The following is a 57671-nucleotide window of genomic DNA, read 5'->3' on the forward strand; positions in this document are numbered from 1 at the left end:
CCGATCAGGCGGGAGACGGTGTGTTTTTCCTGGTATTCGGACATGTTGATGGTGGTGAGGAACTGGCGGCCGCCGTAGAGCAGTTCGGACAGTTGCACCACGGTTTCGGTTTTACCAACGCCGCTGGGGCCCACCAGCAGGAAGGCGCCCATGGGGCGGCCCGGCCGGCGCAGGTCGGCGCGGGCGGTGAGCAGGTGCTGGTGCAGGCAGTCTATGGCGGTGTCCTGGCCTTTGATGTGGGCCTGCAGGTAGGCCGGCAGGTGGGTGATTTTTTCCAGTTCGTCGGTGGTCATGCGGTTGACCGGGATGCCGGTCCAGTCGGCGATGACTTCGGCGACCTGGCGAGCGTCCACGCGGGCATGGACCAGGGGTTCATCAGCTTGCAGCTCGGCCAGTTCCTGTTCGATGGCGGCGGCTTCGCTTTTCAGGTCCGGGCGCTCTTCGGTTTCCAGATCAGCAGCGTTTTCATCTGCTTCTGCCCCAGGCTGTTCACCGGTCAGCAGCTGTTCGCGGATTTCGACCAGTCGGGCTACCAGTTCTCGCTGGTCGTTCCAGCTTTGCTCCAGGGCTTCGGCTTCGGCGGTCAGGTCGGCAATGAGTTGTTCAAGTTCCTGTTCCCGCTCGGTGTCGACGTTCTGGCCCAGGGCGTGTTCCCGGCTCAGCAGGTCCTGCTCCATAGCCAGTTGGTGCAGCTCACTGCGCACGTGGCTCAGGCGCCGTGGCGGGGTGCTCAGGTTCAGGCTGACCCGGGCGCAGGCGGTATCCAGTACGTCGATGGCTTTGTCCGGCAGCTGCCGGCCCGCCAGGTAGCGGGCAGACATTTCCGAGGCGGCTTTCAGGGCGCTGTCGGCGACCAGTACCTGGTGGGCTTTTTCGTAGACGGTACGCAGGCCGCGAAGGATGTGCACGGCTTCGCCCGGGGTCGGCTCGTCCAGGGCAACCGGCTGGAAGCGGCGGCTGAGGGCCGGGTCTTTCTCGAAGTATTTCTTGTATTCGCGCCATGTGGTGGCGGCGATGGTGCGAAGCTCGCCCCGGGCCAGGGCTGGCTTGAGCAGGTTGGCAGCGTCGGAGCCGCCTTCGCTGTTGCCGGCGCCAATCAGGGTGTGGGCTTCGTCGATGAACAGGATGATTGGCGTAACAGAACCTTTCACGGCTTCGATCACGCCCTTCAAGCGCTTCTCAAACTCACCTTTAACGGAAGCTCCGGCCTGCAGGGCGCCCATGTCCAGGGTCCAGAGTTCAACGGTTTTCAGGCGGTCCGGTACGTCACCATTCACAATCCGCAGGGCCAAACCTTCCACCAGGGCACTTTTGCCCACGCCGGCATCACCTACCACAATCGGGTTGTTCTTGCGGCGGCGACAGAGGATATCGATCATCTGGTCGATCTCGGCATCGCGGCACACCACCGGGTCCAGCTTTTGTTCCCGGGCCAGCTTGGTGAAGTCGGTGGCATAACGCTTGAGCGGGTCCATGTCGGCATCCGCCACAGGCCTGGCCGCGCCGTTTTCGGTCAGTTGCGGGCGCTCAACGGAGCCTTCGGTTACCCGGTCAAACTGCTTACGCAGCTGTTCCCGGTTTATGTCCACCAGGGCCCGGGCCACCCGGGGCATCAGGTAGCGGTCGGCGTTCATCAGCAGGGCCAGGAACACGGCACCGGAGCGCAGTTCGGTGTGGCCCAGTTCGGTGGAGGCCAACAACCAGGCATCCTGCAGCAGCTCCACCAGCAGCGGCGAGAACGAGGGATACGGCTCGGCGGTCTGCGGTTCGCCGTTCAGGCTGTCGCCCACCAGCGGTTGCAGCTGCTGGTGGTTGATGCCGGTGTGTTCCAGGATCTGGCGCACGTCAGAAAACGGTGTTTCCAGCAGCTTGAACAGCAGGTGCGCCGGGGTAATCTCGGCGCCCTGACGGCTGATACACAGGGCGGCGGAGGCTTCCAGGGCCTGGCGTGAAATGTCGTTGAGGCGCCCGATCAGCGCCGGCAGTTCTACCCGAATCACAGTGATGTCCTTATTTCGGTAGTTGGTCCAGTACGCTGAGCACATCCCTGATGCGTTCGTTCAGCGCAATGTTGTACAGGTGATAAATCCCGGCCATGGCCGCCACAAACACCCCCCCGATCAGCCAGGCGGGCAACCCGGTGCGCAACCGGTTACGGGCAGGGGCCAGGTTTGCCGAGGCATCCGTCAGCGGCCGGGGTTCCCGGTCACCGCGCAGTTCCCGCAGCTGTTCGTACAGGCCCCGGACAATCTGCTCGTATTCATCCCGGCCGTTTTCCATCACCTTGTAACGGCCCTCAAAACCCAGGCACAGGCACAGGTAGATGAAACCCAGCATGTCCCGGTAGCGTTCCGGCTCTTTTTCCATCCGGGCCAGGATGGCGAACACCTTCTCACCACCCCAGGTTTCGTTGTGGAAGCGGGACAACAGGGAGTGTTGTGACCACACACTGTGGGCGCCCCAGTCGGTGCCCAGCACCGCTTCGTCAATAAATGCGCACAGCACATAGCGGTATGCCACCACCGTGGGGCGTTCGTAGCCCTGCTCTACCAGTTCACGGTCGATGGCCGCCACTTCGTCGGTTACCTGCTGGTACAGGCTTTCCACATCGCAGAAATCCGCCAGCCGACGAACCCGGATAACCAGCCCCAGCAGCGGTGTCGCCGCGTCGATCAGGCGGTTTTCTTCCTGCCCCCGCAGCTGAAATCCGCTGTTGGCAAAGTCAGTGCGGGAACCCGGGCTGTCGTTGTCGGCAAACAGAAGGTCACTGAATGCACGATCACCCGAATCCCTGGTGCTGCGCGGTCTGTCCATTACCGGTGCATCTGTCATGATCTAGCTCCTGATTGCCCAGAATTGCATTTCCAGCCCCGGGTAACTGCCGGCCACATGGAAGGCGAAGCCGCTGGCGTTATCGAGCATCTGCCAGGCCTGGCTCTGGTCGTCCAGCCGGAAGTACACGAATCCGGCGTGATACGGCAACTGGCGCGGTGCCACCGGCAAGGCGGACAGCGGAATGCCAGGCAGCTGCAGGCTGATGAGATCGCGGATTTTCTCCACCGAGGCCACCTTGCACTGCTGCACAAACTGTTTGCGCAGGTCGTCCAGCGGCATGTCGGCCTTCACCGCCAGGATGAACTCGGCGTCCCTGATCAGCTGGCCATCCTGGACCGGGGCCACCGTCAGGCCGTACTGGCGCTGCTGCAGGGCGATCGACAAGGCCCGCGGCTCCAGAACGGTACTCAGGGCCTGCCGCAGAATCTGCATCAGCGGGCTGAAACACGCCACTGGCAGGTCGTGGTCGTAGGGGGTGAACTCCCGTGGCAACCGGCTTTCGTCGGTGAAGGTCACCAGCTCGCCGCAGAGTTCCAGCAACACCTCATACAGCCGTTCCGGATGCAACTGGCGCAGCCGTGCCAGGTGCATAAACCGGGGGTGGGCACGGTTCAGCATCTGCAACAGCATGAAGTCCGACACATCGGCCACACCACCCTGCCCCGGCGCACCCACGCGCTCGGCAATGTTGCGGGCCCGCTCCTGCATCAGCCCGGCCATCTCTCCGACAAACCGCTGAAGCCGGGGTGCAGAACGCACACTGAGCATGGTGGGCAGGAAGTTCGGGTCCATCACCAGGCTGCCGTCCGGGCGCTTTTCCAGGATCCGGCCAACGGCAAGGCTGGCGTAGGCACTGCGGTCTTCCCGCTCCAGCATCAATCGCGGCGCCACCCGGCCCACATCGATGCTGTGGGCATCGCCATCCACCGAATGCAGGTCGCGGATTTCTACAGCCTGGGCCCGGAACCGGCCGGCGACCGGGGCATCCGGCCATTCCACTTCTGCCAGGGTATCGCTGCCCAGGGGCAGTGCCAGGAACACCACCTGGTTGGCCACCGAGGCATCGGTGATTTCCAGGGGCTCCGGCATTACGTCGTCCTGGGGCAGGTTGAACCGGGTGCCGTCCGGAAACAGCCCGCAGGCCCGCACCAGCCCGACCCGGCCAAAGCTCAGGTACTCGGCGTTCAGTTCCAGGTCGCTGAAGCCATACAGGTAGTCAGACACCGCCAGCGCCCGCTCGTTAATCTGGTGCTCCAGGTATCTTTGTTGCTGCTGGAAATGCTGGGGCTTGATGAACAGCCCGTCACTCCAGACCACTCGGTTGGTGACTGCCATCAGCTTTCATCCGAACGTGTCAGTTTCACTTCCCGCTCGCGCAGGTTGACCAACAGGTGGTAGCGGCCGCCAATGGGGTCCACCCTGACCACCTTTTTCCACTGGGACAGGTTGGGGTAGGCATAGAAAGCAATCACAGCGATAAACCGGGTGTCCTTGCTGATTTCGAACGGCTCCACAAACTTGAACTGGCCCGGCACCAGGGTGTAATCGCTGTGGTCCACATAGTTGCGGCCCAGGGAATCTTCCAGGTCGGTCAGCAACTGGTCGAAGTCACCGGCCATCAGCAGCGAGCTGTCCCGCAACTCGATGATCTGGAACGCAATGGGCGTGGGCGCCAGGGATTCGTTCGGGTTTACATTCGGTTCCGCCAGCATGGTCAGGTCCACGCGGCTGGGCAGGTCTTCCGGATAGCCCACGGGAATGTCGGGATCCCACAGCACCTTGGCGGTCTTGGTCACCGCGTTGTACGGGGTGCTGCACCCCACCAAAAACATAACAACCGCCAGCAAGCTCCATTTGCAGTACTTCATCAAACATTCTCCCTCTGTAGTTGGCGCAGATGCTGGTCATAAGCCTGGTCGAACACCTCCTGGAAGAGGCGCTCGAAACCCTGCTGACGACTGGATCTGAGTTCGCGGTAATAGTGTTGGTACATGTTCCAGGCCCAGCGGCCTTCGTCTTCGTTGTCTTGCAGGCCACGGCGGTAACCGTGGAACCGGCGCAACAGGGCCTCCGGTGAGAAGGCATAAAGAATCGCTTCCAGGGCTTCCCGAATGGCTTCACGGGTGGCCTGCTGATGATGGTTCAGGCTCTCCAGGCTTTCCCGAACTGCAGCCGGGGCAGACAAGTGCACCGGGCTGCGCTCGGCGGCAAACAGGGTCTGCATGGTGCAGGTGTAGTCGTCACCCAGGCGCAACGGGTTGTCTTCAATCGGCTGCAGGCGGGTGCGCAGGGCCCGGTGCCGCGAATCTTCACCCTGATGCAGGGCCAGCAGGCCTTCGACCGTGGCTTTCAGGGTCTGGCCGGCCTCTTCCAGAAACAGGCGCATTTCATCGCTGTCGGCAAAGTCAATCTCGGCTTCCATACCGCGCATCAGGGGGGCACCGCTGATGTGTTGCCGGCTGGTGTCTTTGGCTTCCCGACTCTGTTCCGTGGACTCTGACATGCCCTGTCGCTCCTGTGTGTTTGGCCAGGGAGCCAGCGGGTCTTCGCTGATCGGCTCCCCCGCCGGGGTGTGCAGTCCCTCAAGAGGCTCGCGGCCATCCGGCAGCGCCTGGCCGGATTCCGACCGCAACAACGAGCCTTCGGCTACATCCACCAGTTGTCTATGCTGGCCGGCGTCTTCTTCCATCCCGCTGTTAACGGCCGCCTCGCCATTGAGCTCTGCCCGCATCCGGTACCGGCCAATGGTGAGTGTGTCACCATGGTTCAGCCGCGCCCTGCGGCCCCGGCCAACAGGCTGGCTGCTGCTGTTGATGTAGGTTCGGCCGCTACGGTCGATCAAGCAGAAGCCGCCATCCAGGTAACGAACCTCGGCATGGCCGGCTACAGCCCCGGTGCGATGGGGCGACAACCGCCAGGTATCGTTGGCGGCCGTGCCGATAGAGCCGCCACCGGTACTGAATTTGTGTTCAATGCTGGCACCACCGCCGGTTTCGGTCGGGTTGATGATCACCAGGGTTAATGCTGCTGTCCGGTTTGACACCTGTCTGGCTCCTTGCCTTATCGTCGTATCTGGATGCGCACCGCCGGGCGTTCACGGGCCCGCTCCGGTGTTACAAATGAATTCCAGCCGAGGCGCACATCCTCACCCAGCTGCATGGGCCGGATATCCCTGGGCCGCATCTGCAGTTCCAGGTCGTAGGCCAGCTGCTCCCGGGTGGTGAATTCCACCAGCTTCACCAGCCGCTCATGGTCCCGTCCGTTGGGCAGAAAATCGGCAAAGCGGGACCGACTCAGGTTGCGCAGGCGCAGGATAAACTTGCCGCTGCGATCCCGGATGCCGGAGCCCACCAGGGTGTCCTGGCCCAGGCTGGCATTGGCCTGGCCCAGCCGTGTTTGCTGGTCTGGCCCGATGGCCACCTTGCGCAACACCCACTGTTCGATGCTGACGTCTTCCAGGTCGAAACAGTGCGCGACAATGCCGCTGACCACGTCCGGCGACCGGCTGCGGCCCGCCATCTGGCCGGCGTAGGCCAGCATCTTGGACCAGTTGACCGGCGTGGCTTCCCGCAGACGGCTGTCACCCAGCCCCACCAGGGCAAACACCAGCTCGGAAAAGCCATCGCTGGCACCCGGCTGAAACCGCACGTAATACCGGTACTTGCGCCAGGCCCGGTGAAACAGGGTCACCAGCCGGTGATTGAAGAAGTCCAGGAAGTGCCGGCGCACCCCCAGATCCTGGCCCGCTTCCCAGGCCAGGTCCTCCAGGTAGTACCCGGGCAGTGGCGACTGGGAGCCATGCAGGCCGAGGAAGCTCACTTCCATCTGGTAAGGCGCGTGTTCATGTTCCGGCGACAGGGCCGAAACCACATCACTGCCCGGAAAGCCCAGACCGGCCGAGGCCGAGAACCGGATACGCTCCTGCCGGGGCTCGCCGTTGCCGGAGTTTTCCAGGTCGTCGCCGTGGTGCCGGTGAATCAGGTCCACCAACTGAAAAAAACTGTACCGCCGCGCGTTGCCGAGGACAGGTTCCAGCCCGGCTACATCAGCGGCTGCTGACCTTGCTGTAACGTCCATGTGTACCGTTCCTGGTTGTCTGTATTCACCACTTCCAGCTGGTGAAAGGCATTAATACTCGCGTAAAGCGCAAAGAACTGACTCAGTACCGTTCCGAACAGGTACAGATCGCCCTCGCTGCCGAAATTCTGCTGATCCAGCTTCAGCACCGAGCGGATACCCCGCACCGGCAAGCCCCGCACCATGCGGTCCACCGGCTGGGTGGTGATCTCACTGATGCCCGCCAACCGTTTCTGCGACACCCGTTCCGCCTGCCGGTCGACCAGCGCCCGGAAGTCGTACACCCGCAGTACCGTGCGCAGGGCATCCACATCCAGCATGGACAGGTAGTTCAGGGACAGATTGGAAATCAGCGTCCACAACAGGCTGCCATCCAGCGTTGGCCGCAGCGTGGCCGTGGGCCGGGTAATGTTGCTGAACGAGGCAAACGCCGGCGTGGTCTCGGTGGCCATGCAGATCTCCCCCACCGCCAGTTGCTGGGGCAGCTGGCGGTTGGTGCAGGTCAGCGTCAGCGACACCGCTTCCTGGCGGTTCATGCATTCGGACTCGTCGCCCCTGACAAACGAGATGTAGTGATCAAAGCCATCACCGCGCACGCTTTCACGGGTACGCACCCGGTAATACAGCGCCGTACGGCCCCGATCCCGCTCCACCTCGTGCTGGAAACTCTCGAACGCGGTATACAGCCGAGGCTCACCGCGCCCGGAACGCCCTTCCAGCCAGCCTTCCACCTGCTCGATACTGAACACTTCAAAATGCTCCGGGCAGCGGCTGGAGGGCGAAATACGGTACTCGGTCTGCCGGCCGTTCAAATCCACCGGCTCCCCTTCGTGGCTGAACAGATTCACCGCCGGCGTGCAGTACAGCTGCAGGGAGTCCCGGGTAACCCGGGCATCCGGTGGCAGAATCCGGCTGAAATGAAAACGCAGACTGATCTCATCCGCCTGCACCGCCGGCAAACGGGACTTCAGCCCGCCGATATCCACAAACCGGAAAGCCTCCGGAAAGCTCAGGTACTCCTGGATAATGCGGTACCCGGCATAGGCATTCTTCGGATACGGCAGAATCGCCTCATCCGCCGCAAAACCCACCGGCTGCAACAGCGACGACGGCAGGTTGTAGACGTTCTCGCCCACCACCAGCTCCATACGGCTGAGGTAATGGTTCAGCCACAGGTACAGGGTTTCAGCGGTGTGGTTATCCCCACCCAGATAGAACCGCAGGCTGTCCAGCCCCAGACCATTCAACGGCTGGTCCGTATGCAGGGCCAGGTCGACGGTAACGGAAGACACTTCCCGGGAATGCTCGGCATGGGCCTCCGCCACACTGACCGGAAAGATATCCACAGCCCGGCAGGTACGGAACCGGCACTGAGTCTGGCGGCTGGCTTCGCCCAGGGGCCGGCTCTTGATTTCGGTATAGCGCTCCACCGTTTGCCGTTCGCTGATCGCGTGCAGTTGCGGGTCAAAGCGCATAATGGTGCAGCTGGGCACCGGCCGTAGATAATTCGGCCAGAGCATGTTCAGCAGCGAATGGGTCAGCTCAGGAAACTCGTCCTCAACCTTCTCCCGCAATTTGCCGGTCAGAAAGGCAAAGCCTTCCAGCAGCCGTTCCACATCGGGGTCGGTGCTTTGCTCGGACAAAAAGCGGGTAAGCTGCGGATGCGCCTCGGCAAATTCCCTGCCCTGCAACCGCAGAAAGCTCAACTCATCCCTGTAGAACCTGTTCAACTTCATTGTTTACTGCACCTTGTTACTGCACCCTTACTTCGGCCTGTCTGGCTCCGAGCCAGGATGAGGGTAGGCCTTCCAAAAGACGCTTCAAGCCCGTCCGTGGGACGCTTGAGCTCCGCCATCCATGGCTCCGCACACTTTTGGAAAGGCTACCCACACCCCGTCTCTCATACTTGCCGTCAAAGTCACCCGGACCGCAAACACTCAGGTTTGCCGGAGGGGGCGGGGATGCTTTTCTGCCGGGAAAAAAGATGTCTGAGCGAAGCGAGTTGTTTTTTCCCAGAAGAAAAGCATCCCCGTCCCCTCCGAACTCCAATGTCTGCCCCAGTACCAAGCAGGCCCCGACTCAGATAACCCGGTAATAGCGCTTATCATCGAGGACCAGGTCAATGGTGGTCCGGTCGTCACTCCCGGCAACCTGCAGGTAAACCGTCACCTGAAACTTCAACTGCAACGGGTCCGGCCCCGGCGGCAAGGCCACCACATCCACCCGCTTCACCCGCGGCTCAAACTTCTCGATGCACTGACGAATCGCCCCCCGAATCTGGATACTCAGATCCAGCGTACCCAGGGTGGCATCGTTGAAATCCAGCAACCCGAGATCCGGTACGCTGGCGCTGTTGCCCGGATGGGCGTTCAGCAGGCGCACCAGGTGGCGCTTGATGGATTCCACCACATGGGTCACTTCACCCATTCCCTGCCCCGGGGGGGCAGCAGCCTGTTCGAGCCGTTCAAACAGGCTGCCGGTATTGCGAACGCCGTCCGTGCCGGTGTCGCCGAACACGGATTAATCCTTGTCCAGGCGGCCAACCAGCGACAGTTCGAAGTTGGCACCCATGTACTTGAAGTGCGGGCGCACGGCCAGGGAGACCTGGTACCAGCCCGGATCGCCTTCCACATCGGAGACTTCCACGTGGGCGGCGCGCAGCGGACGGCGGCTGCGAACGTCGGCCGGCGGGTTTTCCTGGTCGGCCACGTACTGGCGAATCCAGGTGTTCAGTTCCCGCTCCAGGTCCTGGCGCTCCTTCCAGGAACCGATCTGCTCGCGCTGCAGTACCTTGATGTAGTGGGCCAGGCGGTTCACGATCATCATGTACGGCAGCTGCGTGCCCAACTTGTAGTTGGTTTCCGCTTCCTTGCCTTCCTTGGTGTTCGGGAACTGCTTGGGCTTCTGTACCGAGTTGGCGGAGAAGAACGCCGCGTTGTCGCTGCCTTTGCGCATGGTCAGGGCGATGAAGCCTTCTTCCGCCAGTTCGTATTCACGGCGGTCGGTGATCAGCACTTCGGTCGGGATCTTGGCTTCCAGCTGGCCGAAGGATTCGAAGGTGTGCACCGGCAGGTCTTCCACCGCACCACCGCTTTGCGGGCCGATGATGTTCGGGCACCAGCGGTACTTGGCGAAGCTTTCGGTCAGGCGCGTGGCCAGCAGGTAGGAGGTATTGCCCCACAGGTAATGCTCGTGGTCACCAGAGACATCTTCCTTGTAGTTGAAGCTGCGCACCGGGTTTTCAGTCGGATCATAAGGTACCCGCAGCAGGAAGCGCGGCGCGGTCAGGCCCAGGTAACGGGCATCTTCGGACTCACGCAGGGAACGCCACTTGGCGTATTTCGGGCCTTCGAAAACGGCACTCAGCTCTTTGATGGCCGGCAGTTCCTGGTAGCTGTCGACACCGAAGAACGACGGTGCAACCGAGGACAGGAACGGCGCGTGGGACATGGCGCCCACGGACGACACGTACTGCAGCAGTTTCATATCCGGTGTTGACGGGCTGAAGGCGTAGTTACCGACAATAGCGCCCACCGGCTCACCACCGAACTGGCCATACTCGGCCGCATAGATGTGCTTGTAGAAGCCGGTCTGGGTCACGTCCGGAGCAAATTCGAAGTCTTCCAGCAGTTCGGTCTTGGTGGCATGGAGGATATCCACCTTGATGTTCTCGCGGAAATCGGTGCGATCCACCATCAGTTTCAGGCCACGCCAGGACGATTCCAGTTCCTGCAGCTTGGGTGCGTGCAGGATTTCATCCATCTGGGCGCTGATCTTGCGATCCAGCTCCACCACCATCTGGTCCACCAGGGCCTTGTTGACCGGCTGGCCTTTTTCGTCGCTCTTCAGCAGGTTGGCGATAAACGTGGCCACCCCTTTGCGGGCAACATCGTAACCTTCGTCGGCCGGTGCCATGCGGCTGTTGGCCATAACCTGGTCCAGCAAGGACCCTTGTGCTACGGATTCGGAGGCAGCAGATTGCTGCACAGCAGTATCAGACATACCACATCCCTTCAGTACGTGATTGATAATCGGTGTTGGTTACCGGGTTCCGGTGGTGCGCTTACTCGCCGCCGTCGGTGGCCAGTTCAAGCTCCGCCAGCAGTTTTTCCCGGGCGCTGTCGTTGTCCAGCAGTTCCTGCAGCTTGGAGCGGAAGGCCGGTACGTTACCCAGTGGGCCCTTGAGGGCAACCAGGGCTTCGCGCAGTTCGATCAGCTTTTTCAGCTCGGGCACCTGGCGGGCGATGCTGTCCGGAGAAAAGTCGTCCAGGCCCTGGAAGTCCAGGTTCACCGGCAGGTCGTCGGCATTGTCTTCGAGCTTGTTGGAAACGGTGGTGGAGAGGGTCAGGCCCGCTTCCTTCATGACCGAACGGAAGTTGTTCTTGTCAACGGAAATGGCCTTGCGGTCTTCGATGGGGGTTTCTTCAGCATGGCCCTTGAAATCGCCAACCACGAACATTTTCAGCGGCAGCTCGGTTTCAGCCTGCTGGTCGCCGGTGGCGGGGACATACTTGATATTGATGCGCTCTTTAGGCGCGACAGAACCGTCTTTGGCAGACATGGCGTGCTCCCTGTGCAATTCATTTGCAGTGTCGTTCAATCCCTGAAGCCGGCCATCCTGGCAGGCAACGGCGCAAACTGTACACAGATGATCCGCTGTTCTCAAGCAGGCGCTGGCGAGAAATGACCTGAAATGTGCAGTCGGGCAAACTTTTGCCAGATTGCCCTGCCGCCCGCCATAACGCGCTTTCAGTCAATGACGGCGATTCACACCAGGGCTATACTCGGCCCACCCTCAGAGGAAAAAACCATTAAAACCAAGGAGCCAGACCATGAGTGACCTGAAAGCGAAATTCGATGACGCGGTAAACTACATCCAGTCCGCCGAAGGCGACTTCAAACCCTCCAACGAACTGAAGCTGGAGTTCTACGCACTGTACAAGCAAGCAACCGAAGGCGATGTTTCCGGCAAGCGCCCGGGCATGATGGACTTTGTTGGCCGTGCCAAGTACGACGCCTGGGAAAAGGTCAAAGGCACCTCCAGCGACGAAGCCATGCAGAAGTATATCGACAAGCTGGAAGCCCTGAAGTAACCGAGGCGAGCCCTGGGCCCGGAGCCCCCTGCTCCGGGCAGACAGCCCCTCGCCCGGTGGCTGCAGGTCTTTTTTGCACCATTCAAACGTTTGTCATATGATGCGCGCACCATAACAACAACAAGCTTTCCGGAAGAGTGCGTAACATGAATATTACCCAGGCGCTGGAGCAGTCACGGCCCGGCATGGTCGACGAAGTTCAGGCGGCCATTCGCAAACACCAGCTCAATCAACGTGCCGAACAAACCTACCTGCACTGGATCAGCCGCTTTGTGCTGTTTCACGATCTGACCGACCCCGACAACCTTGCCGAAGAAGAGCAAAGGCAGTTTCTGGCGTATCTGAGTGACAAGATGCAGTTGTCCCGGGCCCGGCTGAACCAGGCTACCCAGGCACTGACATTTTTCTACCGGGATGTGCTGGGCAAACCGGTGGCGCTGGAATCGGCGGCCTGACGGCTACCGGCGCTCGGTCATGTTGAGATTGAAGGTGTCGTAGGTGCGGTTCTCCGGTGGCCGGATCACATAGTTGTTGCTGTGGGTCTGGCCGGGAATCACCTTCGGGTTGCTGAAACGGATATCCACGGGAATTTCCGAGCGGCCCAGGTCAGTCCGGTCGTCCCTGGGCTGAAACGCCAGCGGGTCCAGGTAGAAGTCATCATCTTTTCCTGCCTGCACCGGCACACCGGCTGCCGGCGCCTCCAGGCCACCCTCGATCACCGTGTTCGCCAGGGCTTCCTCTTCGATGGCCCGGAACGGGATGGTGTCAATGGTTGAACGCTGCTCAGGTTCGAAAGCAGACTCCGCGCTCTGCGCCTGCACCACAGCCGGCACCAGCACCGTAATAGCCAGCACCATACCCGCCATAAGGGGCGGCCTTAGCCACGGTTGCTCTGTGCTCTGTCTGTTGCTGCTCATGGTATCTTCCTGAATCCTGGCTATCCGGTGCGGCACATCACTGATGACGCCCTGCGCACACTTAGTCTGTTCAGTTTATCGCCAACCCCGGGAGTTTTCCGGCAAGACTGGTCAAAGTGTGACCACCTTCACGTGTCCCTGCAGGCCATTCAGCAGTTGACCCGGATCCGCCCCGGCGATATGAATGGGCAAACTCTTTCACCTGACCTTTGAAGGCCTTATGGACACCAACGTTATTACCCCGGAAGGCTATGCCGAATTGCAGCAGGAACTGGACGAACTGTGGCGCAAGGAACGCCCGGAAGTGACCAGGAAGGTACAGTGGGCGGCCAGCCTGGGCGATCGTTCAGAGAACGCGGATTACCAGTACAACAAGAAGCGATTGCGCGAAATCGACCGGCGGGTGCGATTCCTGAGAAACCGGCTGTCGAAACTGCGGGTGGTGGAGTACAGCCCGGTGCAGGAAGGCAAGGCCTTCTTCGGCGCTTGGGTAACCCTGGTGGACGAGGACGACAACGAACTCACCTTCCGGATTGTCGGGCCGGACGAGATCTACGGCAAAAACAACTACGTCTCGGTGCATGCGCCGGTGGTCAAAGCCTGCCTCGGCAAAAGCGAAGGCGACGAAATCAGGGTGAGAACGCCGGAGTCGACCAAGCTGTGGGAAATCGATCGAATCTGTTACCAGCAGCCATAAAAAAACCCCGCGGGTAACGGGGTTAAGGCTAGCGCTGTGCTGGAGGGGGAGGCAGGCAACGGGTCACCCGCCTCCGCATCTACAGTACCCATTATCCTCACCTCTCATTACCTGCCTGTGGCCACGGAATTACCTTTTGGCAAGACATCACGCCCTTGGCTCCGGCCGGAAATTAGGTTGAACACTCTAGCGCCCGCCATTAGTTTGCAGGTAATTGACCCGATTTCCCTGTTAACGGAGACACACCGATGAACACCAAGAAGCTGCTGAACCTGGCACTGGAAGGCATTGATACCCTGGGCTTCCGCCTGGACGACATGGGCATTACCAGCAAACTCAACCGGCACAATATTGCCGCCTTTGTGATGGCAGAACAGAAACACCTGGAAGGGGAATGGGACAGCCTGCAGGCCAGGGTTGACCGTCGTCGCGCCCAGTTTGACCAGCTGGCACAGGCCGTCGAAAGCCGGGCCGACATCGTCATCGGACCGGTACTCAACCGGGTAAACCGGTTCCGCGCCAGCCAGTAAGCAGTCAGGCCTTGCCGGGTTCCGCCGTTGACGTTCGTTCATCAGCGGAATCCGCTGCAGGCTCCACCGTGGTGGCCTTGATCCGCTTTCGGACGCCGGTGAAGGCCGGCATGCGCACACTGACCGTAAGCCCCGGCGGCTCCTCGCCCGGATGGGTGTCGCTGAGCAGGATCTGGCCCTGGTGAATCTCGGCCACCGCACTGACCAGGCTCAGCCCCAAACCATTACCCGGCAATGACCGGCTCTTGCCGACCCGGTAAAAACGCTGGAACACCTGGTCTTTCTCGTCGTCCGGAATGCCGATACCGGAATCCCGCACTTCAAACACCGCCGCAGCACCTTCCCGGCGGACCGCCACCACGATACCACCATGCTCGGGGGTGTACTTGATGGCGTTATCAATCAGGTTGCTGACCATCTGGAACAACAGGTCGCGATCACCTTCAATCATCACCCCGGAGGCCATCTCCTGGGTAAAGGTCTGCTCCTTGTCTTCCGCCAGGGCTTCATAAAGCTCGCAGGCATCACTGACCAGCTCATCCAGCGACACCACCTTCATATCGGCGGAATTACCCCGGGTTTCCAGCCGGGCAATCCGCAGCAGGGCGTTGAAAGTCGCCAGCAGTTGATCGGCTTCCGCAACCGCCCGGCCTACCTGTTCACGGGCCTCGTCGTTATCCACAGCAATCAGGGTGTTTTCCAGCTGGTTACGCAGTCGGGTCAGCGGGGTGCGAAGGTCGTGGGCGATGCTGTCCGATACATGCCGGATACCTTCCATCAGGTAAACAATCCGGTCGAGCATCTGGTTCAGGTTTTCGGCCAGCTGGTCAAAGTCGTCTTCGGTACCCCGGGTGGGTATCCGCAACGACAAGTGCCCGTTCATAATCCGTCGCGAGGTGTTGTTGATTACTTCAATGCGCCGCGTGGTACTTCGGCTCATCAGAAAACCACCCAGCAGGGCCAGGGCCAGGGTGATACCCATGCCCCAGTTGATGGCGGTCTCGATCACCCGTTTCAGGCTGGTCAGCTCATCCACATCCCGGCCGACCAGCAGGCGCAGGCCACCCTGGACATCAAAGATACGGGCGCGGGCCAGGCGTTCCGGCCCCTGCCAGCCCACGGTCGGGTTCAGGGTAAAGTTGATCCAGCCACTATCGGAAGAACGACTGCCTTCCGGCCAGGTTTCAATATTTCCGGCCAGTTTCAGGAAGTCATCGGTGGTCAGCAGGTAGATGGACTTGGCGTTCGGATCCCGGGCGACACGCTCACGGATGATGGTAATGAGCCCGTTCACGCCACGCCCGCGATACTGTTCCGCCAGACCGGCGATTTCCGCCTCGATGGTCTCGTCGGTCTGGGCAGTCATAAAGCCGGCGGTGCGCCAGTAGATGAATGCCAGTAGCAGGAATACAGAGGTGGCAAACACCACCATATAAAGCAGTGCCAGTTGGAACGATGACGTTCTGAGCTGACTAAGCAGTTTCACGCAGCATGTATCCTGCACCCCGAACTGTCTGCAGCAAGGGTGTGTCGAATTCCTTGTCGATCTTGGCGCGCAGACGGCTGATGTGCACGTCGATTACGTTGGTCTGGGGGTCAAAGTGATAGTCCCAGACTTTTTCCAGCAACATGGTCCGGGTAACCACCTGGCCCGCGTTGCGCATCAGATATTCCAGCAAGCGGAATTCCCGGGGCTGGACATCGATATTATGGCCGGCGCGCTTCACGGTTCGGGCCAGCAGGTCCATTTCCAGGTCTGCTACCTTCAGTACAGTTTCGGTTTCAGCCGCCTGCCGGTTACGGCGGATCAGCGACTCGATCCGGGCCAGCAACTCGGTGAACGAGAACGGCTTGGTAAGGTAATCATCGCCCCCGCCACGCAGGCCTTCCACCCGGTCATCCACATCACCCAGGGCACTGAGAATCAGCACAGGGGTCTGGTTGCCGGTGGCCCGCACGGTTTTGATGATGGATAGCCCATCCATGCCCGGCAGCATGCGGTCGACAATCATGATGTCGTATTCTTCACTGGCCGCCATCATCATGCCTTCCTTGCCGTCGGCCGCATGATCCACCACGAAGTCAGACTCCTTCAGCCCCTTCACCAGGTAACTTGCTACATCCTGATCGTCTTCGATTACCAGCGCTTTCACCGGTGACTCCTCCTGATAGCGGATTTGGTTGCTTACAAGGTTACGAATAACACCGGAACCCGGCCAGTTACGATCTTGTAAGAGGGTGTCGCCTATGACGACGGTCAACAACCGGGCCGGAACCAGCCCAGAGACGCCTCGGTTACAGCAGAAGGCCGATACTCGGCACTGACCCAGCCAGCGTAGCCCATCCTGTCGAGGGCAGCGAAAACATTCGAAAAGTTAATCTCGCCGGTACCGGGCTCGTTCCGTCCCGGATTATCGGCAAACTGAATATGGGCGATCCAGGGCAGCAGGCACTCCATGGAGCGAACCAGGTCCCCTTCCATCACCTGCATGTGGTAGATGTCGTACTGCAGGCGCACGTTATCGGCATCCACCGCTTCAATCAGCTCCATCACCTTGCCGGTGGTATCCAGCAGGAAGCCGGGCATATCCACCCGGGAATTGATCGCCTCCAGGCACAGTGTCAGCCCCGCCTCGGCAAAGCGGTCCGCCGCGTACTGAACATTTGCAACCAGCGTGCTCCAGGCCTCCTCCTCTGAAAGCTCCGCCGGCTTGAGCCCGGCCAGGCAATTGAGCCGGGTATTACCCAGCACCCTGGCATAGGCAATGCCCTGCTCGACACCAGCCCGGAATTCCTCAACCCGGTCCGGCAAACAGGCAATTCCCCGCTCCCCCGCCTGCCAGTCCCCCGGCGGCAGGTTGAACAGTACCTGGGTCAGCCCGTTAGCCTGCAACCTCTGCGCCAGCTCCTCTGCCGGCCACTCGTAGGGAAAGAGGTACTCCACCGCCCTGAAACCCGAAGCTGCAGCACGCTCGAAACGCTCGAGAAACGGCACCTCGGCAAACAACATGGACAAATTCGCAGCAAAACGTGGCATCAGCGTCTCCTCAGCCCTTTGGCCCACGGCCCAGCGAACCCAGCAAGGCCCCGTTCATATGCTCCAGCTCCAGCAACAAACCGCTGTGGTCCACATCGCTGTGGCCATTGGCCACCAGCGACAAATATTCGTTATGAGTCTGCTGCGCCAGCGGCAACGTCAGCCCCTCGGCCCGGGCCTCATCCAGGATCATACGCATATCCTTCAACTGAATCCGCGCCGGCGCCCCGGGGGCAAAGTCCCGGTCAATCATCCGTTGCCCGTGCAACTCCAGAATCCGGCTACCGGCAAAGCCGCCCAGCAACGCCTCCCGCACCGCCGCAGGATCCGCGCCACCCTTAGCCGCCAGCAACAAGGCTTCAGACACCGCACCAATGGTAATCCCCACAATCGCCTGATTCGCCAGCTTCGCCAACTGCCCGGCCCCCACCGGCCCGATCCGGGTACACTTGCCCAACGCCCCGAACACCGGCAACGCCCGCTCAACATCCGCCTCCGACCCCCCGGCCATAATACTCAACCGAGCCTCCGCAGCCCCCACCGTACCCCCGGAAACCGGCGCATCCACAAACCCGGCCCCACGCTCGCCAACCAACCCCGCCAACTCACGGGCCAGCGACGGCTGCACCGAACTCATATCAACCACCAGCGCCCCCGCCTTCAACGCCCCGATCGCGCCCTGATGCACCAGCACATCTTCAACCACCTGCCCGTTCTCCAGCATAGTGATCACCACATCCGCGTCCGCCACCGCCTCGGCCGGCGTCGCCGCAATCGTAGCCTCCTCCCGGAATGGCTCACACTTGCTGGCTGTCCGGTTCCACAGGGTCATCGGAAAGCCTGCATCCAGCAGGTTACGGGTCATCGGCGCGCCCATCAGGCCAATACCGAGAAAGGCAATTCGAAGGTTCTTTTGAGTCATCTTTGTTACTCCTACACGCACGGAGATTGACGAAGCGCTTGGGAGGGCCTTTCCAAAAATTTGCGGAGCCATGGATGGCGGAGCAGAAGCGCCACAGGGATGTGCCGCAAGGAGCGGTTTTTGGAAAGGCCCTCCCAAGCGCTTCCGCCCCCAATTCTCAGGTAACTGTCAGTGGACGGATTATACAAACAAAAACGCCACCAACCGCGAACGGTGGTGGCGTTTTCAAACCCCAAGGGCCAATGATCAGCTTCAGGCAACCTCGGCCATCTGCAACTTGATCTTCTTCATCGCATTCTTCTCAAGCTGCCGAATCCGCTCCGCAGACACACCATACTTGTCCGCCAGCTCATGCAGCGTCGACTTGCTCTCGGTCAGCCAGCGCTCGCGAAGAATATCCTGACTGCGCTCATCCAGGTTTTCCATCGCCTGCATCAACCGGCCGTTGGAGTCCTCTGACCAGTCGGCATTCTCCAGCTGCACCGCCGGATCACTGCGGCGATCTTCCAGATAATACGCCGGCGCCTGGTAGGCACTGTCTTCATCGTCATCCATCGGACCGTCGAACGCGGTATCCTGGGATGCCAGACGACCTTCCATCTCGCGCACCACCCTGGGCTCTACCCCCAGGTCCTTCGCGACCGCCTGAAGCTCATCGTGGTTCAGCCACGCCAGCTTCTTCTTCTGGCTGCGCAGATTGAAGAACAGCTTGCGCTGGGCCTTGGTGGTGGCCACCTTCACAATGCGCCAGTTGCGCAGAATGAACTCATGGATCTCTGCCTTGATCCAGTGCACCGCGAACGACACCAGCCGCACGCCATACTCCGGGTTGAAGCGCTTGACCGCTTTCATCAGGCCCACGTTACCTTCCTGGATCAGGTCAGCCTGAGCCAGGCCATAGCCTGAATAACTGCGGGCGATGTGAATCACAAAGCGCAGGTGGGAGAGCACCAGATGACGGGCGGCTTCCACGTCGCCATGATAGTGAAGCCGTTCTGCCAGCTCCCGCTCCTCGTCAACTGAGAGAACCGGAATGCGACTCGCAGCCTGAATGTAAGACTCGAGATTCGCGCCCGGAACCAGTCTGTCAACCAGCTGTAAACTCGTACCCATGCAATAACCTCCGAACCTGACAGCCGTTAAATATAACAACTGAAACTTTGACCGCCAAGCACCTGATTAGTTCCCGAACTTCCCAGTAACACGTTAAAAATCATACATCTGGGGAATTCCTGAATGCCATTCCAGCGTCGATAACCGGTCACCAAGCTACGCTGGAACAAGCTGTATTTTCAATACGGTTTTCCCGTTATCCAGATCACCCTCCGGCAATATCGCCCGGTTCTATGTCATCCAGATGACGCTTCACTGCCACCCAGGCGCCAAGCCAGCCTAACACCATGGCTGTGATAATCAATGCCAGGGCGCCATCAAAGCCCGGGCCGTGAATCACAAACTCGCTCTGGTAAAGGCTCGCCAGCCGCTCGATGGGGCCGTTCAGCCACCATAGCGAAACCTGGATCAACACCCAGGCGACCACGCCGCCGCCCAAACCGAACCAGGCGCCAGTATAAAGAAAGGGCCGGCGTACGAAGGCATCGGTGCCTCCCACCAGCTTGGCCACGAGGATTTCATCCCGGCGGTTCTCGATGGAAAGCCGCACCGTGTTACCGATCACCAGGATCACCGCCGCACCCAGCAACAGCGCCAACGCCCAGACGGCCCTCGCCAGGATATCGGTAATGGCATTGAGCCGTTGCAGCCAGCCCAGATCTACCTGGACCCGCTCGACGGCATCCATGCCTTCCATAAAGGTCACCAGGGCCTGCACGCCGTCGGCAGAGCGGGCACTGTCTTCCGGCGTTACCAGCAGGGTGTGAGGCAACGGGTTGTCGTCCAGGAAATCCAGGGCATCATCCAGCCCGGACGACACCCGGAATTCAGCCAGGGCCTGGTCCCTGTCTACCATCTCTACCGACAACACCCGGCCATCACCGTCAATCTCGGAAGCCAGCTCCCGGGCCTGCTCCACCGGCACATCCAGTGACAGGTAGGCGGTAATCCGGGCACTGTTTTCCCAGCCGGCACTCACGCCCTGCAAACTACCCAGCAACAGCAACAGCGCCACCGGCAAAGCCAGGGCCACACCCATCACCATCCAGGTCATCATGCTGGCCACCGGACTGCGCCACAGCCGCTGGGCGGAATCTTTCGCCACCTTGCGGTGATGGTCCAGGTAACTCCGGGCCTGGTTCGAGGCCGGTGAGCGGCCCCGGTTGGCGCCCCGGCGCTTCTCTGGCTTCTGGCGTGAGTCAGTAACCACTTACACCTCCGGTCAGGGGTGCATCTGCGCCGACAATCATCCGGCCATGGTCCAGGGTCAGCCGGCGCTTGTTCATCTGGTCGATCAGGGCAATATCGTGGGTGGCAATCAGCACAGTAACGCCCACCTGACTGAACTCGGTGAACAGGTGCATGATGTCTGCCGACAACTCCGGGTCCAGGTTACCGGTAGGCTCATCCGCCAGCAGCACCGGCGGCTTGTTCACCACGGCGCGGGCAATGCCCACCCGTTGCTGCTCACCGCCCGACAGCTGCATGGGATTCATCTTTTCCTTGTTCAGCAGGCCTACCTTGTCCAGGGCCGCCCGCACCCGCCGACCGATGTCATCCGGCGAGGCACCCATCACTTCCAGCGGCATGGCTACGTTGTCGAACACCGTGCGATCAAACAGCAGCTGGTGGTTCTGGAACACCACGCCAATGTGCCGGCGGATGTAGGGAATCTGCCGCCGGGGCAGGCTGTTGAGCTTCTGGCCGCCCACGATCACCTCACCGGCGGTGGGACGCTCCATCACCATGATCAGCTTCAGCAAGGTACTCTTGCCGGCACCGGAGTGGCCGGTCAGAAAGGCCAGCTCGCCCCGGTCCAGGTGGAAATTCACCTGGCGCAGGGCGGTGTGGTCGCTGTCATAGCGCTTGGTTACCTGACGAAACTCGATCATCGGGGGCTTGGGCTCCGTGGCCGGTACTTCAGTCGTCGAACAGGGCGTCTACAAAGGTTTCTGCATCAAAGCTGCGCAGGTCTTCCGCCTGCTCGCCGACACCGATAAACCGGATAGGCAGCTGCAGCTGGCGGGCAATGGCGAAAACGATACCACCCTTCGCCGTGCCGTCGAGCTTGGTCAGAGTAATGCCAGACACGCCCACCGCCTGCTGGAACACCTGGGCCTGGCTCAGGGCATTCTGGCCGGTGCCGGCATCCAGCACCAGCATCACTTCGTGGGGCGCGGAATCGTCCAGCTTTTTCATTACCCGGACCACCTTCTCCAGTTCGTGCATCAGGTTGTCCTTGTTCTGCAACCGGCCGGCGGTGTCGGCAATCACGATATCGGTACCCCGGGACTGGGCAGACTGAATGGCATCGAAAATCACCGAGGCACTGTCGGCACCCGTGTGCTGGGCAATAACCGGCACATTGTTGCGCTCGCCCCATACCTGCAGCTGCTCCACCGCCGCGGCCCGGAAGGTGTCGCCAGCCGCCAGCATCACCGACTTACCTTCCGCCTGGAATTTCTTGGTGAGTTTGCCGATGGTGGTGGTCTTGCCAACACCGTTCACGCCCACCATCAGGATCACGTAGGGCTGTTTGCCGGTATCGATTTCCAGCGGCCTGGTCACATCCTTGAGCAGGCCATGAAGCTCTTCCCTCAGGGCCTTGCGCAGGGCTTCGCCGTCTTTCAGCTGGTTGCGTTCCAGCTTGTCGGTCAGGGATTCGATAATTTCCGACGTGGCCGTTACCCCCACATCCGCCATCAGCAGGGTGGTTTCGATTTCCTCCAGCAGGTCTTCATCGATCTTCTTGCCAACGGTGAACAGGTCCGCCAGGCCGCCGGTCAGGCTGGCGCGGGTCTTGCCCAGGCCCTTCTTGATGCGCTCGAAGACACTGAGCTGAGGCTCTGGCTCTGGCTCTGGCTCTGGCTCTGGCTCTGGCTCTGGCTCTGGCTCTGGCTCTGGCTCTGGCTCTGGAGCAGGCTCGACGGCCGGAGCAGCTTCTTCTACCGGTGCCGGCTCGGCAGGCACTTCGGGCGGTGCCTCCGGTGCGGCCTCAGCCACGAGAGCTTCCGGCGCTTGCTCAGGCTGTACTTCCGGTTCAGGTGCTTGCTCCGGGGCAACCGGTGCCAGGCCCTTGGCCACCTCCGGCTTGCGCTGGGGCACCTTCTCCGGGCGCGGGGCGCGCTTGCGGTTGCCGGCGATATCCAGCACAAAGAACAGGACAAGAAGGGCCAGGAGGCCGATTGAAATCCACTCTGCCGTCATAGTCTTACCATCTGTCTGAAAATGGGCGGGCGAAAAGAAAGCCAGTATTCTAGCAGACTGCCGTCACTAAGTGATGGGGGCTCCGATTATCCCCTGCTGCGGGCTTTCCGGTAACATATCGGCCCGAACCTGATCACCGTTTCACCCACCGGAGCAGCTCCATGGCCAAGCGCAGACCACCCCAACGCACACCCGCCCCGGGCGCCGCCAAGGCCGGCGGACAGGGCGAGTTGCGCATTATCGGTGGCGACTGGCGCAGCCGTAAGCTCCGCTTTCCGGATGCCGGCGGCGTGCGCCCCAGCCCGGCCCGAACCCGCGAAACCCTGTTCAACTGGCTGAACTTCCACCTGGCCGGCAGCGATTGCCTGGACCTGTTCGCCGGCTCTGGCGCGCTGGGCCTGGAAGCCTTGTCCCGGGGTGCCGCAAAGGCAACCCTGGTGGACCATACCCCTCCACTGGCTACAGCCCTGCGGGATAACCTGCGGCTGTTGAAATCCGAAAACGGCGAAGTGGTCTGCCAGGACGTGGAAGGTTACCTGCGCAGCCCGAACCGACCGCCGTTCGACATTATCTTCATGGACCCCCCCTTCCGGCAGGGCTGGCTGGCGCGACTGCTGCCACTGATCGCCGGTGGCCCCTGGGTGAAACCGGGTAGCTGGGTGTATGTGGAGCACGAAAGTGAACTGACCGGGCTATCGGTACCCGAAGGCTGGCAGTTGCACCGCCAGAAAACCGCCGGCCAGGTAACCTACAACCTATACCGGGTGGCGCCGGAAGCCGACCAGGACTAACTGGTCAGCTACAAAAAAGCCGGAAGGGGGGGGAATCCCGTCCGGCTTTTTGCATCTGCGGCCAATCAGGCCGGGCGCAGTGAATAGGCCCGCAGGTGCGCCGCAAACTCTTCCAGGTAACGGATACCGCTGGTTTCCGCTTCCTTGCACCAGTCCATCAGCGCCTGCAGCTTGTCCTGGGGCTTAAGGCCCCGCTGGCGCCACAGGGCCTGGAGTTCGTGGCTCTTGTCGTAGATCAGCTTGAGCATTTCATGGCGTTCGAGCACCGAATCCAGCGTTTCTTTCTCTCGGGGATGGATCAGCGACACCTCCCGGGACAGCAAGCGCTTGAGCTTGCGGTAGCGGGGGCGGATTTCGTCGTCCATCAGGGACTTCTGCTGGCGCAGTACCGGCTCCATCACCCGCTTGCGATACTGGCGCATGATATCGAACCGGCTGTTGGTGATGGCCTGCACGGTTTCCACATCCATTTCCTGCTTGCCCGGCACATAGTGGGCAATGGGCCGGTAGCCCTTGGGCCTGGCCAGGCCGAACAGCTGGAACAGGCGGATGTAACCCCAGCCAATGTCGATCTCATACCAGCGACGGGACAACTTGGCGGAATTCGGATAGGTGTGGTGGTTGTTATGCAGCTCTTCACCGCCAATCAGGATACCCCAGGGGGAGATGTTGCGGGCATTGTCGGCACACTCGAAGTTGCGGTAACCCATGTAGTGGCCGATACCGTTAACCACTCCGGCGGCCCAGAGCGGAATCCACATCATCTGCACGGCCCAGATCCAGATACCATTAACCCCGAACAGCAGCAGGTTGATCACCGCCAGCAGGGCAATGCCACCCATTTTATAGGGAGTGTAGACCTTGCGTTCGATCCAGTCTTCCGGGGTACGCTGGCCGTAACGTTCCAGGTTTTCCGGGGTTGCCGACTGGGCGTAGAGCTCCGCACCTTCAAACAGAACCTTGCGAATACCCAGAACCACCGGGCTGTGAGGGTCTTCCTCGGTCTCGCACTTGGCGTGGTGCTTGCGATGGATGGCAGTCCATTCCTTGGTATTCTGGGCAGTGGTCAGCCACAGCCAGAAACGGAAAAAATGCTTGAGCACCGGATGCAGGTCCAGCGCATTGTGGGCCGAGTGGCGGTGCAGATACAGGGTTACACTGACGATGGTGATGTGCGTCATCACCAGGGTAACAGCGATCAGCTGCCACGCGGAGAGGTCCAGGAGACCGTTAAACCACATAAAATATCCTCAAAAATCAATCAACTTCGACAAGGCGATACTGCGGAGGTTTTCGCTGGTACTCGAAGGGGAAGTTACCTCGTCACTTTAGCGTACACTTGTACGCAACAACAACCGGGTTTGGCGCCATTTTTGTTACTGATTACACTTGGCGGCCGAGAAACCTGTTATCCGCGGAGGCCCCGTGCCTGAGTTACCGGAAGTTGAAACCACCCGCCAGGGCATTGCACCCCATTGTGAAGGCCAGACTGTGACCGGGGTATTAATCCGCAACCCCAGCCTGCGCTGGCCTGTACCGGATGACCTGCCCGAGAAACTGCTGAACCAGGTTATCCGGGCAGTGGACCGCCGGGCCAAGTACCTGTTCCTGCACCTGGATGCCGGCACTGTGATTGTCCACCTGGGTATGTCCGGCAGCCTGCGGGTGATTACCGACGACAGCCCCGCCGCCGCCCACGACCACGTGGAGATTGCCCTGGGCAACGGCCGCACCCTGCGCTTCAACGACCCCCGCCGCTTCGGCTGCTGGCTCTGGGCCGATGACTGCTCCGAACACCCGCTGATCCGGGACCTGGGGCCGGAGCCGCTGTCAGATACATTCAACGGACCCTGGTTGTTCCGGCTGTCCCGGGGCAAGCAAACGCCCATCAAGTCTTTCATTATGGACAACCACATTGTGGTCGGCGTGGGTAACATCTACGCCAATGAAGCCCTGTTCAAAGCCGGCATCCACCCGAAACGGAAAGCCGGCCGTATTTCCCTGGATCGTTACCACAAACTGGCTGAAGCCATTCGCGAAACCCTGAGCGCAGCCATTCTGATGGGAGGCACCACCCTGCGCGACTTCGTGAACAGCGACGGCAAACCCGGTTATTTTGCGCAGTCCCTGCTGGTGTACGGTCGCGGCGGCAACCCCTGCCCCGAATGTGCCACCACCCTGAAAGAGATCCGCATGAACAACCGCAGCACCGTCTATTGCCCCCGCTGCCAGCGCTAGCCAACCGCCAGAGTTGCCAACCGGATATCGAAAAATCGTTTGAAATTGGGGAAATATGATTCATAGTTAACAGAGTATTAACAGGAGAGAATAACGATGACCCGCAAGATTTCCCGCACCCTGATGGCCACGGTTGCAGCCTGTCTGCTCGCTTTTTCTTCTCTGGGCCATGCCAGGGCGATTGACGAAAGCCCGTCGGCGCTGGCCATGACTACCGACGCCGTGCTTCTGCGCCCGGTTCTGCTGGCCACCACCATCGTGGGTAGCGCGGTGTATCTGGTGTCTCTGCCGTTCTCTGCCCTGGGCGGTAATGCCGGTGAAGCTGGCGAGGTACTGGTTGTCGGCCCGGCCAAGGCCACCTTTGTACGCTGCCTGGGCTGCTCCCGCAGTGGCCGCAAGGCGGAAACCGTGGAGCAGTCCGAAGACTGATCCCGGGCATTCGTCCGTAGAATCCCGGCTTGCCAGAGGCCGGAAACTGAGGCAGCCTGAAGCAAATTCTTCAGGCTGTTTTTGTTTATGGTGGATTGGTCAACCCTCGATACCGTGTTCCTGGATATGGACGGAACACTGCTGGATCTGCACTTCGACTCGCACTTCTGGCTCGAACACCTGCCCCGGCGCTATGCCGAACAGTACGACCTGCACCCGCAACAGGCCAAAGACCAGCTGCTGGCCATGATCATGGCCGAGCGCGGTTCCCTGAACTGGTATTGCACCGACTACTGGAGCGAACGGCTGTCGGTTGATATCAACCAGCTGAAAGCGGAGGTCAGTGACCGCATCGGCTACCGTCCCCACGTGCCGGACTTTCTGGCCTCCCTGCGCAAGGCCGGCCTGCACTCGGTGATCGTTACCAACTGCCACCCGGATCCCCTGGCACTGAAACTCAGCCGCACCGGACTGGACCGCCACGTGGATGCCATCGTATCCAGCCATGAACTGGGCAAACCCAAGGAAGACCGGGCGTTCTGGAGTGACCTGGCCAGGCGGGTTCCCTACCGCCAGGAGCGCACCCTGATGGTGGACGACAGCTTCCCGGTACTGGAAAGTGCCCGGGATGCCGGTATCGGCCAGTGCCTCGCGATCCTGGCACCGGACAGCACCCAGGCCCCGGCGACCAGGCACCCGGAAATACCGGGCATCCGTCACTTCGACGAGGTCCTGCCAACGCTGCAAGCCCGCCCGCCACTGCCATCGCAATGACAGGCCGGTTATAATCCGCACAGTTATCCATAGGTCAGGACAACCTGGCCTGCCAGGTGGGGAGATATGGCAGCAACAAACACCGAAGACCCGAAAGTAAGGCTCGACAAGTGGCTCTGGGCCGCGCGCTTCTACAAAACCCGCGCGCTGGCAAAGGAAGCCATTGAGGGCGGCAAGGTGCACTACAACAGCCAGCGCACCAAGCCCGGCAAGATTGTGGAAACCGGCGCCAGGGTCTCCCTTCGCCTGGGCTGGCAGGAAAAAATTGTGGTGGTGGACGACATCAGTGACCGGCGCAGGGGCGCACCGGAAGCGCAGAAGCTCTACCACGAAACCGACGACAGCGTAAAAAAACGCGAAGACCTGGCCTGGCAGCGAAAGACCATGCAGGCCGCCCAGCTGCCGCCGGCCCGGCGCCCGAGCAAGAAAGACCGTCGGGATATCCAGCGCTTCCGGGACCAGAACGGCCTTTAGAACCGGCTCGCCCAGCCTGGTTTCAGGCACTGCCCCGCAACTTACATCCTTACAGGCATCACCAGTGAATCAACAGACAGTTTCAGGAGACATCATGGCTTCCCAGGATCAGTTCCAACGTTTTATCTTCGAGCACAGCCAGGTGCGGGGAGCCTGGGTACAACTGGGCGACAGCTTCCGTGAAATCATCAACCAGGCCCCCTACCCGGATTCCGTACGCCAGCTGCTGGGCGAATCCCTGGTAGCCAGCGTACTGATGAGCAGCACCCTGAAGTTCGAGGGCACCCTGTCACTGCAGGCAGCCGGTGAAGGCGCCCTGCGCACCCTGATGGCCGAATGCAGCCACGACCGCAAGATCCGCGGCCTGGCCCGCTTTGACGAACAGGCCATGAGCGGCGAGACCCTGCACGAGCTGCTGGGCCAGAGCCGGATGGCGATTACCATTACCCCGGAAAAGGGCCAGCGCTACCAGGGCGTGGTGCCACGGGAAGCAGACAACCTGGCCGGCTGCCTGGAAGAATACTTCGAGCGCTCCGAGCAGATTGCCACCAGCCTGTTCCTGTTTGCCGATGGCGATACCGCTGCCGGCCTGCTACTGCAGCGCCTTCCCGGCCACACCGAGGAAGACGATGACCTGTGGAACCGGGTAAACCACCTGGCGCGTACCGTAGAAGCGGAAGAGCTGCTGAAACTGGACAGTGAAACCCTGCTGCACCGCCTGTTCCACGAGGAAACCGTGCGCCTGTACGAGCCGGAGCCGGTGGAATTCCGTTGCAGTTGTTCCCGCGAACGTACCCTGGCGGCGCTCGAATCGATCGGCAAGGAAGAGTGCTACAGCATTCTGGACGAACAGGGCAGCATCGACATGGACTGCCAGTTCTGTCACGCAAACTATCGCTTCAATAGAAATGACATTGATCACCTTTTCACCGGTCATACGCTACACTGACTGCTCTTTAACATTGCCCGAAAGCCGCCAGTGGCGCGGTTTTCAGGGCAGTCGTTTTTTATCGGCGTCTCTGGCATAATAGCGCGCCTGAATTGACCCGATTGTTCAGAATTCCGCCAGTGTTCGGGGGCAAGGACTGGGCAATCACGAAGACATCCCGAGGGCGAGGTCGAAGTGAGCAACACTTATAGTGATCTGAGTACAGCAAGACTGGTTGAAGTAGCACTGGCACGGCAGGAAGGCCAGCTTGCGGCAAACGGTTCCCTGGTGGTTACCACCGGCGAGCGCACCGGCCGGTCTCCCATGGACCGTTTTATCGTTGAGGAGCCCAGCACCTCAGACGACATCCACTGGGGCCCGATCAACCGCCCGTTCGACGCCGACAAGTTCGACGCCCTGTGGGACCGTGTTGAAGCCTACATCGCTGAAAAAGACCAGTTTGTCTCTCACGTACACGTTGGCTCTGACCCCGAGCACTACCTGCCGGTGAAAATGACCACCGAAACCGCCTGGCAGAACCTGTTCGGCCGTAACCTGTTCATCCGCCCGGACGCCTACAACCCGGCCGACAAGCAGGAATGGCAGATCCTCAACGCCGCCAACTTCGAGTGCGTGCCCGAGCGTGACGGCACCAACTCCAACGGCTGCGTTATCCTCAACTTTGCCAAGCGCAAGGTCCTGCTGGCCGGTATGCACTACGCCGGTGAGATGAAGAAAGCCATGTTCTCTGTGCAGAACTTCCTGCTGCCGGAGAAAGACGTACTGCCGATGCACTGCTCCGCCAACGTGAGCGAAACCGGCGAAACCTGCCTGTTCTTCGGCCTGTCCGGCACCGGCAAGACCACCCTGTCTGCCGATCCGCACCGCTACCTGATCGGTGATGACGAGCACGGCTGGGGCCCCGGCACTGTCTTCAACATCGAAGGCGGTTGCTACGCCAAGTGCATCGACCTGAGCCAGAAGAACGAGCCGATCATCTGGGACGCCATCCGTTTCGGCGCCATCGTCGAGAACGTGATGATCGACCCGGAAACCCGCGAGCCGGATTACACCGACGTCTCCCTGACCGAAAACTCCCGCTGTGCCTACCCGCTGGAGCACGTCGAGAAGCGCGTGATCGAGAACCGTGCCGGTGAGCCGTCGCACATCATCTTCCTGACCTGCGACATGACCGGCGTTCTGCCTCCGGTATCGGTACTGAGCCGCGAAGCCGCTGCGTACCACTTCCTGAGTGGTTACACCGCGCTGGTGGGCTCCACCGAAATGGGCTCTTCCTCCAAGCTCAAGTCCACCTTCTCTACCTGCTTCGGCGCACCCTTCTTCCCGCGCCCGGCCGGCGTTTACGCCGAGCTGCTGATGAAGCGTATTGACGAGTTCGGCAGCAAGGTATTCCTGGTCAACACCGGCTGGACCGGCGGTCCTTACGGTGAAGGCAAGCGCTTCAGCATCCCGACCACCCGTGCCATCATCGCTGCCATCCAGAACGGCGACCTGGACGACGTGGAAACCGAGCACCTGGACGACCTGAACCTGGACGTGCCCAGGCACATCCCGGGTGTCGAGACCGAACTGCTGAACCCGCGCAATACCTGGACCAGCCCGGAGTACTACGACGGCAAGGCCCAGGAGCTGATTGGCCAGTTCGTAGAGAACTTCAAGAAGTTCGACGTGGCAGACACCATCGTCGAAGCCGGCCCGAAACTCGCCTGAGTGTCACCGGCCTGAAAAAAAAGCGCCCTGCGAAAGCACGGCGCTTTTTTTTGTATCGGTGGCTTTTGAGCGAGGCCGCCGGAAGCGGCCTCCATGCTCAGTTTGCGTAGAACAGCAGCGGCACAAACGCCACCAGTACCAGCGAGATACCCATGGCAATCAGCGGCATGATGATGCGCTCATGGCGCTGGTAGAAAGTACCGCCTTCCTGCTGCGCCGCCAGCACTTCCGCTTCGCCCACCACCTGCCGGGTGAGCAGGTGGTTCAGGGCCACCGGCGGGCTCAGGTAACCCAGCTCGAACGCCACCAGGGTCACCATCCAGAAGTGCACCGGATGAATACCACTGGAATAGGCAATGGTTGCCACCGTAGCCGTCACCAGGATCACGGCACCGAAGGCATCCATGATCATGCCCAGAATCACCAGGATCACCACCATCAGCAACATCGCAGACCAGGCACTGTCGAACGCCTGCGGGAAGGCTTCCATGATATGGGAGCGTTCGATAACCCCGCCAATACTCACGGACAGCCCCAGCAACAACAGCAGGGCACCGATCTCGGCGGTGGTGTCGTTGGTGGCTCCCCGAATGCTGGTTTCCAGGCCCTGGTAATCCGTGTCGCCGGCCGTATCGTCCTGCCGGCGTTTGCGACTGAAGTGCTCGTACACCAGGATGGCCAGCATGATCACCGGCAGCAGGCGCGGTGCGGAGAATTCATCCATCTTCACATCCAGCGCCAGGCGATAGAACAGCACCACGGCAATGATCACCAGCACATAGGGTACCAGCGGCCGCAAGGCCAGCACCGAGGCCGGCATGGCATCGGTCACCGGGGCCAGGTTGAACTGGCTCTGGCGGTTCACCGTAACCGCCACCAGGCTGAACATGGTCGCCGTCAGCACAAACACCCAGATGCCCCAGCCGAAGAGTTCGTCGGTGGTCACTTCCCGGTTCAGGTAGGCAATCACCACCACCAGCAGGCAGGGGCGCAGCACCACACCCAGGGAGCCGGACATCGCCGTGGCCGCCAGCGCCAGGTGGCGCCGGGCACCAGCCGCCCGCAGTTCGCTGTAGATCACCGCACCGGCGGCGATCACGAAAATGCCCGAGGCGCCGGTATAGGCCGTGGGCACTGCTGCCACCAGCACGGCAACGACGGCCAGCAGCTCCGGCGGCATGCGCCAGGGCCGGAACACGTTGAACACCAGTGTCGCCAGCCGGGTCTGCTTGAGCATCATGCCCACCCAAACGTACAACCCCACGTTCAGGAACATGTCGGCCAGCTCCATCATCTTGCCCAGGTAAATACCGATGCCCGAGGAGTGGCCAATCATCGCGAAATAAGTGCCGGAAATCAGGCACATCACTGTGTAGAGCGGTACCGACAGGAAGGCCTGGCCCAGGCTGCCGCCGGCGGACAGGCCATCCGGCACCCGGAACAGACGGTACAGGCTGGCCAGGGTGAGACAGCCAAAGCCGATGATCCAGAAGTTGTGCAGCAACAACTCCTCGCCCGACACTGCGGTACTGCTGGCCAGGGTGGATTGCCGGAAAATCAGGCTGGAACCCAGCAACATGGCATTGGCGATGGTTTGCAGGGTCAGGGAGACGGTGTAGTCAAGGCGGGTTTCCATGGCCCGCATGGCAATATGGTGGCGGGTCAGGGTTGCGGTGACGGCACAGAGCATCACCAGGATCACCAGTATGTAGCGCTGGGCACTGAGCCCGAAGGCAATCAGGTCGGCCACGAACAGCTCAACGGCGCGGTAGGCCTTTACCCCGGCAGTCAGCTGGCCCTGCAAGGACTCATAGCTGGCGTGGGCCGAGCGGCAATCCGCTACCGAACGCTCAATCGCCAGGCGCACATCGGCCGGGTCTTTTTCTACGGTGCCCAGCAGGGCGGCCATGGGATCATCCGCCGGGGCTTCCCTGGCCATTTCCTCGGCCACCGCGGCCTCGATATCCCGGTTGGCATCACACTCCGGCTTGGCCGGATCCATCCGGAGCTTGTAGTAGCCGCTCCAGAGCTGCTCCCCGCCCCGGAGCATCTGGTTGTGAATATCACTGCTGGTGGAGAACAGCACCACTGCCAGCAGCAACAGGCAAGCCGGCAAGGAGGAAAACCATTCCAGCCCGGTACGACGAAAACCACTCGGGGCCATAACTACCTACTCCGGGAATTGGGGGTTACAACAGATCATCCAGATCCATGGTTTCGGTCGGCGCCTGCTGGTCATCCCAGAAGCTGCCGAACTGCCCCATCGGGGTACGATGGCCGGTATTTTCTACCCAGAGCCGGTCAGACATAGCCACCAGCATGTTGGTGGCCATGGCATCGACAAAGCGCCACTCTTCGTTGGCATCGTCGTTTTTCAGGGACTCGGCGTGGTCACGGATAACCGCCTTCACCAGGGCTTCGTCACCCTTGTTGCCCGCGGCAATGGCCTGGAACACGTGGCCAAGGCGCACGCCGGCCTGCTTGCCCTGTTCGCTGGCAATGGCCAGTCGCTCCAGCGGAACTTCACCCTCGGGCCTGGTCCCGGGAATCATGGCCCAGACAGTTGCCCTCAGGCCCATGGGGGCACCCCACCACTTCTTGTTATCCAGGCACTGGGTAGCCCGCCCCACCACAGAGCCGGTGTTAAAGGGCACGCCGATTGAAGAAGTAGCCTGGATCTGGGCATTCAGGGCCTGCAGTCCGGACAGCAAGCCGGCCATGTAGATGAATTCGTCCATGTCATCGTCAAAATCCGGGCACTCGGTTTCTTCCGGGTTTCCATAGTAGGCGTTGTGGTGCTGCCAGGCTCGGTGATAGCGCTTGGCCGCGAGGGTATGGGCGCGCTTCTGGCGGATAAAGGCATCTTCAGCGGCCGTTCCATCCATGCCGTGCATGGCTGCAAGGCCTGCCAGCTCATGCTCCATGGCCTGCTCTTCGGCGCAGCTGCCGGACGACAGATACAGCATCACCGCCAGCTGGTCCGGCTCGCTGGTAACCCGGCCGAACGACATCAGCAGCGGCGCCGTGGCCTCGCTCATGGCACAGCCCATGGCCAGGTCTTCAGATTCCATCAGGTAGGGCACGGTATGGTTCCGGGAAAACCCCTGCATTACATCGCCGGTGGTCTTGTAGATCATGTGGTTCACCACGCCACAGCCACTCAGGGCGACGCTGGCCGCAACCGCTGCAGCAAAGCCGCGCAGGCGTTTGCCACAGGCCAGGGAGGTCCGGAAGTCTTTCATAACATTCGTGTCCTTTTTTATTTTTTCGAACATATCGTTACACGCCGGGGTTTGCACATTGGCCCCGAAGCCACTATAGATTGCTTCAACCGCCGGCACGGTCGGCGGTCTGGAGCAAAAAACAACAAACAGAACCAAGAACAGGAGTTTTCGATGCGTAAACCTGAACTAGCTGCCGCGATTGCCGACCAGACCGGCCTTACCCGCGAAAAAGCCAGCGACGTTATCAGCGCCTTTACCAGCCAGATTTCCGCCGCCACAGCCAAGGGTGATGACGTTACCCTGATCGGCTTCGGCACTTTCAATGTCCGCAAGCGGGAAGCCCGCACCGGCCGCAACCCGCAGACCGGAGCCAGCATTGAAATTCCGGCCAGCAAGACCGTTGGCTTCAAGGCCGGCAAGGCCCTGAAAGACGCCATCCGCTGACCGGCAAGGCCCGCAGCTATGCGGGCCTGTTACCTTCCCTGCCCTGGCTGATCAGGACGCACATTCCGAACGGGCACCGTCTACCCGGCACCGGATCGCCTTCATCAACTTGATCGCACGCTCGTCATACACTCCGTCTTCCAGCAGCGATAAGCGAACCTGGCGCAGCATCTTGTCGTACTCGGCTACGTCTTTTGCCGGCGGGTGCATCCATACGTTATCCGGAATACCGGACTCGGCTTCGGCGATGATCGCGTAGGCTTCATCCAGCCGCTTGATGGCCTGGTCCCGCACCATCTGGCCCGCTTCATCCGGGAACCGGTCCCGGTGGATGATCACCTGGAAGTTCATATACGCCAGCGCATACTTGAACACGCCGCCCTTTTCACCCACGCCCTTGTACAGTTCCAGGGGCTGGTAAGCCACGGCCGGGGCATAGGCCAGGTCGACGCTGCCGTTATTGAATTTGCCGGCAAAGTTGGCGGAGTTCGAGCCCACCACGGAAGCACCTACGTGGCGCACCATGCGCACAGACGCGGAGTCATAGTCCAGGGTGGCGATTCGCTTGCCCTGCAGCTTCTCTACTGAATCGACGTTGCGGTCACGGGTGTGCAGGTAAATGGCACCACCGGGGAACACGCCAGCCACTTCGTAGGGACCATCCACCAGGAAGGGGCGCGCCTTGGGCTGGCTCAGGGTGTTGTACAGCAGGCGCATTTCCTCTTCGCCCGGCACGGCACCCATAGCTTCAAGGCTGCCGGTGAACTTGTTGAACTCCCGGGCGCGGGTGCCGGTGAGCAGCACGGCATCGCACTGGCCGGCCTTGAAATCCTCGGCCGCTACCTTTTCATCGGTGTAGGCGCGCAGGTCAAGCTTGATGCCCTGTTGCAGGGCAACCGGCTGAAACTCCTTGGTAATGGCAAACAGGGGGCCATTGGCACCCACCGGGTCAAACACACAGAAACTGCGTTCGATAATCTCGGACTGGGCATGGGCAAGGGCGGGAACAACAAGGCTGGCGCTCAGGGCAGCAGCCGCCACCACCCGGCGGGAAAGACTGGATAACTTCACGGGTTCACTCCTGATTATTATTCTCTGGCGCGCGCTGCAGTCAGGCAGCCGCAGCTCGTGTCCTGGGACAACCATAAGGGGTCACCCCATAGGATACGTTGGCTCGGGTGCCTGTTATCAAGGGTTTTTCAGCAACAGGAAGGATTCTGTGACAGTGTCGACAGAGGCCGGACAACCTCTGCCGCACTTTCAGGACAGGCGGGTCAGGCCGGGTCGGCCCAGGCCGTTCTTCCGGCCACCAGCGTGAGCCGGACCCGGCCAGGCAATTCGCGGTCCAGTACCGGCGCGTGCCGGCCGGCGGAGACCAGGGTTTGCACTGACGGCTGCCAGGACTGCTCCGGCGCGAACACGCACAGGTCTGCCGCCTCACCTTCCGCCAGCCGCGCGTTTCGACCCAGCACCGAGGCCGGGCCGGCGGTCAGTGCGTTCAGCAGCCGGGCGCGCTCCAGCTCGCCCCGAGCGACCAGTTCCAGGCCCAGCGACAGCACGCTTTCAATGCTGGACAGTCCCGGCTCGGTAGCCGGCAGCGGTGCCTGCTTGGCAGCGCTGTCGTGGGGCTGGTGCTGGCTGACAATGGCATCGATCACGCCATCCCGTACACCGGCTACCAGCGCCTGCCGGTCGGCTTCGGAGCGCAATGGCGGGCGCACGTGGAAACGGCTGTCAAAACCGGCCAGGGCCTCTTCAGTGAAACACAGCTGGTGCATGGCCACGTCGGCCGTGACCTGAATCCCGCGCTTGCGGGCATCCGCCAGCATTTGCACACTCCGGCCCGAGGACAGCTGGCTCAGGTGCAGTTTCACACCGGTTTCTTCCGCCAGCAGCAGCATTTCCATCACCGCCGCGGTTTCCGCCACTTCCGGAATACCCAGCAGACCCAAGCGGGTAGCCACCTGGCCATCGTGGGAATAACCGTCAGCCGCCAGGGCCTGGTTTTCCGGGCTGAACATCACGGTCAGGCCGAAGGTCTGGGCATAGGCCATACAACGGCGCAGGATCCGGGCATTGCGCACTCCCCGGGAACCATTGCCCGCCGCCACACAACCGGCATTCTTCAGGCCCGCCATGTCACTCAGCATTTCACCGTCCAGGCCCCGGGTGATGGCGCCCACCGGCAGTACCCGGACCGAGCCGCGGGAGTCTGCGCCTTCGCGGATCAGGTGGGTTACCGCACTGGAGTCGTTAACCGGCGAGGTTTCCGGCGAGGCACATACGGTGGTGAAGCCACCATGGGCCGCGGCCCGGGTTTCCGAGGCGATGTTGCCCTTCTGGCCATTGCCCGGCTCCCGCAGGTTGCAGCACAGATCAATAAAGCCCGGCGCGATTACGCAGCCACTGGCATCAAACTCCCGGTCCGCGCTGGCACTTACCGCAGCGCTGCCGAGGGCCTCGATCCTGCCATTGCGAACCAGCAGGCCGGGGTTGTCAGTTTCGGTGCCGGAACCGTCGAACAGGGTGCCACCGGTAATTTTCAGACTGTCATTCTGCTGGTGGCTCATGCCCGGGCTCCCTCATGATCACTGTGTTTCTGCTGTCGTTCGGCCACCTGGCCGCCCATGGCCATGGACATCACCGCCATGCGGATGGCGATACCGTTGGTCACCTGGTTGAGGATGACCGATTGCGGGCCGTCGGCCACCGCTGATTCAATCTCGACGCCCCGGTTGATGGGCCCCGGGTGCATCACAATGCAGTCCGGCTTTGCCAGTGCAAGCTTGTCCTGGTTCAGTCCGTACAGCCGGTAGAACTCCCGCTCGCTGGGCAGCAGCGCCCCTTCCATACGTTCTTTTTGCAGCCGCAGCATGATCACCACGTCCAGGTCTTGCATGCCCCGGGCCATGTCGTATTCCACGGTGCAGCCCAGGTCTTCCACGTCTCTGGGCAGCAGGGTGCCCGGTGCAATCACCCGCACTTCCCCGGCGCCCAGTACGTTCAGGGCACGGATCTGGGAACGGGCCACCCGGGAGTGCAGCACATCGCCAACGATGGCCACTTTCAGGCCTTCGAAGCTGCCCTTGTGCTGGCGAATGGTCAGCATGTCGAGCATGGCCTGGGTCGGATGGGCATGGCGGCCGTCGCCGGCGTTGATGATGGCCACGCCCGGGGTCACGCTTTCGGCAATAAAGTGCGGCGCGCCGCTCTGGGAATGGCGCACCACAAACATGTCGCTGGCCATGGCTTCCAGGTTGAGCAGGGTGTCAGACAGGGACTCGCCCTTGGAGGTGGCGGAGGTATTGATATCCAGGTTCAGCACGTCGGCGGACAACCGCTTGGCCGCCAGCTCGAAGGTGCTGCGGGTGCGGGTACTGGATTCGAAGAACAGGTTAACCACCGTGCGGCCCCGCAGCAGGGGCACTTTCTTGATTCGCCGCTCGCCTACTTCGATGAACGAGTCGGCGGTGTCGAGGATGTCTGTAAGCAGCTCGCAGCCCAGGCCATCCAGGGTGAGGAAATGCCGCAACTGACCGTCCCGGGTCAGCTGCAAGTGGTTCGGGGAGGGGTCGTTCGCGGTCATGGCTCGCCTGTTGTCTGGTGGGGAGTATTACTGCCCGGTTTCCTGGAATTCAATGCGCAGCGGATCAGGGCCGCGCAGTTTTACTCGCTGATGGGCGTCCAGCGCAAGTGCCTTGCCGGTGACATCCGGCTGTACCGGCAATTCCCGGGCGCCCAGGTCAATCAGTGTGGCCAGTATGATACTTGCCGGACGGCCGTAATCGAAGATCTCGTTCATGGCTGCCCGTATGGTTCGACCACTCATGATCACGTCATCAATCAGGATGATGTCGCGGCCTTCGGTATCGAAAGGCAGGCTGGAAGGCGCTACCCTGGGGTTCAGGCCAATGCGACTGAAATCGTCCCGGTAGAAGGAAATATCCAGCTCGCCGTAGGGCTCGGCCAGGCCCAGGCGCTTGCTCATCACATCCGCCAGCCACACGCCGCCGGTACGGATGCCGATCAGCGCCGGGTTGTCGACGCCACGCTCTGCCAGAATCCGGCGCAGGCCGGCTTCCAGTTCATCCAGCAGCTGGTTGATATCAAGCAATGCGGTCATTGATGCCTCGTCAGTCAGGTTTGCCGGTCTGCTCCCGGCACCAGGTTTCCAGAATCAGTACGGCGGCCCGGTCGTCCACGCCGTGGCGGCCGAAATCCCGGCTACCGCCGGCGGCCATCACATCGCCCTTGGCTTCGAAACTGGTCAGCCGCTCATCGACCATCTCTACCGGCACATGGTAGCGGCCGTGCAGGCGCTTGCCGAACTTGCGGGCCCGGGCACACATGTCGTTCTCGGTGTCGTCCATATTCAAAGGCAGGCCCACCACCACGATATCCGGCTGCCATTCCGCCAGCAGTTTCTCGACCTGCTGCCAGTCCGGAATGCCGTCACGAGCCGGGATCATGGCCAGCGGCTGGCCGGTGCCAAGCAGCTCCTGGCCGCTTGCCACACCAATGCGGCGGGTGCCGAAGTCGAACGCCAGGATTCTGCGGTTACCGGTGTCAGGCATGGCCCACCGAATCGCTGAGCTGGTTCAGGTCTATGCCGATCAGTTTCAACACCGCCTCGTAACGTTTTTCCACCGGGGTGCGGAACAGGATGTCGGTGCTGGCCGGGCAGGTCAGCCAGGCATTGCTGCCCAGCTCTTCCTCCAGCTGGCCTTCACCCCAGCCGGAATAACCCAGCGCTACCAGAAACTCTTCCGGCCCTTCGTTGCGGCCGATGCCTTCCAGGATGTCCCGGGAGGTGGTCAGCAGTACGTCGTCCGTCACCGTGGCGGTGTTCTGCCAGTGCTGCCCGGGAGAGTGCAGTACAAAGCCTCGCTCCGGCTGCACCGGGCCACCGGTAAATACCGGCAGGTCCAGCTCGCCACCGTGCATATCGAGCTGTTCAAGGATTTCACCCAGGTGAATGCCCAAGGGCTGGTTGATCATCAACCCGAGCGCACCCTCGGAGGAATGCTCGCACAGGTAGATCACGCCCCCGTGAAAATTGGGGTCGGCCAGCCACGGCGATGCCACCAGGAAATGGTGCCGCAAACTTGCCTTGGTTTCCGTGCCGGTTGTCATCCGGATGTCAGCCCCCGCCTCTGGAACGACCAGGTTCGTATGATTTCCAGTTCGTCGACCTGCTCGCGCATGTCTTCCGGGAAGGGCGCAAACGGCGCTGCCATGCGCACAATCCGGATGGCGGCATCATCGAGTACCGTGCTGCCGGACGACTGGAGAATCGCCACTTGCTTGATTGTGCCATCTTTGCGCAGAGAAACCAGCATCCGCAGGTCACCATAAAGGCCGGAACGGCGCGCTTCGTTGGGATAATTCATGTTGCCGACCCGGGTCACCTTGCTGACCCAGTTCTGCACGTACCAGGCGTTATCCGACTTGAGCGTGGACGCCGCAGTTACCCGCATGACCCTGGGGCGCCGGGCATAGGCCTGCTGCTGGGCGTCGAAGCGGGCTTCCAGGCTGGCAATTTCCAGGCTGCGCTCCATCAGGCTTTTGCGCTCGGCCCGGGGCAGCGGCTCCGGTTTTTCCCGGGTTTCCGGCTGCCGGACCTGCTGGCGGGCCTTGCTTTCGGTCTGCACCACGGCCCGCTCTTCCTGCGGATTGGGCTCTGCCGTGGTTGCCGGCTCCGGCTGGATTTCGGCCACCTCCGGCTGGCTGACCTCCGCCGGCTGCGGCGAGGTCATTTCCATGGCCTGCTCTTCAGTACCACTGCCCTTCTGGCTGGTCTGGGCCAGGAAATCGGCCTTCTCCGGCGCTTCCTCGTCGTCAAACTGCGACAGGGTGATTTCCATGGTCTGGGCAGAGCTGCGGGGCGGTTCCGGGGCGAAGGTAATGCCCAGCACGACGATGGCGTGAACCGCCAGCGCCATGAACAGGGTGAAGGAAAACCGGTCGAAATCGCTTACCTGAACTGCCATTACCTATCCTGATTCTGTGCCCGCATTACCGGTGCTGTTCAGCCCTGTGACAACCGGCGCTCCACGGCGTCCAGCAACATACCGGCAATATCGATGCCGAAGGCAGCGTCCAGTTCCCGGATGCAGGTGGGGCTGGTTACGTTGATTTCGGTGAGGTAGTCGCCAATCACATCCAGGCCCACAAACATCAGGCCCTTGGCCTTGATGACCGGTGCCACCCGGGCACAGATTTCACGATCCCTGGCGGTCAGTTCACGGCCCTCACCCCGGCCGCCGGCGGCCAGGTTGCCGCGATTCTCGCCTTGAGAAGGAATGCGCGCAAGGGCGTAGGGCACCGGCTCACCGTCAATCAGCAGGATGCGCTTGTCACCGTCGGTGATTTCCGGAATGAATTTCTGGGCCATGGCCTGGTGCGCGCCATAGTTGGTCAGGGTTTCGATGATCACACCCAGGTTGGCGTCGTTTTCTTTAACGCGGAAGATCGAGCGACCACCCATGCCGTCTACCGGCTTCATGATGATGTCGCCGTGCTCGGCATAGAAATCCCGGAAACGCTGGGAGGAGCGGGTCACGATCAGCGGCGGTGTCAGGTCTTCGAACTGGGTGGCAAACAGCTTCTCGTTGCAATCCCGCAACGTGGCGGCCGGATTGACCACCAGGGCACCCTGCTGTTCCGCCGCTTCCAGTATATAGGTGGCCATCAGGAACTCCCTGTCGACCGGGGGATCCTTGCGCATCAGGATCACATCCAGGTCGCCCAGTGCCGTGTCTTCAGCGGCACCGTAGCTGAACCAGTTTTCCGGATCGTTATGCACCGTCAGCTTGCGGGTATGGGCACGGGCCTGGCCACCGGCCAGGTACATATCCGGCAATTCCATGTACTCGATTTCCCAGCCCCGTTTCTGGGCCGCCAGCAACATGGCCAGTGAGCTGTCTTTCTTGAAATGGATATCCTCGATCGGATCCATCACGATCCCGAGCCGGATTGTCATAGAGTCTCCTGGAAAGTCGGTTGGGGAGCGGGAAGTTGCTCCGTCAAAAACACGAACCGGTATACAGAGCAAACCGGTGCAAGGTGCTATGCTGAAACCCTAGATGGTATTGTACCCGAGCCATAAATGCATCCGGATAAATCGCCACATCAATCCGTGACGCAGCGGGCAGAAGTACATTTGGTCACAAACTAATGCTTTTTATCCGGCCATCGATATTCTATAAATGTGCGGGGTTTATAGATCAACCTTAATGTTTGTGTTAAAAACCTCGTTCGAAAATAACGACAGTCGCTAGAGCGCAAGGCAGTTGGACAATGGATGACAACTTCGAGAACTTGAAGATCATGGTGATCGACGACAGCAAAACCATTCGTCGCACCGCAGAAACCCTTCTGAAAAAAGTCGGTTGTGAGGTCATCACTGCCACTGACGGCTTTGACGCTCTGGCCAAGATTGCCGATTCCCAGCCGGACATCATCTTTGTTGACATCATGATGCCCCGCCTGGACGGCTACCAGACCTGCGCACTGATCAAGAACAATTCCTCTTTCAAGAAGACGCCGGTAATCATGCTTTCGAGCAAGGACGGCCTGTTCGACAAGGCTAAAGGCCGCATCGTAGGCTCCGACCAGTATCTGACCAAACCCTTCAGCAAGGATGAGCTGCTCAACACCATCCGCCACTACATGCCGCAGGCGGAACAGTAAAACCTGCTGAACCCCCAGAACCATCGAGGAAACCATGGCCCGCATTCTGATTGTTGACGATTCGCCAACCGAAGTTAAGAAAATCTCCACCATCCTGGAAAAGCACAAGCACGAAGTGCTGACCGCCGACAACGGCGCCGACGGCGTAGCAAAGGCCCGCGCGGAAACTCCGGACCTGGTGCTGATGGACGTGGTCATGCCCGGCCTGAACGGCTTCCAGGCCACACGCCAGCTGACCCGCGCACCGGAAACCGCATCTATTCCGGTTGTGATCGTAACCACCAAGGATCAGGAAACTGACCGGGTGTGGGGAACCCGCCAGGGTGCCAAGGGTTACCTGGTCAAGCCAGTTAACGAAGACGACCTGATCAAGACAATCAACAGCCTGATTGCCTGATCCCTGACTTTGGAGTTCGCATGTCCGCCCAGGCCGCCCCTTTTGCTGTTCTGACGGATATCGCCCGGCGCAGCCGTTCCATGGCGGCCGGCCTGCCGGAGCAGGAAGAAGCCGTTGAACTGTGGAACGGTATCGGCTTCATCCTGGCCGGCGAGCACTACGTTGCCCCGATGGGGGAAGTCACAGAAATACTGCACGTGCCCCGGTTTACCCACATTCCGGGGGTCCGCCCGTTCCTGCTGGGTGCCGCCAACGTCCGGGGCCGGTTACTGCCGCTGGTTGACCTTGCCAACTTCTTCGACATCCCCCGCTCTTCACGGAATGCCCGTGAACGGCGGGTGCTGGTGGTTGAACAGGGCGATGTGTTCAGTGGCCTGGTGGTCGACACCGTGCTGGGTATGCAGTATTTCGCAAAAGACAGTTTCAGGGCCAGCACCAGCGGTGTGCCCGAAAACGTTCAGCCGTTTGTGAACGGCGGCTACGAACGTAACGACGAAATCTGGAAAGTATTCTCTGCCGCCACCCTGGTGGAAGACGAACGCTTTCTTGATGTTGCACAGTGGTAAGGGTGATGGCACTGGCAGGCACATCACCCTGTCCATCTGAAGCCCGCTACACCAAAATTGCCATTTCCAGAAGAAAGAGGCCGGGAGCCAGAAAATGAAAAACAGAGCCGGAAGACTCAGTACCGGACAGGGCGGCAACAAACTCGTTGCCGGCCTGATCGCAGCGCTGATTGCACTTACCGTCCTGCTCGTTGTGGTGCTGTTCATCATCAACAAGGACGGCCAGAACGATCAGCAATACATTGCCAACACTGCAGAAATGCGGGTGCTGTCCCAGGAGATTGCGAAGAACGCGACCGAGGCTGCCGGTGGTACCGCCGAAGCGTTCGACCAGTTGCGTCGCTCCCGGGACGAGTTCCAGCAACTCTGGACCAGTGTTACCGAAGGCAATCCGGAAACCGGCCTTCCGGCCAGTGAACTGGCACAACAGAGCGGTGTACAGCAGCACTGGAACAGTGTTCGCGAAAACGCTGACAGCATCCTGTCTACCCGGGAAGCGGTACTGGGCCTGCACGAAGTAGCCCGCACCCTGAACGAAACCATCCCGCAGCTGCAGGTGGAATACGACGATATCGTTCAGATCCTGCTGGATAACGGCGCACCCGCCGAGCAGATCTCCCTGGCCCAGCGCCAGTCCCTGCTGGCCGAGCGTATTGTCCGCTCCGTTAACAACGTACTGTCCGGTGACGAAGACGCGGTTATCGCCGCCGACCGTTTCGGCCGCGACGCCAGCCTGTTCGGCCGGGTACTCGAAGGCCAGCTCAACGGTAACCCGGCCATGGGTATCAGCCGGGTAGCCGATGAAGACGCCATCTACGGCCTGGAAGCGGTTGACGAGCTGTTCGAATTCGTTTCCCAGAACGTTGACGCGATTCTTGAAGCCTCTCCCGACCTCTTCAAGGTTCGTACCGCTGCCAGCGACATCTTCCAGAACTCCGAAATCCTGCTGGCCGAGCTGTCGGTACTGGCTGACGGCTTTGGCTCCCAGTCCGGCTCCCGCCTGGTCAGCCCCACCCTGGCCTTCTTCATCCTGGCGGCCATGGTAGCGATTGTAGTGTTCATCGGCCTGGCCCTGTACCGCGATGCCCAGTCCCGACTGGCCACCACCCAGGAACAGAACGAGCAGAACCAGAACGCGATCCTGCGACTGCTGGACGAACTGGCCGACCTGGCCGATGGTGACCTGACCACCGAGGCCACGGTAACCGAGGACTTCACTGGTGCTATCGCCGACTCCATCAACTACGCGATCGACCAGATGCGCGGACTGGTGCAGGCCATCCGGGGTACTGCCGTACGGGTAGCCGGTGCGGCCCAGGAAACCCAGGCCACAGCCATGCACCTGGCGGATGCTTCCGAGCACCAGGCCCAGGAAATTGCCGGCGCCTCTGCCGCGGTTAACGAGATGGCGGTGTCCATCGACCAGGTATCTTCCAACGCCGCGGAATCCTCAGCGGTTGCGGAGCGGTCGGTTGCGATCGCCAAGAAAGGCGCGGAAGTGGTACAGAACACCATCCGCGGTATGGACAACATCCGGGAGCAGATCCAGGAGACCTCCAAGCGGATCAAGCGTCTGGGTGAATCCTCCCAGGAAATCGGTGACATCGTATCCCTGATCAACGACATCGCCGACCAGACCAACATCCTGTCCCTGAACGCGGCGATCCAGGCCTCCATGGCCGGTGACGCGGGCCGGGGCTTCGCGGTGGTTGCGGACGAAGTTCAGCGCCTTGCGGAACGTTCCTCTGCAGCAACCAAGCAGATTGAAGCGCTGGTTAAGACGATCCAGTCTGACACCAACGAAGCGGTTATCTCCATGGAACACACCACCGCCGAGGTGGTCCGTGGTGCCCGTCTGGCCCAGGACGCGGGTATCGCCCTCGAGGAAATCGAGAACGTATCCATGTCCCTGGCGGAGCTGATCCAGAACATCTCCAACGCGGCACGCCAGCAATCGTCCTCTGCGGCGCACATTTCCAACACGATGAACGTTATCCAGGAAATCACCTCGCAGACCTCCTCCGGTACCAACGCCACGGCGAAGTCTATCGGTAACCTGGCTGAAATGGCGTCCGAGCTGCGGTCCTCCGTTGCCGGCTTCACCCTGCCGGATGAAGACCAGGCCGACCAGGAACAAGAGCAGGACAACGATATCCCGGTGGTCAGCTGATCACCGGCCCGGGGCAGATAACGGTTTATGGCTCAGATGCATAACCAGCTGTCAGCCGCCGAAGGGATCTGGGCACTGCGCCGGCTTCCGGATATGGACCAGGCGCAGTTCAACCAGTGGCAGACCCTGCTGGAACACCGTACCGGCATGACCCTGACGGCCGACCGCCGCTCCTTCCTGGAAACCAACCTGGGAATCCGGATGCGGGAAATCGGCTGCAGCAGCTACCAGGCCTACTACGAGAAAATCGTATCCGGCCCGGATGCCATCAGGGAATGGGCCACACTGGTGGACCGCCTGACCGTGCAGGAAACCCGGTTTTTCCGGGATGCCGATGCCTTCCGGCTGGTGGCCGATTACGTACTGACCCGGCCCCGGGAGCAACTGAGAAAGCGTGCGCTGGAAGCCTGGAGTGTTGGCTGCTCCACCGGCGAAGAGCCCTACACCCTGGCGATGATTCTGAACGAATGCATGAACCAGCTGGCTCTGCAGCCCCTGTTCGGGGTAACCGGTTCGGACATCAGCCAGCCGGCCATCGAGAAGGCCAGGCTGGGCCAGTACAGCGCCCGCAAGTTGCTGGGTATGGATGAAGACCTGAAAGCCAGGTACTTCCGCCCTGCCGAAAGGAACACCGTAGAAATCGTGAACAGCATCCGTGAACGGGTGTGTTTTACCAGGCTCAACGTAATGGATCTGGGCAAGGCACCCATGCACGGCATGAACATTATCTTCTGCCAGAACCTGCTGATTTATTTCCGCCGCTGGCGTCGGCGGGACATTGTGAAAAGGCTAGCAGAGCGTCTGGCACCGGGGGGCTTAGTGGTGCTTGGCCAGGGTGAACTGACCGATTGGCAGCCACCGGGCCTGCAGAGGGTTCCCTCGGAACATGTACTGGCGTGGATCAAGCGCCAGCCCGACGAAGAATAACCGGAGTGGTTATGGGCAATCACCATGACAGTATCGCCCTCGACTGGGTTCGGGGCGAAATACAGGACACGCTGACTCAAGGCCAGCATGCACTGGAAGCGTACGTCGAGAATCGCGACGACACCGCACGCCTGCGCTTCTGCCTGAACTACCTCCACCAGGTACACGGTACCCTGCAAATGGTGGAACTCTACGGTGCAGCCCTGCTCACCGAAGAGATGGAGAAACTGACCCAGGCCATTCTGAACGAATCCGTCACCAGCGTTGACGATGCCGTTGAAGTACTGATGCAGGCCATCCTGCAGCTGCCGCAATACCTGGAACACCTGGACAGCAGCCAGGACGATTTCCCGATGGTGCTGCTGCCCCTGCTGAACGACCTCCGGGCTGCCCGGGGCGATTCCCTGCTGTCTGATACCTCACTGTTCAAGCCTGACCTGACCCCCTCGCAGCTGCAGGTCAGCGCCGCTGTTTCAGAACGCCTGCAGGATCCCAAGGTTCTCGGCCACCTGCGCAAACTGCGCCAGATGTACCAGTTTGCCCTGGCCGGCGTAGTGCGCGAGGAAAGTCTGTCTGCCCACTTAAACTACATGCAGAAGGTGCTCCAGCGCCTGATCCGCCTGTGCCAGAAAACCCCGAGGGGTGAGCTCTACAAAGCTGCCAGCGGCTTTATCGAAACACTCCAGGGCGGCGCCAACCCGGTCAACACTGCGGTCAAATCCCTGTTGCGGGAGCTGGACGCGGAAATCCGCAGGCTCACCGACGAACACAGCAGCATCCTGCAACAGCCGGTACCCGAAGCCCTGTTCAAGCACCTGCTGTACTACGTCGCCCGCGCCCGGGACCTGGACATGCCTCAGGTCAGCGCCCTGCGCCAGGCCTACCAGCTGGATGATGCCCTGCCGTCGGACAGCGATGTCGACGCCGCCCGCACCCGGGTTTCCGGCCCGGGCCGGGACGCCATCCATTCGGTGGTGAGTGCGCTGAACGAAGAACTGGCTCGCCTGAAAGACCAGCTGGACCTGTTTGTCCGGGCCGAACTGCGCCAGAACGACGAGCTGGAAGAACTGCTGCCGGGTATGCGCCAGGTAGCCAACACCCTGGCAGTGATCGGCCTGGGCATTCCGCGCAAAGTGGTTACTGACCAGATCGAACTGGTGGAAAAGCTCAGCACCCAGAGCGACACCGTTGACGACGGCACCCTGATGGATATCGCCGGTGCGCTGCTCTACGTCGAGGCCAGCCTGGCCGGACTGGACAGCGATCGCCACGAACCGGCAGCCACCGGCGACAACGAATTCCACCTTGGCTCCCAGGAACTGGGCGAGGCTAACGAAGCGCTGATCCGGGAATCCCGCAACACCCTGGAACAGGTCAAATCCTCGATTGTGAACTTTATCGCTTCCCAGTGGGATACCCGGGAAGTGGAACACGTTCCTGAGTTGCTGCACAGCATCCGCGGCGGCCTGTCGCTGGTGCCGCTGGAGCGTGTCGCCGACATGCTGGCCTCCGCCGAACGCTACGTAACCGACGTTCTGCTCAACGGCAAACAGGTGCCGGACTGGAAACAGCTCGACACCCTGGCCGATGCGGTAACCAGCATTGAATACTACCTGGAGCGCCTGGCCGACGGCATCACCGAGAACGACGCTATCCTGCGCGTTGCCGAAGACAGCCTGGCCAGCCTGGGCTTCCCGGTCGGCCAGGAACCCACCTGGCAGCACGCCGGAGAGGAACTCCAGCCGGACGAACTGCCGGTACTGGAGACCGGGGCGGCCGTCGAAGAGCCAGTCCAGGAAGCCAAGACCTCCGACCAGGACCTGGTCGACGACGAAATCCTTGGCATCTTCGTCGAAGAAGCCGAGGAAGTGCTGCAGACCATCCACGAGCATTACCCCCGTCTGCGCCAGAATTACGACGACCGCGATGCCCTGACCGAAGTGCGCCGGGCGTTCCACACCCTCAAGGGCAGTGGCCGCATGGTGGGAGCCACCTCCATTGGCGAGCTGGCCTGGTCTGTGGAAAACATGCTGAACCGGGTGATCGACCAGACCCTCAAGCTCAATGACGACACCTTCGCCCTGATCGACGAGGTCAACGCACGCATTCCGTCCCTGATCCAGGAATTCCGCCGGGGTGATTACACCGGCGATGTTGATGGCCTGATCAGCCGGGCCGAAGCCCTGGCCACCACCCGCCGTACCGAAACCGGCACCGCAGAAACGGAAGCGACCGAGACCGTCACTGAGGCCCCGGCCCCGGCCGCAGTTCTGGAACCCGAAGCAGAACCGGAACTGGCCCAGCCGGAGAGCACCGGCGAAACAGAGGCGGATGCCGACGACCTGATCGACGACGAAATCCTCGAGATCTTCGTTGAAGAAGCCGGCGAAGTTCTGGATACCATTCGCGAATACCTGCCGATGCTGCTGCGCCAGCACGACGATCGCAGTGCCCTGACCGAAGTACGCAGGGCCTTCCACACCCTCAAAGGCAGCGGCCGCATGGTTGGCGCCAGTGTGATCGGCGAACTGGCCTGGTCTGTGGAAAACATGCTGAACCGGGTCATTGATGGCAGCATCTTCATGACCGAAGACGTGGCCAGCCTGCTGCAGGATGTCACCGATGCCGTGCCCGGCCTGGTTTCCGACTTCGAGAACCGCCGCCCGGCAGCGTTGGATACCTCGGCCCTTGAAGCCCGCGCCAATGCCCTGGCCAACGGAGAGATCCCGGACGCCAGCACCATGCCGGCAGCCGACTCCGAATCACTGACTGAACCTGAAACCGTTGGCGTCCAGGAAACCGACAGCGACGCTGAAGCCGCTGACTACGACGACGATGAAGACGCCGTTGATCCGATCCTGCTGGAAATTTTCGAGAACGAAACCGAAACCCACCTGCAGACCATCAACGACTACCTGGCAACCGCCGGCGACAAGGCCACCGTCAGCTACACCGACGATCTGTCCCGGGCCCTGCACACCCTCAAAGGCAGCGCGAACACGGCTGGCATTGCCCCCATCGCCGCCGTCATCACCCCGCTGGAACGCTTTGTTAAGGAATCCCGTGCCCAGAACAAGCGGGCAGACCGTGATGTACTGGAACTGATTGCCGATGCCAAGGAGTTCCTGACCCGCGGCCTGGCCCAGCTCCGGGATAACCCGCAGGCAGACCTCGAAGGTACCGAAGACTACCTGGCCCGCCTGGAGCAGGTGTACCAGCGTACCCTGCAGTCCTCCGATCCGGCCGATGAACTGCAACCGGACACCCGGGCACCGTCCCAGCTGGTACAGCTGTTCCTGAACGAGGGCCTGGACATTGTGCTGGATGCCGAGAGCATCCTGGATGAATGGTCCCGCCACCCGGACCAGCGGCAGTCTGTGGAGATCCTGCAGAAAGAGCTGGAACAACTGGCTGCCGGCGCCGCAGAAGCCGGCCTGGTGGATGTTACCGAACTGGCCGCTGCGCTGAACCAGGCCTACAGCACAGTATCCGAAAAGCAGCTGGAGCCGGATGATACCTTCTTCGGCACCCTGCGCGCCGGCCATGAGCAACTGATCAACCTGATGGACCAGGTCGCCGCCGGCCTGGCCACCGAGAGCAATGACGACCTGATCGACGAACTCTACGCCCTCGCGAACCGGGCAGACGAGAGCGAGCTGGAGCAGGAATTCGAGCAGCAGTTCTCCGGCGATCTCGACGAAATCGACCTGAGCCTGGAATTCGACGAACTCGGCCAGCCCGACGAGCAACCGGAACCCGAGTCGCCTGGCGAAGGCTGGCTGAGCGAAGAACCTGCGTTCGAAACTGAAGCTTCCACCGACGAAGACAGCGAACTGGACGACGAGCTGGCCGCCATCTTCCTGGAAGAAGCGCGGGACCTGGTCGACAGCACCGCAACCTCGCTGCAGACCTGGAGCGAAGACACCGGCAACCTGGATACCCTGCACCTGTTGCAGCGCGACCTTCACACCCTCAAGGGCGGCGCCCGCCTGGCCGGCATTGCGCCCGTCGGCGACCTGTCCCACGAACTGGAAACCCTGTTCGAAGGCCTGACCGAGCAACGCTTTGCCGTCAGCGATTCGTTGTCTGACCTGCTGTTCCGGTGCCATGACCGGTTGGCCAACATGGTCGACACCCTGGAAGCCGGCAACCAGCCCGAAGCAGCCCCGGACCTGATTTCCGATATCCACGCCTGGATCGACGGCGCCCGGGATGGCGGAGCCAGCACCGAACCGGCAACCGACTTTGATGACGACATTCTGGCCCGGGCCGAAGCCGAGTTCGATGCGGACAGCGAAGAGGAAGCCACAGACAGCGCCGATGAGGATGCCCTGGCTGGCCTGTCGGACCTTGACCCGGAACTGACCGGCATCTTCCTGGAAGAAGCCTACGACCTGATCAACTCCACCGGCAGTGCCCTGCACACCTGGAGCGAAGATCCGTCGAACCAGGCCGTGGCCGCAGAACTGCAGCGCGATGTACACACCCTGAAGGGTGGCGCACGGATGGCCGGCGTCGACGCCATTGGCGACCTGACCCACGTTCTGGAAGACCTGTTCGAGAAAGTGGCCGAGGGCCAGCTGGCCGCCAGCAACGACATGACCGACCTGCTGTTTGCCTGCCATGACCGCCTGGCACAAATGGTGGAACAGGTTGCCACCCAGAAGCCCTGCCCGCCGGCCAACGACCTGGTTCAGCAGGTAGAAGCGATTCTCCGCGGTGAAACACCGGCACCGGCCAGCGAAGGGCAGGAACCGGCACAAGACCTTACCGAAGACACAGCGGATGACACCGGCTGGATGCCAGACACCGGGCTTGAGGCTGACGAAGACCTCACCGAAGCCTTCGAAGCCATGGGCGGTGACGACCTGGCCGGCATCTTCCTGGATGAAGGCCTGGAAATCCACGAAGCCATTACCGAGTGCCTGGACCAGTGGCGCGAAGATCCGGACGAACTGACCGTTCTGACCCGCCTGCAGCAGGAGCTGCACACCCTCAAGGGTGGTGCCCGGTTGTCCGATATCGACCCGGTGGCCGACCTTGCCGAAGCCTGGTCTGACAGCCTTGAACCCCTGCTCTCCGGCGGCAACAACCAACAGGCGTTGCTGGCGCTCAGCGATCAGGGTGCCGCCAGCCTCAAGGGCATGCTCGACAGCCTGGAAGACGGCCATAAACCGGCCGCCGCCAGCGATCTGATCGAAGCCTTCCGCAGTGTTCAGGCCGAACAGGGCGAACAAGCCACAGCCACGGCAGAACCGGCCGCTGACGAAGCCGATGCGGTTGACCCGGAAGTGCTGGAAATCTTCCTGGAAGAAGCCGGCGAGATCATGGACCAGCTCGAGCAGGTGCTCGATGACTGGCGCAAAGACCCGAGCAACCACCAGTACAACCAGGAAGCCCAGCGGGCCCTGCATACCCTCAAAGGTGGCGCCCGCCTGTCCCAGCTGAGCGTACTGGGCGACAAGGCCCATGCCTTGGAGACCCGGTTGATCGACCTGGGCGGCAATGCACCGGGCGACAGCCAGTGGCAGGAGATCACCCGGGACCACGACGCCATCATCGAGCTGGTCTCCGACGTTCGCCGGCGCTTTGCCGACGGTAGCCCGGTGGTCCAGCCGGAGCAGCCCGCGGAAGACGCACCCGAACACGAGCAGCCCGAACCGCAGGCCGCCGAGCAGGAAACCTCGGTGCCCGAAGCCCCGAAATCGACAGCGCCCGCCAAGCCGGCCCAGGCTCCGGCCAAGGCCCGCAATAAAGCAGCGGAAGCCCAGCGTGCTGCCCAGGAAACCATCCGGGTATCGGCACCGTTGCTGGACGAGCTGGTTAACCTGGCCGGTGAAACCAGTATTACCCGTGGCCGCCTGGAACAGCAGACCAGCGACTTCGGTCACACCCTTGAGGAAATGGCCGCAACCATCGAGCGTCTGCGCGAACAGCTGCGCCGGATGGATATCGAAACCGAAGCCCAGATCCTGTTCCGTGCCGAGCAGGAACACGGCCCGGATTACGGCGACGACTTCGACCCGCTGGAAATGGACCGCTACTCCTCGATCCAGCAGTTGTCACGGGCACTGAGCGAGTCGTCTTCTGACCTTGCAGACCTGCGTGAAACCCTGTCTGACCGGGTACGGGATACCGAAACCCTGCTGGTTCAGCAGTCCCGGATCAACACGGAACTCCAGGAAGGTCTGATGAAGACCCGGATGATTCCGTTTGCCTCCATGGTGCCGAGACTGCGCCGGATTGTGCGCCAGATCAGCAACGAACTGGGCAAGAAGGTCAACTTCGACGTGCGCAACGCCGAGGGTGAAATGGACCGCAACATCCTTGAGCGCATGATTGCGCCGCTGGAACACATGCTGCGGAACGCCCTCGACCACGGCATTGAAAGCCCCGAAGACCGGGCCCGTGCCGGCAAGCCGGAAACCGGTGAAGTGGTGCTCTCGCTGACCCGTGAAGGCGGCGACGTGGTACTGCGTATGATCGACGACGGCAAAGGCATTCCCGCCGAAGTGATCCGTGACAAGGCCATTCGCCAGGGCCTGCTGCGGGCCGACGAAGACCTTACCGAACGGGAAGTCCTGCAGTTCATCCTGCAGCCCGGCTTCTCTACCGCCCAGCAGGTGACCCAGATTTCCGGCCGGGGTGTGGGTATGGACGTGGTATCCAGCGAAATCAAACAGCTCGGCGGCAGCCTGGATATCGATTCGGCCCTGGGGCGTGGCACCACCTTCACGGTGCGACTGCCATTTACCGTATCGGTTAACCGGGCCCTGATGGTCGCGACCGGGGAAGACTTCTACGCCATCCCGCTTAACACCATCGAAGGTATCGTACGGGTCAGCACCTACGAGCTGGAAGAGTACTACAAGCCGGATGCACCGCTGTACGAATACGCCGGCCAGGAATATCGCCTGCAGTACCTGGGCAGCCTGCTGAACAGTGACCACCAGCCCAAGCTGCAAGGCCAGGCCCTGCCGCTGCCGGTGATCCTGGTGCGGGGTGCCGAGCAGCCACTGGCCCTGCAGGTTGACCACCTGATGGGCAGCCGGGAAATCGTGGTTAAGTCTCTCGGCCCGCAGTTCAGCTCGGTTCGTGGCGTTTCCGGTGCCACCATTCTGGGTGACGGTAACGTGGTGGTGATTCTTGACCTGCCGGCCATGCTCCGTTCTGACATCCTGTCTGATCGCCAGCGCCTGGCTAACCTGGACAAGGCCCGCGAAGCCGGCCGCTACGAAGACCAGACCACCACGGTTATGGTGGTGGACGACTCGGTTACCGTACGGAAGGTTACTTCCCGACTGCTGGAACGCAACGGCATGGAGGTTATCCTCGCGAAGGACGGCCTGGATGCGGTGGCCCAGCTGCAGGACCATCGTCCGGACATTATCCTGCTGGATATCGAAATGCCCCGGATGGACGGTTTCGAAGTGGCCAGCTTTGTGCGCCACGACGAAAACCTGAAAGAGACGCCCATCTGTATGATTACCTCCCGGACCGGCGAGAAACACCGGGAACGGGCACTGGCCATCGGCGTCAACGAATATCTGGGCAAGCCGTTCCAGGAAGCCGAGCTGCTTGAAACCATCAAACGACTGACCGGGAACGGGTAATGACCGGCCATGACGGCCGGCCCGGCATCGGCATTGTGTCCGATGTGGTGTTGCAGCGGCACCGGTTGCAGGTGGCTGCCGGCAAGTTCGGCCTTGAGGTCAGCTTTTCCGGCGGCCCCGACCGTCTGATGGATTATCCGGGGTTTCCCGATGCCGCCCTGTGGCTGGTAACCCTGGAAGACGAAGCCGACCACCCAGCGCTGTTCGAACACCTGCTGGAGCACACCGATGCCCCGGTTCTGTTCGGGATGGACCAGGCTCCAAAGCCCGGCACCAAGGACTATGTGCGCTGGGAAAGGCGGCTGCTCAACAAGCTGGAAAAGCAGCTGGGGCACCTGGAGAAACTGGACTCCGCCAACGACATCGAAGAGCTGGAAGTCCACGCCCGGCCATCACCCGAGGCACCACAACTGCCCCAGTGGATAACCCCGGCAGCTCCGGGTTCGGTAGCCGAGGAAATCTGGGTTCTGGGCGCTTCGCTGGGCGGTCCCGCTGCGGTGAAAACCTTTCTGGACCACCTGCCGGCCGGCCTGCCGGTTGGCTTTGTCTACGCCCAGCATATTGATGACAACTTTACCGGCGTGCTGACCCGGGTACTGGGCCGCCATGCCCACTACCAGCTGAAGCGGGCGGAGGAAGGCTACAAGGTTCGCAACGGCGATGTGGTACTGATGCCGGTAGAACAGGAGTGGTCGTTCGCAGACGACGGCAGCCTGACCGCCACCGGCAAGCCCTGGCCCGGCCCCTATGGCCCGTCTATCGACCAGGTGCTGCTGAACGTGGCCGACCACTTCCGCGAGCACTGCCACGCGATTCTGTTCTCCGGGATGGGCAACGACGGCGCCATCGCCGCACCGCTGCTGAAGAAACGGGGCAGCCGGATCTGGGTCCAGGACAGTGCCAGCTGTGGCAACAGTTCGATGCCCGAGTCTGTCGCTGCCACCGGCTGCACCAGCTTCTGCGGCACACCGGACCAGCTCGCCGGCGAACTGATCAAAACCATTGAGAACCATTGCCTGCTCAAGGGCCGGCAAAAACGGGATTCTGCCTGAGGACACACAATGAACGAAAACAGCCAAACGCTTCCCTGCGTCATGATCCCTGTCTGTGACCGGCACCTGCTTCTGCCCAACGTGTCCATCGCCGAGGTAGTGGATTTCAACAGCACAGACGCCGGCGCCAGCACCCCGGACTGGCTGGTGGGTTTTCTGGACTGGCGCGGACTGACCTTGCCGGTCATCTCCTACGATGCCGCCAATGGCGGATCGCTCACGGTTCCGGGCGATAACCGGGGCCGTATCATTGTGCTCAATACCATTGGCCCGGACCACAACAAAGCGCCGTTCATGGCCCTGGTGACCCAGGGCATTCCGAGCCAGGCCCGCCTGGATGAAAGCCAGCTGCGCAAGCTGGACGGAGAGACCGGCCCTGCCGACCTGATGCTGGTAGACGTAGAAGGCGAAGCGGCCTGGATTCCCAACCTGGAATACCTGGAATCCCTGGCGGTGCAGGCCGGGAACTGATTCCATCCCGGGCCATGGCAGCCAATCCTGCAAATGTTATAATGTTGCAAACTTTGCAGGACACGGACCATGCCCGAACGCGCGCTCCCCTACCGCCCCCACAACCATGATGCCTGCGTCAGCCACGCCCTGGCCGACGCCCGCACCATTTGCCGGCAACAGAATGCCCGCCTGACGGCCATCCGTGAGCGGGTGCTGGAACTGATCTGGCAGTCCCACAAACCGCTGGGCGCCTACGATATCCTGGCCCGACTGGGCGAAGAGGGCCACAACGCCGCGCCACCGACCGTGTACCGGGCCCTGGATTTCCTGCAGCAGTACGGGCTGGTACACAGGATTGCCTCCCTGAACGCCTTTATCGGCTGCCCCCATGCCGGCGAACACCATCGTGGCACCTTCCTGATCTGCCGCCAGTGCGGCAATGTGCTGGAACTGGATGCGCCGACGGTCAGCGAATCGATTGAAGCCGCAGCCCGGGCCGAAGGTTTCCGGCCCGACGACATCACCCTGGAAATTTCCGGCCTGTGCCCCCGTTGCCAGGGAGCAGAAGCCCATGACTGAGGCGCTGGCGAACCTGGAGGGCGTTACCGTTCAGTTTGATGACCGGCTGGTGGTCAACCGGGTCAGCCTGACCGTGCACCGGGGCGACATCATCACCATCATCGGCCCCAACGGAGCCGGCAAAACCACCCTGATTAAAACCGTCCTCGGCCTGCAGCGGGCCACCAGCGGCAAGGTATCACGGGCCCCGGGGCTGGTCATCGGCTATGTGCCCCAGCACCTGACCCTGGAAGCCACCCTGCCCCTGAGCGTGCGCCGTTTCATGCTGCTCAGCGGCAAGCCGCTGGCAGAGTGCGAGGTGGCGCTGGCCCGGACCGGGGTAAGCCATTTGCTGGAGGCCTCTGTGCATCACCTGTCTGGTGGCGAAAAACAGCGCTTACTGCTGGCCCGGGCGCTGGTGCGCAAACCGGACCTGCTGGTACTGGACGAACCCGCCCAGGGCGTGGACATCAACGGCCAGGCCGCACTGTACGAACTGATCCGGGAGCTGCGGGACGAACTGCACTGCGGTGTCATCATGATCTCCCACGATTTGCACCTGGTGATGGCTGCCACCGACAAGGTGATCTGCCTGAACCAGCACGTCTGCTGCAGCGGCTATCCGGCGGATATTTCCCACGACCCGGCCTTTATCGAAACCTTCGGCCACCAGGTAGCGGAATCGCTGGCGGTGTATCACCACCACCATAACCAGCAACATAACCTGCACGGCGACGTTGTTGCCGGCACCGGCCATCAGGGAGCCTGTAACCATGAGCATCATTGATGCGGTGCTGGGCGATTTCTTCTGGCGAGCCCTGATCGGCGGCCTGGGGGTGGCACTGGTGGCCGGGCCGTTGGGCTGTTTTGTGGTCTGGCGCCGGCTGGCCTATTTCGGCGACACCCTGGCCCACTCCGCCCTGCTGGGCATTGCCCTGAGCTTTCTGATCAGCGTACCGCTCAACCTGGCGGTGATCATCACCTGCGTAGTGATCGCCCTGGCGCTGGTGCTGTTGTCCCGTACCCGGGCCCTGTCTACCGACACCCTGCTGGGCATCCTGGCGCACTCGGCCCTGGCCATCGGCCTGGTTACCCTCAGCTTTATGCCGGAAGTACGGGTAGACCTCACCGGCCTGCTGTTTGGTGATCTGCTGGCCATGAGCCGCCAGGACCTGCTGTGGATCTACGGCGGCGCGGCGGTGGTACTGACCCTGCTGGCCGTGCTCTGGCGCGGGTTGCTGATGAGTACCATCCACGAAGAACTGGCGCGGGTGGAAGGTGTTCCGGTGGAGCGCCTGCGGCTGGCACTGATGCTGATGTTCTCGCTGGTGATTGCGGTCGCCATGAAGATTGTCGGGGTGCTGCTGATTACCGCCCTGCTGGTTATCCCGGCGGCAACCGCCCGGCGGCTGGCGAGAAACCCCGAGCATATGATGGCGCTGGCCGTGGTGTTTGGCTTCATTGCGGTTGCCGGCGGGTTAAGTATGTCCTGGTACCTGGACTCCCCCGCCGGCCCGTCGGTGGTGGTTACCGCCTTCCTGAGCTTCCTGCTGGTTTACGGAGCGGCCCGCAAGAACAGCCACTGAGCCACCCGCCGGTCAAAGCGGCTGGAGCCGGTCCATCAGGCGGCCGGTTTCCAGCAGTTCAAGGAACTCGTCACCCAGCCGGTCGCTCTCGGCGATGGCCTTGCGCCAGTCCCGTTCACGACCTTCGTCATCGCCCAGGTATTTCTCGAAATCCTTGCGGTCCGGCAGCTTGCGGTTCGGCAGGCTGTCCAGGTATTCCCGGGACGGTGACACCAGCAGCACATCCTGCAGCCGGGTCGCGTCACCCCGGCGCCAGGGCAGGGTCTTGTCGAACCAGCCGGGCACCACCTTGTCGGTAAAGTGCGGGTAGAGAATCACCCCGGGCTGCTCGTAGGGCAGGTCCAGGTGGTAATCCAGCAGCCCGCCATCCCGATACACCCCCTCCGGCGCACCCGGAATATTGCGGACACCGGACATCACCAGCGGAATAGACGCGGAGGCCAGCAACGCCGGCAGCAGGTTTTCCCGGGTCAGGGGCACTTCGTGGCTGGGAAAATCCACCAGTTTCGACACCGGTGCCCGTACCCGGCCATCGTGCAGAATGCCCCGTTCCATATAACGGCCCAGGTGCCGGCGGCTTACCATATTGGCACTGATGGCACTCATCAGCCCCAGGCCTAGCCGGCCCCGGGTGTCGTGCTCCAGAAAGCCCCGGCTGCGCACCACCACTACATTCAGGCGGTACCAGGGATGGTTGAGCAGGTAGTCCTCACGACCACCCAGCAACTCCTCCAGGAACAGGATGCTCTTGCGGGTCACTTCCGCCGCACTGACGCCCTTGGCAAAGCGCTGGCTGGTGTAAAGCTCCGCCAGCTTTGCCAGCTGGGCCCGGGGGTCGTCGGAGGAGGCCACCGCCGCAAAGCGCCAGCTACCGATCGACGAGCCGATCAGCGCCCGTTCCTGTTCCACCCGGGGCAGCCAGTCGCCAAAGATCGCTTTATCCAGGCCGCTGAGGCCCAGGGCTTTCGGGCCACCGGCAGCACCGGGAATAACGTGTACGTCTTCCGGCCCCAGCGGCTTTTGCTGCAACCGGTTCAGTGCCCGCCGTCCAACGCGAATGGTCAACGCCGGCTGTTTGATATGTATTGCCGTCATTCTGTTGTTCCTCTGGAAGTGCGGGGAGTTTAACGAACCCGGGCTGCAGCAGCCAAGAAAACCGGCTTTTTCCTTGGCACGCCGGATCTGCGTGCTAGACT

General features: G+C 61.4%; 54 protein-coding genes. 23 read left to right on the forward strand and 31 right to left on the reverse strand.

Translation table 11 applies throughout. From position 1 onward, the window contains the following. The 10 genes from B2589_RS05770 to tssB form a co-directional block, all read right to left on the reverse strand. A partial coding sequence (locus tag B2589_RS05770) for an AAA family ATPase (protein ID WP_286815925.1) occupies nucleotides 1-2045 on the reverse strand: 2045 nt, incomplete at its 3' end. Next, the gene (gene icmH, locus B2589_RS05775; protein ID WP_286815926.1) at nucleotides 2011-2832 is read right to left on the reverse strand and encodes a type IVB secretion system protein IcmH/DotU; all 822 of its coding nucleotides are present in this window, start codon (nucleotides 2830-2832) and stop codon (nucleotides 2011-2013) included. The genes icmH and B2589_RS05770, both read right to left, overlap by 35 nt. 3 nt (nucleotides 2833-2835) lie before the next feature. Next, nucleotides 2836-4170: a type VI secretion system baseplate subunit TssK gene (gene tssK, locus B2589_RS05780; RefSeq protein WP_286815927.1), complete on the reverse strand. Its 1335-nt coding sequence runs from the start codon at nucleotides 4168-4170 to the stop codon at nucleotides 2836-2838. Continuing rightward, nucleotides 4170-4703, reverse strand: a complete 534-nt coding sequence (gene tssJ, locus B2589_RS05785) for a type VI secretion system lipoprotein TssJ (protein WP_232901852.1) — start codon at nucleotides 4701-4703, stop codon at nucleotides 4170-4172. Before tssJ ends, tssK begins: the two co-directional genes overlap by 1 nt. Next, nucleotides 4703-5878, reverse strand: coding sequence for a type VI secretion system-associated FHA domain protein TagH (tagH, locus tag B2589_RS05790; RefSeq protein ID WP_199456177.1), 1176 nt, complete (start codon nucleotides 5876-5878; stop codon nucleotides 4703-4705). Before tagH ends, tssJ begins: the two co-directional genes overlap by 1 nt. 17 nt (nucleotides 5879-5895) lie before the next feature. Beyond that, entirely contained in the window at nucleotides 5896-6912 is a 1017-nt protein-coding gene (gene tssG / locus B2589_RS05795) for a type VI secretion system baseplate subunit TssG (RefSeq protein WP_286815928.1), read from the reverse strand. Next, entirely contained in the window at nucleotides 6876-8648 is a 1773-nt protein-coding gene (gene tssF / locus B2589_RS05800; protein WP_286815929.1) for a type VI secretion system baseplate subunit TssF, read from the reverse strand. Before tssF ends, tssG begins: the two co-directional genes overlap by 37 nt. A gap of 343 nt (nucleotides 8649-8991) precedes the next feature. Further along, nucleotides 8992-9429 carry a type VI secretion system baseplate subunit TssE gene (gene tssE, locus B2589_RS05805; protein ID WP_199456174.1) on the reverse strand — a complete coding sequence of 146 codons (438 nt, stop codon included), beginning with the start codon at nucleotides 9427-9429 and terminating at the stop codon, nucleotides 8992-8994. 3 nt (nucleotides 9430-9432) lie between these two features. Further along, entirely contained in the window at nucleotides 9433-10914 is a 1482-nt protein-coding gene (tssC, locus tag B2589_RS05810) for a type VI secretion system contractile sheath large subunit (RefSeq protein WP_286815930.1), read from the reverse strand. A gap of 61 nt (nucleotides 10915-10975) precedes the next feature. Continuing rightward, entirely contained in the window at nucleotides 10976-11473 is a 498-nt protein-coding gene (gene tssB / locus B2589_RS05815; protein ID WP_199456173.1) for a type VI secretion system contractile sheath small subunit, read from the reverse strand. Nucleotides 11474-11744: 271 nt separating this feature from the next. Here tssB and B2589_RS05820 point away from each other — a divergent pair, with 271 nt between their 5' ends. Together B2589_RS05820 and B2589_RS05825 are read left to right on the forward strand one after the other, a co-directional pair. Further along, entirely contained in the window at nucleotides 11745-12005 is a 261-nt protein-coding gene (locus tag B2589_RS05820; RefSeq protein WP_022988595.1) for an acyl-CoA-binding protein, read from the forward strand. Between the two features lie 146 nt (nucleotides 12006-12151). Further along, nucleotides 12152-12460 carry a site-specific integrase gene (locus B2589_RS05825; protein WP_022988596.1) on the forward strand — a complete coding sequence of 103 codons (309 nt, stop codon included), beginning with the start codon at nucleotides 12152-12154 and terminating at the stop codon, nucleotides 12458-12460. Between the two features lie 3 nt (nucleotides 12461-12463). Here B2589_RS05825 and B2589_RS05830 read toward each other — a convergent pair whose 3' ends face one another. Then, nucleotides 12464-12922: a hypothetical protein gene (locus B2589_RS05830; RefSeq protein WP_228285830.1), complete on the reverse strand. Its 459-nt coding sequence runs from the start codon at nucleotides 12920-12922 to the stop codon at nucleotides 12464-12466. Between the two features lie 220 nt (nucleotides 12923-13142). On the opposite strand from B2589_RS05830, the gene greB reads away from it, so the two are divergent. Beyond that, on the forward strand, nucleotides 13143-13619 hold the full coding sequence (gene greB, locus B2589_RS05835; RefSeq protein ID WP_036219280.1) for a transcription elongation factor GreB: 477 nt from the start codon (nucleotides 13143-13145) through the stop codon (nucleotides 13617-13619). A gap of 248 nt (nucleotides 13620-13867) precedes the next feature. After that, nucleotides 13868-14149: a hypothetical protein gene (locus tag B2589_RS05840; RefSeq protein WP_022988599.1), complete on the forward strand. Its 282-nt coding sequence runs from the start codon at nucleotides 13868-13870 to the stop codon at nucleotides 14147-14149. A gap of 4 nt (nucleotides 14150-14153) precedes the next feature. Here the strand turns inward: B2589_RS05840 and B2589_RS05845 are convergent, their stop codons facing one another. The 8 genes from B2589_RS05845 to ftsY all read right to left on the reverse strand — a co-directional run bounded on the left by B2589_RS05845 (nucleotide 14154) and on the right by ftsY (nucleotide 22428). Next, on the reverse strand, nucleotides 14154-15635 hold the full coding sequence (locus tag B2589_RS05845; RefSeq protein ID WP_036219200.1) for a HAMP domain-containing sensor histidine kinase: 1482 nt from the start codon (nucleotides 15633-15635) through the stop codon (nucleotides 14154-14156). Continuing rightward, entirely contained in the window at nucleotides 15622-16302 is a 681-nt protein-coding gene (locus B2589_RS05850) for a response regulator transcription factor (protein ID WP_022988601.1), read from the reverse strand. The genes B2589_RS05845 and B2589_RS05850 overlap by 14 nt, the downstream gene beginning before the upstream one ends. A 104-nt stretch (nucleotides 16303-16406) precedes the next feature. After that, nucleotides 16407-17186 (reverse strand): hydroxypyruvate isomerase, encoded by a 780-nt coding sequence (gene hyi / locus B2589_RS05855; RefSeq protein ID WP_286815931.1) that lies wholly within the window; start codon nucleotides 17184-17186, stop codon nucleotides 16407-16409. Between the two features lie 10 nt (nucleotides 17187-17196). Next, nucleotides 17197-18108 carry an NAD(P)-dependent oxidoreductase gene (locus tag B2589_RS05860; protein WP_286815932.1) on the reverse strand — a complete coding sequence of 304 codons (912 nt, stop codon included), beginning with the start codon at nucleotides 18106-18108 and terminating at the stop codon, nucleotides 17197-17199. A gap of 252 nt (nucleotides 18109-18360) precedes the next feature. Continuing rightward, nucleotides 18361-19221 (reverse strand): RNA polymerase sigma factor RpoH, encoded by an 861-nt coding sequence (gene rpoH, locus B2589_RS05865; RefSeq protein WP_058342077.1) that lies wholly within the window; start codon nucleotides 19219-19221, stop codon nucleotides 18361-18363. 205 nt (nucleotides 19222-19426) lie between these two features. Further along, complete coding sequence (gene ftsX, locus B2589_RS05870) at nucleotides 19427-20431, reverse strand: permease-like cell division protein FtsX (RefSeq protein ID WP_022990398.1); 1005 nt, start codon at nucleotides 20429-20431, stop codon at nucleotides 19427-19429. Next, entirely contained in the window at nucleotides 20421-21113 is a 693-nt protein-coding gene (gene ftsE, locus B2589_RS05875; RefSeq protein ID WP_094624851.1) for a cell division ATP-binding protein FtsE, read from the reverse strand. The genes ftsX and ftsE overlap by 11 nt, the downstream gene beginning before the upstream one ends. Before the next feature lie 28 nt (nucleotides 21114-21141). Next, nucleotides 21142-22428: a signal recognition particle-docking protein FtsY gene (gene ftsY, locus B2589_RS05880; protein WP_286815933.1), complete on the reverse strand. Its 1287-nt coding sequence runs from the start codon at nucleotides 22426-22428 to the stop codon at nucleotides 21142-21144. 161 nt (nucleotides 22429-22589) lie between these two features. Between ftsY and rsmD the strand changes: the two genes are divergently transcribed. Next, nucleotides 22590-23219, forward strand: a complete 630-nt coding sequence (rsmD, locus tag B2589_RS05885) for a 16S rRNA (guanine(966)-N(2))-methyltransferase RsmD (protein WP_286815934.1) — start codon at nucleotides 22590-22592, stop codon at nucleotides 23217-23219. A gap of 65 nt (nucleotides 23220-23284) precedes the next feature. On the opposite strand, the gene B2589_RS05890 is transcribed toward rsmD, so the two are convergent. Next, the gene (locus B2589_RS05890) at nucleotides 23285-24460 is read right to left on the reverse strand and encodes a DesA family fatty acid desaturase (protein ID WP_286815935.1); all 1176 of its coding nucleotides are present in this window, start codon (nucleotides 24458-24460) and stop codon (nucleotides 23285-23287) included. Nucleotides 24461-24644: 184 nt separating this feature from the next. On the opposite strand from B2589_RS05890, the gene mutM reads away from it, so the two are divergent. The 6 genes from mutM (at nucleotide 24645) to B2589_RS05920 (ending at nucleotide 29793) form a co-directional block, all read left to right on the forward strand. Beyond that, complete coding sequence (mutM, locus tag B2589_RS05895; protein WP_094624847.1) at nucleotides 24645-25457, forward strand: bifunctional DNA-formamidopyrimidine glycosylase/DNA-(apurinic or apyrimidinic site) lyase; 813 nt, start codon at nucleotides 24645-24647, stop codon at nucleotides 25455-25457. 96 nt (nucleotides 25458-25553) lie between these two features. Next, nucleotides 25554-25886 carry a hypothetical protein gene (locus B2589_RS05900; RefSeq protein ID WP_022990392.1) on the forward strand — a complete coding sequence of 111 codons (333 nt, stop codon included), beginning with the start codon at nucleotides 25554-25556 and terminating at the stop codon, nucleotides 25884-25886. An 87-nt stretch (nucleotides 25887-25973) separates the two neighbouring features. Further along, nucleotides 25974-26660, forward strand: coding sequence for a GMP/IMP nucleotidase (gene yrfG / locus B2589_RS05905; protein WP_286815936.1), 687 nt, complete (start codon nucleotides 25974-25976; stop codon nucleotides 26658-26660). A 66-nt stretch (nucleotides 26661-26726) separates the two neighbouring features. Beyond that, complete coding sequence (gene hslR / locus B2589_RS05910; protein WP_199456164.1) at nucleotides 26727-27134, forward strand: ribosome-associated heat shock protein Hsp15; 408 nt, start codon at nucleotides 26727-26729, stop codon at nucleotides 27132-27134. A gap of 94 nt (nucleotides 27135-27228) precedes the next feature. Further along, nucleotides 27229-28083: an Hsp33 family molecular chaperone HslO gene (gene hslO, locus B2589_RS05915; RefSeq protein ID WP_022990389.1), complete on the forward strand. Its 855-nt coding sequence runs from the start codon at nucleotides 27229-27231 to the stop codon at nucleotides 28081-28083. A 174-nt stretch (nucleotides 28084-28257) separates the two neighbouring features. Next, nucleotides 28258-29793 carry a phosphoenolpyruvate carboxykinase gene (locus tag B2589_RS05920; protein WP_232901836.1) on the forward strand — a complete coding sequence of 512 codons (1536 nt, stop codon included), beginning with the start codon at nucleotides 28258-28260 and terminating at the stop codon, nucleotides 29791-29793. Nucleotides 29794-29890: 97 nt separating this feature from the next. On the opposite strand, the gene B2589_RS05925 is transcribed toward B2589_RS05920, so the two are convergent. Next, on the reverse strand, nucleotides 29891-31957 hold the full coding sequence (locus B2589_RS05925; protein WP_022990387.1) for a TRAP transporter large permease subunit: 2067 nt from the start codon (nucleotides 31955-31957) through the stop codon (nucleotides 29891-29893). A gap of 25 nt (nucleotides 31958-31982) precedes the next feature. Beyond that, nucleotides 31983-33035, reverse strand: coding sequence for a hypothetical protein (locus B2589_RS05930; protein WP_058342453.1), 1053 nt, complete (start codon nucleotides 33033-33035; stop codon nucleotides 31983-31985). Nucleotides 33036-33188: 153 nt separating this feature from the next. Between B2589_RS05930 and B2589_RS05935 the strand changes: the two genes are divergently transcribed. After that, a complete protein-coding gene (locus B2589_RS05935) occupies nucleotides 33189-33461 on the forward strand; it encodes an HU family DNA-binding protein (protein ID WP_058342086.1) in 273 nt (90 codons plus the stop codon). Nucleotides 33462-33512: 51 nt separating this feature from the next. On the opposite strand, the gene B2589_RS05940 is transcribed toward B2589_RS05935, so the two are convergent. The 8 genes from B2589_RS05940 to gshB all read right to left on the reverse strand — a co-directional run bounded on the left by B2589_RS05940 (nucleotide 33513) and on the right by gshB (nucleotide 40443). Then, nucleotides 33513-34532, reverse strand: a complete 1020-nt coding sequence (locus B2589_RS05940) for a putative solute-binding protein (protein WP_022990370.1) — start codon at nucleotides 34530-34532, stop codon at nucleotides 33513-33515. A 203-nt stretch (nucleotides 34533-34735) separates the two neighbouring features. Continuing rightward, nucleotides 34736-36031 carry a dihydroorotase gene (locus B2589_RS05945; RefSeq protein WP_286815938.1) on the reverse strand — a complete coding sequence of 432 codons (1296 nt, stop codon included), beginning with the start codon at nucleotides 36029-36031 and terminating at the stop codon, nucleotides 34736-34738. Further along, the gene (locus B2589_RS05950) at nucleotides 36028-37047 is read right to left on the reverse strand and encodes an aspartate carbamoyltransferase catalytic subunit (RefSeq protein WP_286815939.1); all 1020 of its coding nucleotides are present in this window, start codon (nucleotides 37045-37047) and stop codon (nucleotides 36028-36030) included. Before B2589_RS05950 ends, B2589_RS05945 begins: the two co-directional genes overlap by 4 nt. A 27-nt stretch (nucleotides 37048-37074) precedes the next feature. Beyond that, nucleotides 37075-37584, reverse strand: a complete 510-nt coding sequence (pyrR, locus tag B2589_RS05955) for a bifunctional pyr operon transcriptional regulator/uracil phosphoribosyltransferase PyrR (RefSeq protein WP_058342089.1) — start codon at nucleotides 37582-37584, stop codon at nucleotides 37075-37077. Nucleotides 37585-37594: 10 nt separating this feature from the next. Continuing rightward, on the reverse strand, nucleotides 37595-38035 hold the full coding sequence (gene ruvX / locus B2589_RS05960; RefSeq protein WP_058342090.1) for a Holliday junction resolvase RuvX: 441 nt from the start codon (nucleotides 38033-38035) through the stop codon (nucleotides 37595-37597). Beyond that, nucleotides 38028-38594: a YqgE/AlgH family protein gene (locus tag B2589_RS05965; protein ID WP_022990365.1), complete on the reverse strand. Its 567-nt coding sequence runs from the start codon at nucleotides 38592-38594 to the stop codon at nucleotides 38028-38030. The genes ruvX and B2589_RS05965 overlap by 8 nt, the downstream gene beginning before the upstream one ends. Continuing rightward, nucleotides 38591-39451 carry an energy transducer TonB gene (locus B2589_RS05970; protein ID WP_286815940.1) on the reverse strand — a complete coding sequence of 287 codons (861 nt, stop codon included), beginning with the start codon at nucleotides 39449-39451 and terminating at the stop codon, nucleotides 38591-38593. The genes B2589_RS05965 and B2589_RS05970 overlap by 4 nt, the downstream gene beginning before the upstream one ends. 38 nt (nucleotides 39452-39489) lie before the next feature. Further along, entirely contained in the window at nucleotides 39490-40443 is a 954-nt protein-coding gene (gene gshB / locus B2589_RS05975; protein WP_199456155.1) for a glutathione synthase, read from the reverse strand. Nucleotides 40444-40760: 317 nt separating this feature from the next. Here gshB and pilG point away from each other — a divergent pair, with 317 nt between their 5' ends. From pilG to B2589_RS06030, 11 genes are all read left to right on the forward strand, one after another. Continuing rightward, nucleotides 40761-41153 carry a twitching motility response regulator PilG gene (pilG, locus tag B2589_RS05980; RefSeq protein WP_022990362.1) on the forward strand — a complete coding sequence of 131 codons (393 nt, stop codon included), beginning with the start codon at nucleotides 40761-40763 and terminating at the stop codon, nucleotides 41151-41153. A gap of 34 nt (nucleotides 41154-41187) precedes the next feature. Continuing rightward, nucleotides 41188-41550 (forward strand): twitching motility response regulator PilH, encoded by a 363-nt coding sequence (pilH, locus tag B2589_RS05985; RefSeq protein WP_011787171.1) that lies wholly within the window; start codon nucleotides 41188-41190, stop codon nucleotides 41548-41550. 20 nt (nucleotides 41551-41570) lie between these two features. Then, nucleotides 41571-42116 carry a chemotaxis protein CheW gene (locus B2589_RS05990; RefSeq protein ID WP_058342093.1) on the forward strand — a complete coding sequence of 182 codons (546 nt, stop codon included), beginning with the start codon at nucleotides 41571-41573 and terminating at the stop codon, nucleotides 42114-42116. 94 nt (nucleotides 42117-42210) lie between these two features. Then, nucleotides 42211-44286 (forward strand): methyl-accepting chemotaxis protein, encoded by a 2076-nt coding sequence (locus B2589_RS05995; protein ID WP_058342094.1) that lies wholly within the window; start codon nucleotides 42211-42213, stop codon nucleotides 44284-44286. 27 nt (nucleotides 44287-44313) lie between these two features. Next, nucleotides 44314-45213 carry a CheR family methyltransferase gene (locus B2589_RS06000; protein ID WP_286815941.1) on the forward strand — a complete coding sequence of 300 codons (900 nt, stop codon included), beginning with the start codon at nucleotides 44314-44316 and terminating at the stop codon, nucleotides 45211-45213. Between the two features lie 11 nt (nucleotides 45214-45224). Then, nucleotides 45225-52826 carry an Hpt domain-containing protein gene (locus tag B2589_RS06005; RefSeq protein WP_286815942.1) on the forward strand — a complete coding sequence of 2534 codons (7602 nt, stop codon included), beginning with the start codon at nucleotides 45225-45227 and terminating at the stop codon, nucleotides 52824-52826. After that, nucleotides 52826-53878, forward strand: coding sequence for a chemotaxis protein CheB (locus B2589_RS06010; RefSeq protein WP_232901827.1), 1053 nt, complete (start codon nucleotides 52826-52828; stop codon nucleotides 53876-53878). Before B2589_RS06005 ends, B2589_RS06010 begins: the two co-directional genes overlap by 1 nt. Before the next feature lie 9 nt (nucleotides 53879-53887). Next, complete coding sequence (locus tag B2589_RS06015) at nucleotides 53888-54349, forward strand: chemotaxis protein CheW (RefSeq protein ID WP_286815943.1); 462 nt, start codon at nucleotides 53888-53890, stop codon at nucleotides 54347-54349. A gap of 69 nt (nucleotides 54350-54418) precedes the next feature. Further along, nucleotides 54419-54910: a Fur family transcriptional regulator gene (locus B2589_RS06020; protein WP_094624834.1), complete on the forward strand. Its 492-nt coding sequence runs from the start codon at nucleotides 54419-54421 to the stop codon at nucleotides 54908-54910. Further along, entirely contained in the window at nucleotides 54903-55676 is a 774-nt protein-coding gene (gene znuC, locus B2589_RS06025; protein WP_286815944.1) for a zinc ABC transporter ATP-binding protein ZnuC, read from the forward strand. Before B2589_RS06020 ends, znuC begins: the two co-directional genes overlap by 8 nt. Beyond that, nucleotides 55663-56475: an iron chelate uptake ABC transporter family permease subunit gene (locus B2589_RS06030; protein ID WP_286815945.1), complete on the forward strand. Its 813-nt coding sequence runs from the start codon at nucleotides 55663-55665 to the stop codon at nucleotides 56473-56475. Before znuC ends, B2589_RS06030 begins: the two co-directional genes overlap by 14 nt. A 12-nt stretch (nucleotides 56476-56487) precedes the next feature. On the opposite strand, the gene B2589_RS06035 is transcribed toward B2589_RS06030, so the two are convergent. After that, nucleotides 56488-57570, reverse strand: a complete 1083-nt coding sequence (locus B2589_RS06035; protein ID WP_058342099.1) for a patatin-like phospholipase family protein — start codon at nucleotides 57568-57570, stop codon at nucleotides 56488-56490. Nucleotides 57571-57671: the final 101 nt, after the last annotated feature.

This window comes from Marinobacter sp. UBA3607 (assembly GCF_002375525.1).
Classification (GTDB): Bacteria; Pseudomonadota; Gammaproteobacteria; order Pseudomonadales; family Oleiphilaceae; genus Marinobacter; species Marinobacter vinifirmus.

Bases quoted from the DNA above. Each gene is read 5' to 3' on its own strand.
- rpoH (WP_058342077.1), bottom strand. From the start codon at position 19,221: ATGGGTACGAGTTTACAGCTGGTTGACAGACTGGTTCCGGGCGCGAAT.
- znuC (WP_286815944.1), top strand. From the start codon at position 54,903: ATGACTGAGGCGCTGGCGAACCTGGAGGGCGTTACCGTTCAGTTTGAT.
- B2589_RS05820 (WP_022988595.1), top strand. From the start codon at position 11,745: ATGAGTGACCTGAAAGCGAAATTCGATGACGCGGTAAACTACATCCAG.
- B2589_RS05840 (WP_022988599.1), top strand. From the start codon at position 13,868: ATGAACACCAAGAAGCTGCTGAACCTGGCACTGGAAGGCATTGATACC.
- gshB (WP_199456155.1), bottom strand. From the start codon at position 40,443: ATGACAATCCGGCTCGGGATCGTGATGGATCCGATCGAGGATATCCAT.
- yrfG (WP_286815936.1), top strand. From the start codon at position 25,974: ATGGTGGATTGGTCAACCCTCGATACCGTGTTCCTGGATATGGACGGA.
- B2589_RS05945 (WP_286815938.1), bottom strand. From the start codon at position 36,031: ATGAGCCACCAGCAGAATGACAGTCTGAAAATTACCGGTGGCACCCTG.
- B2589_RS06015 (WP_286815943.1), top strand. From the start codon at position 53,888: ATGAACGAAAACAGCCAAACGCTTCCCTGCGTCATGATCCCTGTCTGT.
- ruvX (WP_058342090.1), bottom strand. From the start codon at position 38,035: ATGCCTGACACCGGTAACCGCAGAATCCTGGCGTTCGACTTCGGCACC.
- B2589_RS05965 (WP_022990365.1), bottom strand. From the start codon at position 38,594: ATGACAACCGGCACGGAAACCAAGGCAAGTTTGCGGCACCATTTCCTG.
- B2589_RS05930 (WP_058342453.1), bottom strand. From the start codon at position 33,035: ATGAAAGACTTCCGGACCTCCCTGGCCTGTGGCAAACGCCTGCGCGGC.
- pyrR (WP_058342089.1), bottom strand. From the start codon at position 37,584: ATGACCGCATTGCTTGATATCAACCAGCTGCTGGATGAACTGGAAGCC.
- ftsE (WP_094624851.1), bottom strand. From the start codon at position 21,113: ATGATCGAGTTTCGTCAGGTAACCAAGCGCTATGACAGCGACCACACC.
- B2589_RS05860 (WP_286815932.1), bottom strand. From the start codon at position 18,108: ATGACTCAAAAGAACCTTCGAATTGCCTTTCTCGGTATTGGCCTGATG.
- tssC (WP_286815930.1), bottom strand. From the start codon at position 10,914: ATGTCTGATACTGCTGTGCAGCAATCTGCTGCCTCCGAATCCGTAGCA.
- B2589_RS06000 (WP_286815941.1), top strand. From the start codon at position 44,314: ATGGCTCAGATGCATAACCAGCTGTCAGCCGCCGAAGGGATCTGGGCA.
- hslR (WP_199456164.1), top strand. From the start codon at position 26,727: ATGGCAGCAACAAACACCGAAGACCCGAAAGTAAGGCTCGACAAGTGG.
- B2589_RS05935 (WP_058342086.1), top strand. From the start codon at position 33,189: ATGCGTAAACCTGAACTAGCTGCCGCGATTGCCGACCAGACCGGCCTT.
- B2589_RS05995 (WP_058342094.1), top strand. From the start codon at position 42,211: ATGAAAAACAGAGCCGGAAGACTCAGTACCGGACAGGGCGGCAACAAA.
- B2589_RS06020 (WP_094624834.1), top strand. From the start codon at position 54,419: ATGCCCGAACGCGCGCTCCCCTACCGCCCCCACAACCATGATGCCTGC.
- tssK (WP_286815927.1), bottom strand. From the start codon at position 4,170: ATGGCAGTCACCAACCGAGTGGTCTGGAGTGACGGGCTGTTCATCAAG.
- tssJ (WP_232901852.1), bottom strand. From the start codon at position 4,703: ATGAAGTACTGCAAATGGAGCTTGCTGGCGGTTGTTATGTTTTTGGTG.
- greB (WP_036219280.1), top strand. From the start codon at position 13,143: ATGGACACCAACGTTATTACCCCGGAAGGCTATGCCGAATTGCAGCAG.
- rsmD (WP_286815934.1), top strand. From the start codon at position 22,590: ATGGCCAAGCGCAGACCACCCCAACGCACACCCGCCCCGGGCGCCGCC.
- hslO (WP_022990389.1), top strand. From the start codon at position 27,229: ATGGCTTCCCAGGATCAGTTCCAACGTTTTATCTTCGAGCACAGCCAG.
- B2589_RS06010 (WP_232901827.1), top strand. From the start codon at position 52,826: ATGACCGGCCATGACGGCCGGCCCGGCATCGGCATTGTGTCCGATGTG.
- B2589_RS06035 (WP_058342099.1), bottom strand. From the start codon at position 57,570: ATGACGGCAATACATATCAAACAGCCGGCGTTGACCATTCGCGTTGGA.
- B2589_RS05950 (WP_286815939.1), bottom strand. From the start codon at position 37,047: ATGACCGCGAACGACCCCTCCCCGAACCACTTGCAGCTGACCCGGGAC.
- B2589_RS05990 (WP_058342093.1), top strand. From the start codon at position 41,571: ATGTCCGCCCAGGCCGCCCCTTTTGCTGTTCTGACGGATATCGCCCGG.
- B2589_RS05825 (WP_022988596.1), top strand. From the start codon at position 12,152: ATGAATATTACCCAGGCGCTGGAGCAGTCACGGCCCGGCATGGTCGAC.
- B2589_RS06005 (WP_286815942.1), top strand. From the start codon at position 45,225: ATGGGCAATCACCATGACAGTATCGCCCTCGACTGGGTTCGGGGCGAA.
- ftsY (WP_286815933.1), bottom strand. From the start codon at position 22,428: ATGACGGCAGAGTGGATTTCAATCGGCCTCCTGGCCCTTCTTGTCCTG.
- pilH (WP_011787171.1), top strand. From the start codon at position 41,188: ATGGCCCGCATTCTGATTGTTGACGATTCGCCAACCGAAGTTAAGAAA.
- tssB (WP_199456173.1), bottom strand. From the start codon at position 11,473: ATGTCTGCCAAAGACGGTTCTGTCGCGCCTAAAGAGCGCATCAATATC.
- B2589_RS05970 (WP_286815940.1), bottom strand. From the start codon at position 39,451: ATGGCAGTTCAGGTAAGCGATTTCGACCGGTTTTCCTTCACCCTGTTC.
- B2589_RS05830 (WP_228285830.1), bottom strand. From the start codon at position 12,922: ATGAGCAGCAACAGACAGAGCACAGAGCAACCGTGGCTAAGGCCGCCC.
- tssG (WP_286815928.1), bottom strand. From the start codon at position 6,912: ATGGACGTTACAGCAAGGTCAGCAGCCGCTGATGTAGCCGGGCTGGAA.
- tssF (WP_286815929.1), bottom strand. From the start codon at position 8,648: ATGAAGTTGAACAGGTTCTACAGGGATGAGTTGAGCTTTCTGCGGTTG.
- B2589_RS05890 (WP_286815935.1), bottom strand. From the start codon at position 24,460: ATGTGGTTTAACGGTCTCCTGGACCTCTCCGCGTGGCAGCTGATCGCT.
- hyi (WP_286815931.1), bottom strand. From the start codon at position 17,186: ATGCCACGTTTTGCTGCGAATTTGTCCATGTTGTTTGCCGAGGTGCCG.
- B2589_RS06030 (WP_286815945.1), top strand. From the start codon at position 55,663: ATGAGCATCATTGATGCGGTGCTGGGCGATTTCTTCTGGCGAGCCCTG.
- B2589_RS05900 (WP_022990392.1), top strand. From the start codon at position 25,554: ATGACCCGCAAGATTTCCCGCACCCTGATGGCCACGGTTGCAGCCTGT.
- icmH (WP_286815926.1), bottom strand. From the start codon at position 2,832: ATGACAGATGCACCGGTAATGGACAGACCGCGCAGCACCAGGGATTCG.
- pilG (WP_022990362.1), top strand. From the start codon at position 40,761: ATGGATGACAACTTCGAGAACTTGAAGATCATGGTGATCGACGACAGC.
- B2589_RS05925 (WP_022990387.1), bottom strand. From the start codon at position 31,957: ATGGCCCCGAGTGGTTTTCGTCGTACCGGGCTGGAATGGTTTTCCTCC.